This window comes from Bradyrhizobium sp. B120 (genome assembly GCF_049075665.1).
Lineage (GTDB): Bacteria > Pseudomonadota > Alphaproteobacteria > Rhizobiales > Xanthobacteraceae > Bradyrhizobium.
Map to the genome: position 1 here is coordinate 285,785 of NZ_CP185242.1, position 56,720 is coordinate 342,504.

At 64.7% G+C, this 56,720-nt stretch carries 47 protein-coding genes and 1 tRNA gene (1 of these 48 cut by a window edge); 26 read left to right on the plus strand and 22 right to left on the minus strand.

The window, feature by feature from the left end; all coding sequences use genetic code 11:
• Positions 1–124: 124 nt before the first annotated feature.
• A tRNA-Arg gene (locus ACOIX3_RS01370) sits at positions 125–201 on the minus strand.
• A gap of 233 nt (positions 202–434) precedes the next feature.
• Here ACOIX3_RS01370 and ACOIX3_RS01375 point away from each other — a divergent pair.
• Together ACOIX3_RS01375 and ACOIX3_RS01380 are read left to right on the plus strand one after the other, a co-directional pair.
• Complete coding sequence (locus ACOIX3_RS01375; RefSeq protein ID WP_420968055.1) at positions 435–1,514, plus strand: LLM class flavin-dependent oxidoreductase; 1,080 nt, start codon at positions 435–437, stop codon at positions 1,512–1,514.
• A gap of 105 nt (positions 1,515–1,619) precedes the next feature.
• Entirely contained in the window at positions 1,620–2,657 is a 1,038-nt protein-coding gene (locus ACOIX3_RS01380; protein ID WP_420968056.1) for an alpha/beta fold hydrolase, read from the plus strand.
• Between the two features lie 38 nt (positions 2,658–2,695).
• Here the strand turns inward: ACOIX3_RS01380 and ACOIX3_RS01385 are convergent, their stop codons facing one another.
• Positions 2,696–3,034, minus strand: a complete 339-nt coding sequence (locus ACOIX3_RS01385) for a YccF domain-containing protein (protein WP_420968057.1) — start codon at positions 3,032–3,034, stop codon at positions 2,696–2,698.
• A 173-nt stretch (positions 3,035–3,207) separates the two neighbouring features.
• Here ACOIX3_RS01385 and ACOIX3_RS01390 point away from each other — a divergent pair, with 173 nt between their 5' ends.
• Complete coding sequence (locus ACOIX3_RS01390; RefSeq protein WP_420968058.1) at positions 3,208–3,849, plus strand: carboxymuconolactone decarboxylase family protein; 642 nt, start codon at positions 3,208–3,210, stop codon at positions 3,847–3,849.
• Positions 3,850–4,404: 555 nt separating this feature from the next.
• On the opposite strand, the gene ACOIX3_RS01395 is transcribed toward ACOIX3_RS01390, so the two are convergent.
• Positions 4,405–6,171, minus strand: a complete 1,767-nt coding sequence (locus ACOIX3_RS01395) for a putative bifunctional diguanylate cyclase/phosphodiesterase (RefSeq protein ID WP_420968059.1) — start codon at positions 6,169–6,171, stop codon at positions 4,405–4,407.
• A gap of 213 nt (positions 6,172–6,384) precedes the next feature.
• A complete protein-coding gene (locus tag ACOIX3_RS01400; RefSeq protein WP_420968060.1) occupies positions 6,385–7,347 on the minus strand; it encodes a sensor histidine kinase in 963 nt (320 codons plus the stop codon).
• Positions 7,348–7,522: 175 nt separating this feature from the next.
• Here ACOIX3_RS01400 and ACOIX3_RS01405 point away from each other — a divergent pair, with 175 nt between their 5' ends.
• Positions 7,523–8,362: an SDR family NAD(P)-dependent oxidoreductase gene (locus ACOIX3_RS01405; RefSeq protein ID WP_420968061.1), complete on the plus strand. Its 840-nt coding sequence runs from the start codon at positions 7,523–7,525 to the stop codon at positions 8,360–8,362.
• A 42-nt stretch (positions 8,363–8,404) separates the two neighbouring features.
• On the plus strand, positions 8,405–9,469 hold the full coding sequence (locus ACOIX3_RS01410) for an adenylate/guanylate cyclase domain-containing protein (protein ID WP_420968062.1): 1,065 nt from the start codon (positions 8,405–8,407) through the stop codon (positions 9,467–9,469).
• Between the two features lie 99 nt (positions 9,470–9,568).
• On the opposite strand, the gene ACOIX3_RS01415 is transcribed toward ACOIX3_RS01410, so the two are convergent.
• From ACOIX3_RS01415 to ACOIX3_RS01425, 3 genes are read right to left on the minus strand one after another with little or no spacing between them, the layout of a single operon-like run.
• The gene (locus ACOIX3_RS01415; RefSeq protein ID WP_420968063.1) at positions 9,569–10,201 is read right to left on the minus strand and encodes a glutathione S-transferase family protein; all 633 of its coding nucleotides are present in this window, start codon (positions 10,199–10,201) and stop codon (positions 9,569–9,571) included.
• A gap of 15 nt (positions 10,202–10,216) precedes the next feature.
• Positions 10,217–10,963, minus strand: a complete 747-nt coding sequence (locus ACOIX3_RS01420) for an SDR family NAD(P)-dependent oxidoreductase (RefSeq protein ID WP_342725244.1) — start codon at positions 10,961–10,963, stop codon at positions 10,217–10,219.
• Positions 10,964–10,998: 35 nt separating this feature from the next.
• Positions 10,999–11,745, minus strand: a complete 747-nt coding sequence (locus ACOIX3_RS01425) for an SDR family NAD(P)-dependent oxidoreductase (RefSeq protein ID WP_420968065.1) — start codon at positions 11,743–11,745, stop codon at positions 10,999–11,001.
• Positions 11,746–11,921: 176 nt separating this feature from the next.
• On the opposite strand from ACOIX3_RS01425, the gene ACOIX3_RS01430 reads away from it, so the two are divergent.
• Positions 11,922–12,830 carry a LysR substrate-binding domain-containing protein gene (locus ACOIX3_RS01430; protein WP_420968066.1) on the plus strand — a complete coding sequence of 303 codons (909 nt, stop codon included), beginning with the start codon at positions 11,922–11,924 and terminating at the stop codon, positions 12,828–12,830.
• Positions 12,831–13,106: 276 nt separating this feature from the next.
• Here ACOIX3_RS01430 and ACOIX3_RS01435 read toward each other — a convergent pair whose 3' ends face one another.
• A complete protein-coding gene (locus ACOIX3_RS01435; protein ID WP_212312116.1) occupies positions 13,107–14,348 on the minus strand; it encodes an LLM class flavin-dependent oxidoreductase in 1,242 nt (413 codons plus the stop codon).
• Positions 14,349–14,647: 299 nt separating this feature from the next.
• Here ACOIX3_RS01435 and ACOIX3_RS01440 point away from each other — a divergent pair, with 299 nt between their 5' ends.
• Together ACOIX3_RS01440 and ACOIX3_RS01445 are read left to right on the plus strand one after the other, a co-directional pair.
• Complete coding sequence (locus ACOIX3_RS01440) at positions 14,648–16,054, plus strand: MFS transporter (protein WP_420968067.1); 1,407 nt, start codon at positions 14,648–14,650, stop codon at positions 16,052–16,054.
• A 209-nt stretch (positions 16,055–16,263) separates the two neighbouring features.
• Entirely contained in the window at positions 16,264–17,445 is a 1,182-nt protein-coding gene (locus ACOIX3_RS01445) for a PHB depolymerase family esterase (protein WP_420968068.1), read from the plus strand.
• Positions 17,446–17,560: 115 nt separating this feature from the next.
• Here the strand turns inward: ACOIX3_RS01445 and ACOIX3_RS01450 are convergent, their stop codons facing one another.
• Complete coding sequence (locus ACOIX3_RS01450) at positions 17,561–18,229, minus strand: MBL fold metallo-hydrolase (RefSeq protein ID WP_092120384.1); 669 nt, start codon at positions 18,227–18,229, stop codon at positions 17,561–17,563.
• 175 nt (positions 18,230–18,404) lie between these two features.
• On the opposite strand from ACOIX3_RS01450, the gene ACOIX3_RS01455 reads away from it, so the two are divergent.
• Both ACOIX3_RS01455 and ACOIX3_RS01460 read left to right on the plus strand, forming a co-directional pair.
• A complete protein-coding gene (locus ACOIX3_RS01455) occupies positions 18,405–19,217 on the plus strand; it encodes an RMD1 family protein (RefSeq protein ID WP_420968069.1) in 813 nt (270 codons plus the stop codon).
• A gap of 206 nt (positions 19,218–19,423) precedes the next feature.
• Positions 19,424–21,037: an alpha-amylase family glycosyl hydrolase gene (locus ACOIX3_RS01460; RefSeq protein ID WP_420968070.1), complete on the plus strand. Its 1,614-nt coding sequence runs from the start codon at positions 19,424–19,426 to the stop codon at positions 21,035–21,037.
• Between the two features lie 325 nt (positions 21,038–21,362).
• Here ACOIX3_RS01460 and ACOIX3_RS01465 read toward each other — a convergent pair whose 3' ends face one another.
• The gene (locus ACOIX3_RS01465) at positions 21,363–22,481 is read right to left on the minus strand and encodes a vWA domain-containing protein (RefSeq protein ID WP_420968071.1); all 1,119 of its coding nucleotides are present in this window, start codon (positions 22,479–22,481) and stop codon (positions 21,363–21,365) included.
• 149 nt (positions 22,482–22,630) lie between these two features.
• On the opposite strand from ACOIX3_RS01465, the gene ACOIX3_RS01470 reads away from it, so the two are divergent.
• Positions 22,631–23,113 carry an MmcB family DNA repair protein gene (locus ACOIX3_RS01470; protein ID WP_420968072.1) on the plus strand — a complete coding sequence of 161 codons (483 nt, stop codon included), beginning with the start codon at positions 22,631–22,633 and terminating at the stop codon, positions 23,111–23,113.
• 279 nt (positions 23,114–23,392) lie between these two features.
• On the opposite strand, the gene ACOIX3_RS01475 is transcribed toward ACOIX3_RS01470, so the two are convergent.
• Together ACOIX3_RS01475 and ACOIX3_RS01480 are read right to left on the minus strand one after the other, a co-directional pair.
• Positions 23,393–23,947 (minus strand): ActR/PrrA/RegA family redox response regulator transcription factor, encoded by a 555-nt coding sequence (locus tag ACOIX3_RS01475; protein WP_420968073.1) that lies wholly within the window; start codon positions 23,945–23,947, stop codon positions 23,393–23,395.
• Between the two features lie 134 nt (positions 23,948–24,081).
• Positions 24,082–25,401 (minus strand): ActS/PrrB/RegB family redox-sensitive histidine kinase, encoded by a 1,320-nt coding sequence (locus ACOIX3_RS01480; protein WP_420968074.1) that lies wholly within the window; start codon positions 25,399–25,401, stop codon positions 24,082–24,084.
• Positions 25,402–25,506: 105 nt separating this feature from the next.
• Between ACOIX3_RS01480 and ACOIX3_RS01485 the strand changes: the two genes are divergently transcribed.
• From ACOIX3_RS01485 to ACOIX3_RS01500, 4 genes are all read left to right on the plus strand, one after another.
• Positions 25,507–26,361 (plus strand): ABC transporter ATP-binding protein, encoded by an 855-nt coding sequence (locus ACOIX3_RS01485; RefSeq protein ID WP_420968076.1) that lies wholly within the window; start codon positions 25,507–25,509, stop codon positions 26,359–26,361.
• A complete protein-coding gene (locus tag ACOIX3_RS01490; RefSeq protein WP_420968077.1) occupies positions 26,358–27,182 on the plus strand; it encodes an ABC transporter permease in 825 nt (274 codons plus the stop codon). Before ACOIX3_RS01485 ends, ACOIX3_RS01490 begins: the two co-directional genes overlap by 4 nt.
• Positions 27,183–27,310: 128 nt before the next feature.
• Entirely contained in the window at positions 27,311–28,639 is a 1,329-nt protein-coding gene (locus ACOIX3_RS01495; protein WP_420968078.1) for a polyhydroxyalkanoate depolymerase, read from the plus strand.
• 198 nt (positions 28,640–28,837) lie between these two features.
• Positions 28,838–29,677 (plus strand): M48 family metallopeptidase, encoded by an 840-nt coding sequence (locus ACOIX3_RS01500; RefSeq protein ID WP_097671176.1) that lies wholly within the window; start codon positions 28,838–28,840, stop codon positions 29,675–29,677.
• Positions 29,678–29,944: 267 nt separating this feature from the next.
• Here ACOIX3_RS01500 and ACOIX3_RS01505 read toward each other — a convergent pair whose 3' ends face one another.
• Positions 29,945–32,188, minus strand: a complete 2,244-nt coding sequence (locus tag ACOIX3_RS01505; protein ID WP_420968079.1) for a transglycosylase domain-containing protein — start codon at positions 32,186–32,188, stop codon at positions 29,945–29,947.
• A gap of 139 nt (positions 32,189–32,327) precedes the next feature.
• Between ACOIX3_RS01505 and ACOIX3_RS01510 the strand changes: the two genes are divergently transcribed.
• A complete protein-coding gene (locus ACOIX3_RS01510) occupies positions 32,328–32,753 on the plus strand; it encodes a DUF1330 domain-containing protein (RefSeq protein ID WP_298370596.1) in 426 nt (141 codons plus the stop codon).
• A 308-nt stretch (positions 32,754–33,061) separates the two neighbouring features.
• On the opposite strand, the gene ACOIX3_RS01515 is transcribed toward ACOIX3_RS01510, so the two are convergent.
• The 3 genes from ACOIX3_RS01515 to ACOIX3_RS01525 all read right to left on the minus strand — a co-directional run bounded on the left by ACOIX3_RS01515 (position 33,062) and on the right by ACOIX3_RS01525 (position 36,463).
• The gene (locus ACOIX3_RS01515; RefSeq protein WP_420968080.1) at positions 33,062–34,288 is read right to left on the minus strand and encodes an ABC transporter substrate-binding protein; all 1,227 of its coding nucleotides are present in this window, start codon (positions 34,286–34,288) and stop codon (positions 33,062–33,064) included.
• Between the two features lie 463 nt (positions 34,289–34,751).
• A complete protein-coding gene (locus ACOIX3_RS01520) occupies positions 34,752–35,972 on the minus strand; it encodes an ABC transporter substrate-binding protein (RefSeq protein ID WP_092120343.1) in 1,221 nt (406 codons plus the stop codon).
• A 128-nt stretch (positions 35,973–36,100) separates the two neighbouring features.
• Positions 36,101–36,463 carry a DUF1304 domain-containing protein gene (locus ACOIX3_RS01525; protein ID WP_420968081.1) on the minus strand — a complete coding sequence of 121 codons (363 nt, stop codon included), beginning with the start codon at positions 36,461–36,463 and terminating at the stop codon, positions 36,101–36,103.
• A gap of 227 nt (positions 36,464–36,690) precedes the next feature.
• Between ACOIX3_RS01525 and ACOIX3_RS01530 the strand changes: the two genes are divergently transcribed.
• A complete protein-coding gene (locus ACOIX3_RS01530) occupies positions 36,691–37,215 on the plus strand; it encodes a methylated-DNA--[protein]-cysteine S-methyltransferase (protein ID WP_420968082.1) in 525 nt (174 codons plus the stop codon).
• Between the two features lie 162 nt (positions 37,216–37,377).
• Here the strand turns inward: ACOIX3_RS01530 and ACOIX3_RS01535 are convergent, their stop codons facing one another.
• From ACOIX3_RS01535 to ACOIX3_RS01550, 4 genes are all read right to left on the minus strand, one after another.
• Entirely contained in the window at positions 37,378–37,569 is a 192-nt protein-coding gene (locus ACOIX3_RS01535; RefSeq protein ID WP_420968083.1) for a hypothetical protein, read from the minus strand.
• Between the two features lie 329 nt (positions 37,570–37,898).
• Complete coding sequence (locus ACOIX3_RS01540) at positions 37,899–38,285, minus strand: response regulator transcription factor (RefSeq protein WP_420968085.1); 387 nt, start codon at positions 38,283–38,285, stop codon at positions 37,899–37,901.
• A gap of 90 nt (positions 38,286–38,375) precedes the next feature.
• A complete protein-coding gene (locus ACOIX3_RS01545) occupies positions 38,376–39,050 on the minus strand; it encodes a response regulator transcription factor (RefSeq protein ID WP_420968086.1) in 675 nt (224 codons plus the stop codon).
• Complete coding sequence (locus ACOIX3_RS01550) at positions 39,044–40,810, minus strand: PAS domain-containing sensor histidine kinase (protein WP_420968087.1); 1,767 nt, start codon at positions 40,808–40,810, stop codon at positions 39,044–39,046. The genes ACOIX3_RS01545 and ACOIX3_RS01550 overlap by 7 nt, the downstream gene beginning before the upstream one ends.
• Positions 40,811–41,196: 386 nt before the next feature.
• On the opposite strand from ACOIX3_RS01550, the gene ACOIX3_RS01555 reads away from it, so the two are divergent.
• The 3 genes from ACOIX3_RS01555 (at position 41,197) to ACOIX3_RS01565 (ending at position 45,145) form a co-directional block, all read left to right on the plus strand.
• The gene (locus tag ACOIX3_RS01555) at positions 41,197–41,463 is read left to right on the plus strand and encodes a hypothetical protein (protein ID WP_420968088.1); all 267 of its coding nucleotides are present in this window, start codon (positions 41,197–41,199) and stop codon (positions 41,461–41,463) included.
• A 368-nt stretch (positions 41,464–41,831) separates the two neighbouring features.
• On the plus strand, positions 41,832–43,202 hold the full coding sequence (locus ACOIX3_RS01560; protein WP_420968089.1) for an HlyD family efflux transporter periplasmic adaptor subunit: 1,371 nt from the start codon (positions 41,832–41,834) through the stop codon (positions 43,200–43,202).
• Positions 43,199–45,145: a glycosyltransferase gene (locus ACOIX3_RS01565; protein ID WP_420968090.1), complete on the plus strand. Its 1,947-nt coding sequence runs from the start codon at positions 43,199–43,201 to the stop codon at positions 45,143–45,145. Before ACOIX3_RS01560 ends, ACOIX3_RS01565 begins: the two co-directional genes overlap by 4 nt.
• A 157-nt stretch (positions 45,146–45,302) precedes the next feature.
• On the opposite strand, the gene ACOIX3_RS01570 is transcribed toward ACOIX3_RS01565, so the two are convergent.
• The gene (locus tag ACOIX3_RS01570) at positions 45,303–48,095 is read right to left on the minus strand and encodes a [protein-PII] uridylyltransferase (protein ID WP_420968091.1); all 2,793 of its coding nucleotides are present in this window, start codon (positions 48,093–48,095) and stop codon (positions 45,303–45,305) included.
• 198 nt (positions 48,096–48,293) lie between these two features.
• Here ACOIX3_RS01570 and ACOIX3_RS01575 point away from each other — a divergent pair, with 198 nt between their 5' ends.
• From ACOIX3_RS01575 to ACOIX3_RS01595, 5 genes are all read left to right on the plus strand, one after another.
• Positions 48,294–49,268, plus strand: a complete 975-nt coding sequence (locus ACOIX3_RS01575; protein WP_420968092.1) for an aliphatic sulfonate ABC transporter substrate-binding protein — start codon at positions 48,294–48,296, stop codon at positions 49,266–49,268.
• Positions 49,269–49,468: 200 nt separating this feature from the next.
• Positions 49,469–50,305: an ABC transporter permease gene (locus tag ACOIX3_RS01580; protein WP_420971948.1), complete on the plus strand. Its 837-nt coding sequence runs from the start codon at positions 49,469–49,471 to the stop codon at positions 50,303–50,305.
• On the plus strand, positions 50,305–51,090 hold the full coding sequence (locus ACOIX3_RS01585) for an ABC transporter ATP-binding protein (RefSeq protein ID WP_420968094.1): 786 nt from the start codon (positions 50,305–50,307) through the stop codon (positions 51,088–51,090). Before ACOIX3_RS01580 ends, ACOIX3_RS01585 begins: the two co-directional genes overlap by 1 nt.
• Before the next feature lie 56 nt (positions 51,091–51,146).
• A complete protein-coding gene (locus ACOIX3_RS01590) occupies positions 51,147–51,656 on the plus strand; it encodes an OsmC family protein (protein WP_092120317.1) in 510 nt (169 codons plus the stop codon).
• Between the two features lie 141 nt (positions 51,657–51,797).
• A complete protein-coding gene (locus ACOIX3_RS01595; protein WP_420968095.1) occupies positions 51,798–52,598 on the plus strand; it encodes a hypothetical protein in 801 nt (266 codons plus the stop codon).
• A 194-nt stretch (positions 52,599–52,792) separates the two neighbouring features.
• On the opposite strand, the gene mutS is transcribed toward ACOIX3_RS01595, so the two are convergent.
• The gene (mutS, locus tag ACOIX3_RS01600; protein ID WP_420971949.1) at positions 52,793–55,516 is read right to left on the minus strand and encodes a DNA mismatch repair protein MutS; all 2,724 of its coding nucleotides are present in this window, start codon (positions 55,514–55,516) and stop codon (positions 52,793–52,795) included.
• Positions 55,517–55,728: 212 nt separating this feature from the next.
• Here mutS and pcaF point away from each other — a divergent pair, with 212 nt between their 5' ends.
• Positions 55,729–56,720, plus strand: the 5' portion of a protein-coding gene (gene pcaF, locus ACOIX3_RS01605; protein ID WP_420968096.1) for a 3-oxoadipyl-CoA thiolase. It continues 217 nt past the right edge of the window; 992 of the gene's 1,209 nt are visible here — the first part of the coding sequence; the start codon lies at positions 55,729–55,731; the stop codon falls past the right edge of the window.

Below are 56,720 nucleotides of genomic sequence, written 5' to 3' on the forward strand. Positions count from 1 at the left end.
CAAGCATGTTGCGCTATTGGCAAAATGATCGCCGTCTTTCCTTGTTGGAAAACACGGAGAACACTGCGCGGTCAGCGGATGCGGCTCGCAGGGCGAGTTTCGGCGTCAATAGCCTACACCGAAATGGCGCACCCGACACGATTCGAACGTGTGACCTTTGCCTTCGGAGGGCAACGCTCTATCCAGCTGAGCTACGGGTGCGTACCGGCCACCATTTAGCTGATTGGCTCCGGATCGGCAACGGCGTTGTCCGGCCGGTTGAGGGCTGTAAACTGCCTGCGCCAATATGACGGGCCAGAGCGTTTTCGAGCGAAGTGGGTACCGGTTCGCGTGAAGAAAACGCGTCAAAACGAGAATCTAGAGCCCCGATCCGATGCAATCGGAGCGGAAGGAGGCTCTAGAGGGAAAGGGCCGTCTTTCGAGGGAGTTTGCCCATGCGTCCGCTGGAATTCGGCTGGTATCTGCCCACGCATGGCGACACCACGGCCTATGGGCTGATGGAGGCGCAGGTCGCGGGTTCGCCGGAACTCTGCGACCGTGTGGTCAAGGCGGCCGAGGATGCCGGGTTTGAATATCTCCTGATCCCGGTCGGCTCGGTGTGCTGGGAGGCCTGGATATCGGGCGCCTTCATGGCGGCACGCTCGGCGCGGATCAAGCCGCTGATTGCGGCGCGGCCCGGTTACATCAACCCGGTGCTGATGGCCAAGATGATCTCGACCTTCGACCAGATGTCGGGCGGGCGGATCTGCATCAACCTGATCGCCGGGCAGAACGAGAGCGAGGTCGAGGCCGAAGGCGTGCGCTACGCCAAGGAGGAGCGCTACGCGTTGATGGAGGAGGAGGTCTCGATCTTGAAGGCGTTATGGACGACGCGCGGCCCGGTGAACTTCCAGGGCAAGTTTCACACCATCTCGGGCGCGCATATCCGGCCGCGTCCGCTGCAGCAGCCGTTTCCAAGATTCTATCTCGGCGGCGGCTCGCGGCAGGCCTGGGAGGTCTCGGCGAAGCATTCCGACGTCCATCTGTTCTGGGGCGACCTGCCGGAGCGCATCGCGGACAACATCGCCGAGATCAGGCAGATGGCGCGGGCGCATGACCGCGAGGACGCGATCGGCTTCGGCATGCGGCTGCAGGTGATCTGCCGCGAGAACGAGGCCGATGCCTGGGAGGCCGCCGACCAGCTGGTGCGCCACGCCACCGAGCGGCAGAAGCAGGAGATGAAGACGCTCTATGTCAGGTCCGAGGCCAACCAGCGCGTGCAGCAGCTCGCGCGCGACTATGGCGACCTCCTGATGCCGCATCTGTGGACAGGGATCACCAAGGTGCGGCCCGGCGCCGGCATCGCGGTGGTCGGCAATCCCGAACAATGCGCCGCGACCTTGCAGCAGTTCATCGATGCCGGTTGCCACTCTTTCTGCCTGTCCGGCTATCTGCACGACGAAGAGGCCGAGCGGTTCGGCCGCCTGATCCGTCCGATCCTCGCCGCGAATAATCGCGGGCGGCTCGCGGCGTGAGGTGTCTCCAAAAGCTTTCCGAAAATTCATGGGTGAATCGGCGCCCGACGCGCCATGATCCAGCCGGATTGCATCGTGCCTCGCGGCATTAATGGAGACTGAACCATGCCTCACCGAGCCTGGCTTGCGGCGTTGACACTGCTCATCGCGACCGTTCACGCACAGGTCGCGTCAGCAACGCAGGCGCAGATCGAGCGTGACAAAAAGCCGGTCAAGGAGATCGCAAGCGGTCGCATTGCCGTCGGCAGCGCGATGTTTCCGGTCTATCTCTCGGCCGACTGGTCCAATCCGCTGCCGGACGTCACCCGCGCGGTGCTGGTGCTGCACGGGGTGCTGCGCAATGCCGACGACTATTTCCGCGCGGCGCTGAGCGCGCAGGCCGCGGCCGGCGAGACCGGCAAGAGCACGCTGATGATCGCGCCGCAATTCTTGATCGAGCCCGATGTCGAGGCGTTCAAGCTGCCGGCGGAAACGCTGCGCTGGAGCCTCTATGGCTGGCAGGGCGGCGAGCCCGCGGTCGCGCCGAATCCGGCGAGCTCGTTCGAGGCGCTCGATGCGATCCTGGCCAAGCTCGGCGACCGCAAGCTGTTTCCGAACCTGAAGCAGGTTGTCGTGTTCGGCCATTCCGGCGGCGGCCAGGTGGTGCAGCGCTACGCGATCGCGGTGAAGGGCGATCAGGTGCTGCTGCGCGAGGGCATCGGCGTGCGCTACGTCGTCGCCAATCCGTCCTCCTACGCCTACTTCACCAAGGAGCGGCCGGAGCCCGCGATCGCCGCGAAGTGCGAAGGCTACAACAGCTGGAAGTTCGGCATGGACGACCGTCCGCCCTATCTCGCCGAGCCTTCGCCAACGGCGCTGGAGCAGGCCTATGTCGCGCGCCGCGTGATCTATCTGCTGGGAACGCTCGACACCAACCCCAATCATCCCGCGCTCGACAAATCCTGCATGGCGGAAGCCGAAGGGCCGTATCGCTACGCGCGCGGCCATTCCTATGTCGCGGCGATGCAGGCTCGCGACCACGGCGCGCCGAACCACAGCGTGTGGGATGTGCCCGGCGTCGGCCACGAGGGCGGCAAGATGCTCAACTCGCCCTGCGGCCTGACCGCGGTGTTCGACATTCCCGGCTGCGAGGCGGCGCGCTAGAGTTCGCGCAAAAGCCCGCTGATCGCGATGTGGTCGCCTTACGCCGGCACGATCACCTTGCCGATCGGCCACAGCGCGATGCCGGCAAGCTTGAGATGCGCCCAGGCGAAGGGGATGCCGATAATGGTCACCGCGAGCAGGATCGCGGTGATCAGATGGCCGATCGCAAGCCACCAACCGGCCAGAATGAACCAGATCAGATTGCCGATCACGCCGAGCGGTCCGGTTCCGATATCGGACATGCCGGTGACTTCGTCGCGACGCACCGCGCGCGAGCCGAACGGCAGCAGCGTGTAGACCGCGATGTTGAAGGCCGCGCGCGCCCAGGGCAGCCCGATGATGTAGGTGCGGCCCAACGCGCGCCGACCGCGTTGCATCTCCCTTGATCGCGACTAGCGCTTCGGTTCTGGTTGAATCAGAACCGAAGCTCTAGATTCTTGTTTTGACGCGTTTTCTTCACGCGAACCGGGTCCACTTCGCTCGAAAACGCTCTAAGCTCGCGCGGCCGTGCAGGACGATGAGAAGCCTGCATCGGAAAGGGAGAGCAACAATGAGAAAATTACTTGGGGCGGGCGTTCTGGCAGTCCTGACATTGACCGCTCCGGCTGCTGCGCGAGCCGAGGACGCCGTGCGGTTCGCGCCGCTCAAGGCCGAGGAACTGTCGCCGCCGCAAAAGGCCTGGGCCGACCTGATCAGCGCGCCGCCGCGCAACGCCAAGTTCACCGCGCCGCCCTACCGCGCCTATATCCGCAATCCCGATCTGGCGCCGAAGCTGTCGAACCTGTCGGACTATCTGCGCTGGAACACCTCGCTGCCGCCGCGGCTGAGCGAAATGGCGATCCTGATCACGGCGCGGCACTGGACCGCGCAATATGAATGGTCCGCGCACTATCCGCTGGCGATGAAGGGCGGGCTCGATCCGAAGATCGCAGACGCCATCGCCAAGGGCACGCGGCCCGACGGCATGAAGGACGACGAGGCCGCGCTCTATGATCTCGGCATTGCGCTTTATCGCGACAGGAAGGTTAGCGACGCCGTCTACAAGGCGGCGCAGGAGAAATTCGGCGAGCGCGGCATCATGGATATCATCGGCATCATGGGCTACTACGACCTGGTCTCGATGACGCTGATCACGATGCAGGCCGGCTCCGCCAATGACAGCGTGCCGCCATTGCCGGTGCTGGAGAAGTAGCTGCGTCCGCAGCGGTCTCGCTCGCCTACACCGCGTGGTGTGACGCCTTGAATCGGGAACCATCCTCATCGTCGTCCCTGCCTGGTGCGCAGTTGCGCACGGGAGCAGGGACCCATACGCCGCGGCGGACCTTGTCGTAGGGACTCGTCGTTCCAACATCGCCCAACAATTGGCAGTTGTGGTTATGGGTCCCTGCTTTCGCAGGGACGACGTGTTGGAGGGGCGCGGACTCAACAGCGGGCGTCTCGAAGGATGGCCGCAAGGAAGCGACGCTGCTGGGCGTTCCGATGTGAGATAGCCGCTGGGCGTCTGCACGTTTTCGGAATAATGGAAGAGTGCCGCTGATTTGCCCGACGAGTCAAGTGGCCTCGTCGAGCGCCGGCCGTCATCGTCGGCTACTTTGCATGGGGTTGTTTTCGATATTTTGGCAGTGCGCCCCTGGGACCAGCAATCGCATCCGGCTATCGGCCTCGTTCCATGGCCCGGCATGACGACGTGGACACGTCAGTTGGGGAAGAGGGAATGCAGCCCGTCGCGATTGCCCTCTGATCTGCCCTAGCGCCGAAAACCGCTCGCGCGCGAGTAGCTCTGGCGGCCTTCCTGGGCCGGGCGTGCCGCCATGCTGGCGCGCGCCTCGCTGGCGACCGGCGTCGCCGGCTTCAGGTCCTCGAGGAAGATCGGCTTGGCGAAGTAATAGCCCTGGGCGTAGCGGATCTTGGTCGCCGCCTGCAGATAAGTGAGCTCCTCGTAGGATTCGATGCCCTCGGCGATCACCATCATGCCGAGCGCCTCGCTCAGCGATTCGATCGCGCGCAGGATGCCTTGGCTGCGCGGCCGCTTATGGATGTCGGTGATGAAGGAGCGGTCGATCTTGATCTCGTCGGCGGTGATGTCGGCGAGCGCCGACAGCGACGAGTAGCCGATGCCGAAATCGTCGATCGAAATGCCGACGCCGATGCCGCGCAGGATCGGCAGGATCTGGTCCTGGAAATGCGACCGGGTCACGAACGCGTCCTCGGTCACCTCGATCATGAATCGCTTCGGGAAGCCGGTCTCCTCGATCGCGCGTGCGAAGCGGCGCATGAACTCGACGTTGCCGGCCTGCTTGGCGGCGACATTGATGCTGATCGTCGCCGTCGGGCCGAACGTGTCGTTGATCAAGTCGATCGACTTGACGATCTCCGCCAGCACCAGAAACGTCAGCTCGTCGATCAGGCCGAGCTCCACGGCGAGGTTGATGAAGGTGCCCGGTGCCTGGATCACGCCCTCGTCGTCGCGCAGCCGCACCAGCGCCTCGATGCCCTTGATCTCCTGGGTGCGGATATCGACCTTGGGCTGGAATGCGCAGCAGAAGCGCTTTTCCAGGATCGCCAGCCGCAGCGACTGCTCGATCTTCATCCGCGCCAGCGCCTCGCGCTCCATGCTGTTGTCGAAGAACGCGGTCGCGCCCTTGCCGTTGTTCTTGACGCGGTACATCGCGATGTCGGCGTTCTGGCGCAGCGCCTCGTAGCTCCTGCCATGCATGGGGTGGAGGCTGACGCCGATCGAGGTCGAGGCGAAGATCTCGGAGTCCTCGATGAAGAACGGCGCCTTCAGCCGTTCCTGCATGATGTGGATGAATTCGGCGACCTCCTCGTTGCCGCTGATTGGCAGCAGCAGGAATTCGTCGCCGGAGATCCGCGACAGGATATCGGTCTCGCGCAGCGCGTGGCCGAGCCGCTTGGACAGTTCGACCAGCAGCGCATCGCCGATCGCGTGGCCGTAATAGTCGTTGATGTGCTTGAAGTTGTCGACGTCGAGGAAGGCGAGCGCGAAATGGCTCTGCGCGGAGTCGCGGATCAGGCCGTTGACGCGATGCTCGATCACCCGCCGGGTCGGCAGGCCGGTCAGTTCATCGTAATAGGCCGAGCGGAATAGCTGGTCCTCGAACGCCTTCTGCTCGCTGATGTCGGTCGAGGTCGAAATCAGGAGATTGCGCCCGGCGATCTGGACCGGCCGGTGCGCGGTGAGGAACACGTATTTGGATGCGCCGCAGGCGAGGACTTCCTCGATCACCACCGGACGGCCGCTGCGCAACAGGTCCAGATTGGCGGCATGACGCTCGTCGACCGGCGATGGCTGGCTCGCGCCGGCCGCCAGCTGCAATTGGCTCGCTGCCGCTTCGTTCACCAGGATGAACTGACCCTGCTCGTCCTGGACGGTGACGCCCGCCGGCAGCAGCTGGAGAAGATCGCGCAGGATGCGCAATTCATTGCTGGAAATGTCGTCCTGCCCGGTCGGTGCCGTGCCCGCCTGAAAATCGTTTTTGGTGAAACTATGCATGTGCCGACCTTGGCAAAGTCCGTTGTAGTTTTGGTTAAGCGGACTTGCGAAATGCCGTGACAGAAAGAGACCCGGGCTGCTTTCGCAAGCCGTCGCGGCAATCGTCATTAACAGAGTATCAATATCGGCATCGGCCGCCGGTGAAAGCGATTGCGGCGCGCGCGGTTGCATCGGCACGCGCAAATAAAGCGCGTGTACCGAAAAGCAGACTTATCAACAGTTGGGCAGATTGCACTGCATGATGCAGTGAACACCGGTCTTCAAGTAACTGATCTCGGTCTTGCCGTCGAACGGCCGCAGCGCCGACTTCAACAGCTTGGTGCCGAAGCCGGCTTCGCCGATGACCTCGACCACCGGTCCCTCGGTTTCGTCCCAGATTACGTTGAGACGTCCATCGTCCACCGTCCATGACACCTGCAGAAATCCGCGCGGCGAGGAGAACGCGCCGTATTTTCCGGCGTTGGTTGCGAGCTCGTGGAAGATCAGCGCCAGCGAGACGGCGAGCTTGGCGGGCAGGAATAGTTGCTCGCCATTGAGATTGAACCGCACATGGCCGTAGGGGCCAAGTTCCGAGCGCAGCAAATCCTTGATATCGCAGCCATAGCCGTCGACCCGTGCGATCAGGTCGTCGGTTGCCGCGAGCGCGCGGATGCGATGGTCGATGCGCTGCCAGACATCGGGCCGGTCCTGCAGCGCCTGATGCAGCACCGCATGAATGGTCGAGGATTTGTTCTTCAGCCGGTGCTGCAATTCATCGACCACGATCTTGCGGTACTGCTCCTCCTCGATCAGCCGCTTGGAAACCTCGCGCTGCTGCGCGACCAGGGAACGGTAGTGCTCCACCCCCCAGATCGCGATGCCGCACACCACCCAGAAGATCATCAGCAGCGCAAAGCGCGCCGGGTCGGCGTGCGCGCCGCTGAAATTGAGCACGACGCCGAGCAGGCCGCTGGCCAGCGCGGTGGCGATCCCGATCCGGAAGCCGCCGAGGGCGGTGGCGAAGAATACCGCCGGGAAATAGGGCGTGAAGAACACGTCCGGCCTGATCTGGGCGAGCCCGAACCGCGCGGCCGTGGCCAAAACGAGACAGAACACCGCGAAAGCGACCGCAAGCAGCAACGATGGTTGCGCATCGCCCCGCCAACTCGCCCTGAAATTGTCGATCCATTTCGCCATCGGTCGCGCCAGTTCACGTGAACAGACGACCCAAAATAAGGCCGTTGCGACCGAAAAACCGCAGTTGTGGCCTTCTGGCCACAGGCGGACCTCGCCGGCCGTTAACCGCACCTGCGCTTGCGTTGTCAGGAGCGGCTGGGGAATATCGGCAACATCGAACGTCAGGGGGATCGGCATGGGACGGCTGGACGGAAAGGTCGCGGTGATCACTGGGGCGACCAGCGGCATCGGGTTGCGCGCGGCCGAGGTCTTTGTCGCGGAGGGCGCGAGGATCGTGATCGCCGGGCGCCGCGCGCCGGAGGGCGAGGCACTGGCGCACCGGCTCGGCGGCAACTGCATCTTTCGCCCGACCGACGTCACGGTCGAGGAGCAGATGCAGGCGCTGATCGCGCTTGCGGTGGAGAAGTTCGGCCGGATCGACTGCCTGTTCAACAATGCCGGCGGTCCGGCGCAGACCGGCGGCATCGAGGGCCTCGACGTCGAACGGTTCGACGCCGCGATGGCAACCCTGGTACGCAGCGTCATGCTCGGCATGAAGCATGTTGCGCCCATCATGCGCCAACAGGGGTCCGGCAGCATCATCAACAATGGCAGCATCGCCGGCCGGCTCGCCGGCTTCTCGTCGTCGATGGTCTACGGCGCCGCGAAGGCCGCGGTGATTCATTTCACCAAATGCGTGGCGATGGAGCTCGGCGAGGCCGGCATCCGCGTCAACTCGATCTCGCCCGGCGCGATCGCCACCGGCATTTTCGGCAAGGCGCTGGGGTTGTCGACCGAAGCCGCCGAGCAGACGCCGGCTGTCATGCGCGAGGTCTACAAGGCGGCGCAGCCGATCCCGCGCGCGGGCCTGCCCGACGACATCGCGCATGCAGCGGTGTTCCTGGCGAGCGACGAATCGAGCTTCATCAACGGTCATGACCTCGTCGTCGACGGCGCCATGACCGGCGGCCGGAACTGGAGCCAGCAGCAGGCGGGCTATGTCGCGTTGCGCAAGGCGTTCGATCAGGGGGCGTAGGCCGAACGCTCGAGCTCGCGATGACGCGAAGAGAAGATCGCCATGTCCGCACTGACCAAATCGACGGAAGGCTCTCCGCAGTCACGGCCCCGCGTCAGCCCGAAGCTCGAGCGGAAGCTGCAACGTCTTGCTGCCGTGGTCGTGGTCGGAATCCTGTCCGGCCTCGCGGTCGGGCTGAGCCGCGGCGGGGGCGGAGCCACGTCGCTGATCGCCGGCGCCACCTACGGCTTCCTGCTTGCCGCCATCATCGGGGCCATCGAGCTGTTCGTCCTTGAAGATTGGGATTGGCTCAACCGACTGTCTTTTCTCACCAATCTGATCGCACGCAGCGCCATCTACGCCGCCATTATCATCGGCATCCAGCTGCTGCAGGCGGGCGAGCGTGTCGCGGGCGCGCCACTGCAGGCCTCGTTCGAGGATTTCTGGTGGAGCTTCACCTATTCCGCGGGAATCTCGGTGCTGGTGAATCTCGGCTTCAGCATCGCCAATCTGATCGGCCCGCGCGCCTTCATGAACTTCGTCACCGGGCGCTATCACTCGCCGGTCGAGGAAGACCGTTTCGTGCTGTTCGTCGATATCGCCGGATCGACCGGGCTCGCCGAGCGACTGGGCGGCATCGGTATCCATCGTTTTCTCGACCGCACCTTCCGCCTGCTGACTCAGTCCGTGGTCGACTATCGCGGCGAGGTGCTCAACTATATCGGCGATGAGGTCATCGTGACGTGGCCCGAACATAACGGCGCGGTCGATTGCCGGCCGCTGCGCTGTTTCGTGGCGATGCGCCGCGCGCTGCAGAAGGCGGCGCCGCAGTTCGAGCGCGAATTCGGCGCGGTGCCGCGGATCCGCGGCAGCCTGCATTTCGGCCCCGTGATCGTCGGCGAGATCGGCGACGTCAAGCGCGCGATCGTCTTCAACGGCGACGTCATGAACACCGCGGCGCGGCTGGAGGAATTGAGCCGCAAGGTCGACGGCGGCTTCCTCGCCTCGCGCGCGGCGATGGCGCGCTTCGCCGCGCCGCCGCCGTTTCCGGTGAGCGATCTTGGAACGCTCCCGATCCGCGGCCGCGTCGACGGCATCGATGTGGTGGGGATCGGGGCGGTGGCGTAACCGCTCACTTCTGCTGCAAGCGGGGAGGAAGTGACAGCAATGTTCTCATTTGCACCAGAAGCGCTAATCGATCGCAGGATATCTCATCGCGCTCGACGCCTAGGCCGTCATGCTGGGCCGCGAAGCGATCCAATCATACCATCGGCGCGTCGCCCCGTGTTGTTCTGGCGTGGATAGTCCGAGGGCCTTGCTAGCGAAGTCGATTGCGACGATCGCCGTGATGTCGGCGACACTGAACGTGTCGCCCGCAACGAACGGCGTCTCAGACAATCGTGCCTCGAGATCGCCGTAGAAATCGGCGATCCGGCGCCGGCCGCGGACGACCAATTCGGGGATCTGATCGTAGCCATGAGGACCTGCGATCGCGCGCCCCTTGAGGCCGGGAGCACCGTTGCGCACGGTCTCCATGACCGACGCGAAGCCCTCCAGCTCCATCCGGCGCTCCCACATGGTGACAGTCGCTTTCTCCTTGGGCGAACCTCCGAGTAACGGCGGGTTCGGATGCGTTTCCTCGAGATAACGGATGATCGCCGTTACTTCCGCAATCACTGTCCCATCGTCAAGCATGAGGGCGGGTACGACGCGTCGCGGGTTGATTGCCGCGTAGGCGTCGGAGAACTGTTCGCGCGAGGCGAGATCGACCGGGACGAAGGGCATCGTTATGCCCTTCTCGGCGAGATAGATTCTGACGCGGCGCGAGTTGGGCGAGGCGGAGGACTGATAGAGCTTCATGGCGATCTCCCGAAGTCAAAGCTTTGAGCCGCCGCCGACCTGGATGGTGTCGCCGGTCACCCAGCGGGCGGAATTCGAAGCGAGAAAGGTCACCGCGTCGGCGACGTCGTCGGCATGACCGATCCGTTGCAGGGCTTGCATCTTGAGCGCGTAGTCGCGGCCCTCATCCGTCTTGGCGAATTCCGACATGTCGGTGTCGATGATGCCTGGCGCCACGGCATTGACGCGGATGCCGCGCGATCCGAGCAGCGAGGCGAAGTGCTTCACAAGCGTGTCGATCGCGCCTTTGGTGGCGGAATACGCCGACAACTGCCCGACCGCGGCCCGCGCCGCCAATGACGACGTCATCACGATGCTGGAACCGTCGCCCAACAAGGGGAGCAGCTGCTGCACCAGGAAGAATGGCGCGCGGACGTTGACCGCGAACATGCGATCGAAATCCTCGACGGTCTGCGCTTCGATAGTGGCGGGCACCGCAATTCCCGCGTTGGCGACGAGAATGTCGAGTTGGCCGACGACGAGCTTGCGGACCTCGGCGGCGAGCCTCTGCGCGCCGTCGGATGCGGACAAATCGGCGCCGACGGCGTCGGCCTGCCCACCGGCTTCGCGAATTTCCGCGACCAGGGAATGCGCGTCCTCGGCGGAATTACCGTAGTGAACGATAACGCGCGCGCCGGCGAGCGCGAGCGCGCGGGCGGTGGCGCGGCCGATACCCCGAGAGGCACCGGTAACGAGAGCGGTTCGGCTGATGAGGTCGGTCATGGTTGTTCTCCTGGTTGGATTGCTATCGGGGGTGTTCACGCTGCGGTCTTGCCGCCATTGACGCTGATGATCTGGCCGGTGACGAACGACGCCTTGCTCGAAGCTGCAAACAGGATGGCGTCCGCGAGCTCCTCGGGGCGTCCCGCGCGCTTCAGCGGAATTCCCGCGACCATCCCGGCCTTGCGATCGGCCGAGCCGGTGAACCTGTCGAGCATCGCGGTCTCGATCGGGCCGGGTGCGATCGCGTTGACGCGAACGCCGAAGGCAGCCGCCTCCAGCGCGGCGGATTTGGTCAAGCCTTCGACGGCATGTTTGCTGGCGACGTAGAGGGATGCGTTCGGCGCTCCGCGGCTGCCCATGGTCGATGAGATGTTCACGATGCTCCCGAAGCCTTGTGGCTGCATGACCCGGAGTTCGTGCTTCATCGACAGGAGAACGCCGAGGACGTTCGTGTCGAACGTTGCTGCGTAGCTCTCTGCGGTCTGTTCAGTCACCGGGCCGGGCGCGCCTTCCGTGCCGGCGTTGTTGACGGCCACGTCGAGCCGGCCGAACCGCTTGATCGTCTGCTCGACCAATGCCGAAACGTCGCTGTCGCGCCGGACGTCGGCGCGGACGAATTCCGCTTCGACGCCGTGCGAGCGGAGTTCGTCCGCCAGCGCACGGCCTGCATCGTCATGGCGACCGGAAATAACCACGTTGGCGCCTTCGCGGGCGAAGGCGAGTGCCGTGGCGCGGCCGATACCGGTAAGGGCACCTGTAATCAGGACAACGGGATTGGTCATATCACTCTCCAGCCAATGCGGCCGATATGCTTGATCGGCCTGGTTTGTGAGGCCGTCCGCAGCGGAGCCCCGGAGGCTGTCGCGCTAGAGCGGCTTCTATGGCAGGAGATTTAGGTGGGGCTGGCTTCTTTGAGAAAGACTTCGTAGGATTCGAGCTATACTTTTGAGGGATAGCTATGGAGCTCCGACACCTCCGTTATTTCGTCGCCGTGGCTGAGGAGGGCAGCCTCTCGGTCGCGGCCCAAAAACGTTTGCACACCGCGCAGCCATCACTGAGCCGCCAGATACACGACCTTGAGCTGGAGCTCGGTGTGCAGTTGTTCGTGCGCGGACCGCGCGGCATCGAACTGACGCCATCGGGGCGGGTCTTTCTTGATCACGCGCGGGTGGCTCTGCTGCAGGTCGAGGCCGCCGCGGAAGCCGCGAGGCGCGCCGCCCAGCCTGCGAAATCGGCCTTTTCGATCGGGTTTCTTACCGGCTACGAGATGGACTGGCTTCCGGCGGTCATGAATATCTTGCGCGGCAAGCTGCCCAGCACGGAAATCACCATCCGTAGCGAGGACTCTCCCGACCTCGCCGCGGCACTTGCGCGGGGCAAGATCGACCTTGCGTTCATGCGCCCGGAGAAAAGCGCGGCTAGTCTTCAGTTCAAGTTGCTCCGCCATGACCCGATCCTGGTCCTGATGCCACGAGACCATCCGCTTGCGGCGCGCTCCGCAGTCCGTCCGAAGGATCTGGCGGGGCTGAACTACATCGGCGTTTCCCCGGTGAGGGCGCCAACGCTGCGCGCGGCGATCGCTGACTTCTTCGGGCGTCACGGGTTGGCGATAGAAGCCGCGCACCAGGCCGAAAATCTGGCCATGGCCATTTCGCTGATCGCCTCCACCGGCGGCATCAGCCTTCTTCCGCTCTACGCGCAGAACCTGATCCCGAAAACCATCGTCTCCCGACCGATCCAGGGCGCGCCGCCCATGGTCGATCTGGTGATAGGGTACAACGAGGGTAACCGTTCGCAGTTGCTGGAGTTTGTGCTCTCGCGGGTAGACGAGATCAAGTTTCAGGCGCTGGGGCGCGAGGGGCGATAGGGTTCAGGGAGAGAGCCGCGCCTTCTCCGAAGGTCGGTGGCAATGCGCGGGTGATGACACCGGTGGCGTGACGCCTTGAATCGAGAATCCATCCTCATCGTCGTCCTGGCGAAGGCCAGGACCCATTACCCCAAATGCGCATTGCTGTGCGACGCCGGGGCCACGATCTCGTTCACAATCAAATTCGGTGGTTATGGGTCCTGGCTTTCGCCAGGACGACAGCTGTGGATGTAGCGCGACGTGCGTTGCCCTCGCCCCTCGGGGCGAGGGCAGCCCTCACACCTTCTGCTTCGCCGCTTCCTTCGCGAGGTCGGGCGCATTCACGGCCGGGATCGCGACGCGGCCGGTGCCGGTATGCTGAAGCGCGGCGGCGGCCTTGTCGTTCTGCATGATCTTGGCCATGACGGCTTGGCCGGCGCGCTCGAACACCGCGCGGTTGTCGATCACGAACTGGCGCGACTTGCGCAGGCCGTCGATATAGCCGTTGATTTCCGGCACGACATAGCGCGCGACCATGTCCCAGCTGCGGCGGGTGTTTTCCGGGTTGGCCCAGTCATGGGCGAAGCCGATGATCGAGCCGACACCGCCGGAGACGTCGACCAGGTTCTTGATCATCTTGATCAGATCATCCGGCGTGCCGATCGTGGAGGCAGCACCTTCGACGAAGGCGGTCTTGTCGACGGCTTCGTCCGGCGAGGCGAACGCGGTCAGGCCCGGCCGCATCAGGGTGCCGACGTTATATTCGTTGTGCCAGCGCAGCAGCCCGGCGCCGGCCTCGCGCCGCGCCTGCTCGCGGGTCTCGGCGATGTGCCAGGACAGCAGCACGCGCCAGTTGGCGCGGCTCACCGTGGTGCCGGCCTTCTTGGCGGCGTCCTCGGCGAACTGCCATTGCTGCGGCAGCGCCATCAGGCCCTGGGTCGACATCGAGCCGAGCGAGATGATGCCGATGCCGTACTTGCCGGCGAGCGTCATGCCCGACGGCGAGATCTGCGAGGCCACCACGAACGGCATGTCCTCCTGCAGCGGCAGGATCTGCAACGCGGCATCGTGCATCTCGAACCAGTCGGTCTTGGCGGTAACGCGCTCGCCGTTGAACAGGCGGCGGATCACCGCGATCGCCTCGTCCTGGCGGTCGCGCTGGGTCATCGGGTCGATGCCGAGCGTATGCGCGTCGGAGGCGAGTGCGCCCGGGCCGGAGCCGAAGATCGCACGGCCGCCGGTCATGTGGTCGAGCTGCACCATGCGCTGCGCGACGTTGAAGGGGTGGTGATAGGGCAGCGAGATCACGCCGGTGCCGAGCTTGATGCGCTTGGTGCGTTCGCCGGCGGCGGCCAGGAACATTTCCGGCGAGGCGATCGTCTCCCAGCCCGAGGAATGGTGCTCGCCGCACCAGAATTCGTCGTAACCGAGCGCGTCGAGCTGTTCGACGAAATCGAGGTCGCGGCGGAATTGCAGCATCGGATGCTCGCCGATCGGGTGATGCGGGGCGAGGAAGGCTCCGAACTTGAGGCGCGCCATTGGTCGTTCTCTCCGGATGATTGTTATCGGGGGCTTTCCGCCAACCTACGGGGTGGCCGGAGGCAAGGCAATGCTCCGGGGTTGCGGCGCCCGCATGGTTGTTGCGCAAATCGGCGGCGATTGCCGCCCTCCGGAATGTTTCCCAGCGCATCAACGCAAATTGGCGCCGGTGCTGCGGATGGGAGGACGGGCCATGGATGACGCACCCGTGAATGAACGCCTACGTCTGAGGTAATCGATGGGATGACCGGAATCTGCTGATGTCGGCCGCAACGTCATTTCGGGCAGGACCGCAGCACATGCACCAGATCGTTTCGACGCGCGCGGAAACCTCCCGCCGCTGGTGGGTGCTTGCGATCGTGGTCGCCGCGCAATTCATGTTCGGCGTCGATGCCTTCATCGTCAACGTCGCGATCCCGACCATCGCGGCGGAGCTGCACGCGACGCCGGCGCAGATCGAGGCCGTGATTGCGATCTATCTGATCGCCTATGCCACGCTGGTGGTCACCGGCGGCCGGCTCGGCGATATCCATGGCACCAGGAACGTGTTCATCGCCGGCGTCGCGGGCTTCTCGGTGACCTCGCTGTGGTGCGGTCTCGCGCAGTCCGGACCGGAGCTGATCATTGCCCGGCTGGCGCAGGGTGCGACAGCGGCGCTGATGGTGCCGCAGGTGCTGGCGACGCTGCATCTGCTGTTCTCCGATGCCGCCCGTGCGCGGGCGTTCGGCATCTACGGCATCGTGCTGGGGCTGGCCGGCGCAGCCGGCTTCCTGCTCGGCGGCGTGCTGGTGACGCTCGATCTCGCCGGCCTCGGCTGGCGCGCGGTGTTCTTCGTCAACGTGCCGTTCGGCGTCATCATCATCGCAGCTGCGCTGAAGATCATGCCGACGGTGCCGCGCCGATCCGGCACGCGGCTCGATATCCCCGGTGCGATCGTGCTGTTTGCGGGCCTGCTGTGCCTGATCGGGCCGCTGCTGTTCGGTCACGATCTCAATTGGACGGCGTGGGTCTGGCTGGTGATGGCGCTAGGCGTTGCGATCATTGCGGCCTTCGTGCGATTCGAGCGCAGCGTCGCGCATCGCGGCGGCATGCCGTTGATCGATCTGGCGCTGCTGTCGGATCGCGCCTTCATGCGCGGCCTGGTCGCGGTGTTTTTCTTCTTCTTTGCCAACCTGTCCTTCTACCTGATCATGACCATGTTCATGCAGAAGGGCTTGCAGATGCCACCGTTGCAGGCCGGGCTGGTGTTCGTGCCGCTGGCGCTGACCTTCGTGATCGCCTCGCGGCACAGCGGCATGCGCGCGAGACATCGCGGCACGCTGGTGCTGATCGAGGGCTGCGCGCTGCAGATCGTTGGCCTCGGTGTGCTGGTCGCGACGGTTCAGACGATCGCATCGCCGTCGGCACTGTTGCTTGCGCTGGTGCTTGTGATCTTCGGCTATGGTCAGGGCCTGGTGATGGCCCCGCTGTCGAGCGCGGTGCTCTCGAGCGTGAAGCCTGCGAGTGCCGGCGCCGGCTCTGGCATGTATGGCACGACGACGCAGATCGGCAACGCGGCCGGCGTCGCCGCGATCGGCGCGGTGTTCTTCGCCGTGGAGAGCGCGTCATCAGCGCGTCTGGCGCTGTTTGCGGCATGCGCATTGTTTGTGCTGTCGATCATTATTTCAGCCGCATTTCTGTCATGGATGCGCCGCGCAAGCGCATGAATCCGCAGGCATCTGGCGCCGACTTTCGAAAAGTTCACGTTCGAACAAGGTGCTACGGCAACTATTTCGATCGGTCCTCGGTGCGATCACGCGTTAACGCCGATTCTCACATTTCCGCAGGGAAAGACAGCGCACGGCCTTTTCATTTTGCAGTGCAGCAATTATCTGATCGGGTGACACAGAAGAACAAATCACCTCAGGAGTTGCTGTTGTCTTTGGTCAACAACGTCGAATTTCTGCGTCATCTGCCCAAGATGAACGCGTTCAGCGGTCTCGGCGCGCTTACGCCGGCCGTGCCGACGCCGCTCGTCGAGACGACCGAATTCGGCGTCAACCCCGGCGATCTGAAGATGTACTCGTTCGTGCCCGCGCAACTTGCGCGGTCGCCCGCGCTCGTCGTCGTGCTGCACGGCTGCGGCCAGACGGCTGCGTCCTACGATCTCGGCGCCGGCTGGTCGACATTGGCGAGCCAATACGGCTTCGCGCTGTTGATGCCTGAGCAGCAGGCGGCCAACAACGGCAACACCTGCTTCAACTGGTTCAATCCGCAGGACATCGCGCGCGGGCAGGGTGAGGCCGCCTCGATCAGGCAAATGATCGGACACCTCGCCGGTGCGCACAAGATCGATCCGCGCCGTATCTTCGTGACCGGACTGTCCGCCGGCGGTGCGATGGCCTCGGTCATGCTCGCGACCTATCCGGATGTGTTCGCGGGCGGCGCCATCATCGCCGGCCTGCCGTTCGGCGTCGCCGGCGATCTGCGCGAAGCGCTGCATGCGATGCTGCATGGAAGCGCGCTGTCGGCGCCCGAGCTCGGCGGTCTCGTCCGCAACGCCTCCACGCATGGCGACGCATGGCCGAAGATCTCGGTGTGGCATGGCAGCGCCGACCGCACCGTGCATCCCGGCAATGCCGATGCGATCGTCCGGCAGTGGCTCGACGTGCACGGCCTGCCGCTTGCGGCGATGTCGAAGTCGGATGTCGATGGCCATCCGCGCGAGGTCTGGTGGAACGCAGATGGCGAGACGCTGATCGAATCCTACTCCATCACCGACATGGCGCATGGCACGCCGCTGGGGCTTGCCGACAATGACGAGCGCTATGGCGTGGAGGGCGCGTTCCTGATCGAGGCCGGGATCTCCTCGTCGTATCACATCGCGAGCTTCTTCGGCCTGACCGACAAAGTCCGTCAGCCGCATATCGCGCCGACCGGAATTCCGCTCGAGCGCGCCGACACGATCTCGATGACGATCCCGGTGCCTGCGGCCGAGCCCGAGCCTGAGCCAGCATCCGGCCGCAAGAGCGACCGGCCGCGCAAGCGGCGGAGCAAGGGCGTCGATGTCGGCGGCGTCATCACGCGGGCACTCACCGCCGCAGGCCTGATGAAGTAACGGTTGATGAAGTAGCTAGAGGTTCGGTTCTGATTGAATCAGAACTGAACCTCTAGATTCTTGTTTTGACGCGTTTTCTTCACGCGAACCGGTTTCCACTTCGCTCGAAAACGCTCTACATCTCGCCGGTCAGGAACGGGTTCGTCATGCGTTCTTGGCCGATGCTCGATCCGGCGCCGTGGCCGCAGATGAAGCCGACGTCGTCGCCGAGCGGCAGCAGCTTCTCCTTGATCGACTGGATCAGCGTCGGGTGGCTGCCGCCGGGCAGGTCGGTGCGCCCGACCGAGCCGGCGAACAGCACGTCGCCGACATGGGCGAAGCGCAGCTCCTTGTTGAAGAACACCACGCTTCCAGGTGAATGGCCGGGGCAGTGCAGGATGTCGAAGGTGAGGTCGCCGATCGAGACCTGATCGCCCTCGTCGAGCCACCGATCCGGTCCGAAATTGCGCACCCCGGTCATGCCGAAGCGCTCGCCGCTCGAGACCACGTTGTCGAGCAGATATTTGTCGGCGATATGCGGGCCCTCGATCTTGACCTGCAGCGCGTCGCGCAATTCGGCGGCGCCGCCGACATGGTCGATATGGCCGTGGGTCAGCCAGATCTTCTCGACCGTCACGCCGGTCTGCTTGATAGCGGCCTGGATCTTCGGCACGTCGCCGCCGGGGTCGATCACCACGGCCTTCTTGGTCGGCTCGTGCCAGATGATGGTGCAGTTCTGCTCGAACAGCGTCACCGGCACGATGATCGCGCCGGCCTTCGGTTTGGTGTCGGTTGTCTCGTTCATGGGGGCACCATAGGCTACCGGAAAATGCCGTCAACACGCTCGGGAAATGCGTCGGCCCCGGCGTGTGATCCCAAAACGGACCGTGATAAGGTCACCTCCAGCAGAACACCTTCGTGAGCAGGCCGGTATACGGTTGCTCTCGATCATGCGTTAAGTCCTCGCAGTCCGGAACTTCATGACCCAGGCCCCCAACTCACCGCTCGGCGGACCCCGGACCACCGCCCGCGCCTTCTTCGTCGCGGACCGCATCAACACGTCTGGCCTCGAACGCGGCGACGTGCTGGCCACGACCCCGCTGGCGTTTCGCGTCAATGACAATGGCTTGGCAATCCTGTTTCGCTATGGCGTCGTCGTTCTGATCGGTCTCAATGCGCTGGAGGAGGATGAATTCCTGCGCAGCCTGCAGTCGCGCATGACCGGATTGTTCACGCGGCGCGAGGAGGAGATCGCGATCATCGAACTTGCGGCTGACAGGGAAGACCAGATTCCGCCAGGCGGCCCGATCTATTTGCAAAGCCTGTCGCCGGAGCGGCTGATCCTGGTCGGCGAAGCGCTGGCCAAGAGTGTGGTGCTGGCGCGGCATGAACGCGAGGTCCGGGCGGTCTTCGACACGACCGAGCCGTTGGCGCGCGAGCTTGCCAAGGGCGGCCAGGTCCGGGGTGGCCGCGTCGCGATCCTCAAGCACATCGGCAACGCGCTGTTGGTGCGGCATCGCGTGGCCGGACCGGTCGAAGTGTCGGAGAAGCCCGACATCCTCTGGGACAAGCCGCATCTCGAGCGGCTCTATGCCCGGCTCGAGGACGAGTACGAATTGAAGGAGCGTGCGGAATCGCTGAACCGCAAGCTCGCGGTCGTGGCCGAGACCGCGCAGGTGCTGACCGATATCATCGACACCAGCCGCTCGCTGCGGCTGGAGTTGATCATCGTCTTCCTGATCCTGTTCGAGGTGTTGATCACCATCTATCAGCTCGCAATCGCAAGGCATTGAAGATATTGCGATCGGCGTAGCCCGGATGCAGCGCAGCGAAATCCGGGGAGTCCTGCCAGCCGGTCCAGTTCTCCCGGATTGCGCTTCGCTCCATCCGGGCTACGGCGCCATCTTTCCGTCCCGAATTGTGCGTCATCCCTGAACCGACAGGCTGCTCCGGGCGCGAGGCGGCCTGGGCCGGGCTGCGAGCTTGGGGGGGGGACGAGATGGATCGGGACGACAGGGACTGGTGGCGGCGCGGCATCTTCTATCAGGTCTATCCGCGCTCATTCGGGGATAGCGATGGCGACGGCGTCGGCGATCTCATGGGGATCATCGCGCGGCTGCCCTACCTGACGCGGCTTGGCGTCGACGCGGTCTGGCTGTCGCCGATCTTCCCGTCGCCGATGGCCGATTTCGGTTACGACATCTCGGATTACAACGGCATCGATCCGCTGTTCGGGACGATGGAGGATTTCGACGCGCTGGTCGCGGCCGCGCACGATTCCGGCCTCAAGCTGATCCTCGACCTGGTGCCGAACCATACATCAGATCAGCATCCCTGGTTCATCGAAGCGAGGAGCTCGCGCGATAACCCGAAGCGCGACTGGTACATCTGGCGCGACCCGGCGCCGGATGGCGGTTCACCGAACAATTGGCTGTCGGAGTTCGGCGGCAGCGCCTGGACGTATGACGAGGATTCCGGCCAGTACTACTATCACGCGTTCCTGACCCAGCAGCCTGATCTGAACTGGCGTAATCGCGAGGTCCGGGATGCGATCTATGACGTGATGCGTTTCTGGCTGCACAAGGGCGTCGACGGTTTTCGTGTCGACGTGATCTGGCACCTGATCAAGGATGCCGAATTCCGCGACAACCCGCCGAACCCGCATTATCGCGAGGGCCGGCCGCCGCACGAGAAGGTGCTGACGCAATATTCGACCGATCAGCTCGAAGTCCATGCTGTCATCACCGAGATGCGCCGCGTCACCGAGGAGTTCGACAACCGCGTGCTGATCGGCGAGATCTATCTGCCGCTGCACCGGCTGGTCGCCTATTACGGCAACGATCTGCGCGGCGCGCAGATGCCGTTCAATTTCGCGCTGCTGTCGACCTTGTGGAGCGCGCGCTCGGTCGAGCAGATCATTGCCGATTACGAAAAGGCGCTGCCGCCGGGGGCGTGGCCGAACTGGGTGCTTGGCAATCACGACCGGCCGCGCGTGGCGAGCCGGGTGGGCCCGGCGCAGGCGCCGGTCGCCGCGATGCTGCTGCTGACGCTGCGCGGCACGCCGACGCTGTATTACGGCGACGAGATCGGCATGCGCCAGGTTGCGATTGCCCCCAGCGAGGTGCGCGATCCCTTCGAGAAGAACGTGCCTGGCATCGGCGTCGGCCGCGACGGCTGCCGCACCCCGATGCAATGGAGCGCCGAGCGCTATGCCGGGTTCTCGACTGCAAGGCCGTGGCTGCCGCTGGCGCAGGATTTTGCAAGCGACAATGTCGCGAGGCTGGAAGCGGAGCGGGCGTCGATCCTCAACCTCTACAAGGCGCTGATCGCGCTGCGGCGAAAGCTGCCGCAGCTCGTCCACGGCAGCTACGAGCCGGTGACGGCGCACGGCGATGTGCTGCTCTATCGGCGGCGCGGCGCCGAGGGTGTGGTCGTGATCGCGCTGAATTTCGGCGCGGCCCCCGCGGCGGTCTCCTCCAGCGCGATCGGCTTCAGCAACGAGGTGCTGCTGTCGACCTTCATGGACCGGCAGGGCGAGAAGGTCGAAGGCGTGCTCGACCTGCGCGGCAATGAAGGTGTGATCCTTGGGTTGCCGCTGATGCTGGATGAGTGAGGTAAGCACGCTGGTCAGGCTCCCTCCCCACGCAACCGGGGTCTACCCCGGTTGCGCATCATTGATTTGCGCAAGTCGGGCAGGCCCGACTTGCGATGGGGGAGGGTTGGGGAGAGGGGTGGCCCCGGGAGTGGTGCAAGAGATCAGCGTCGCTGCATCAACGTTGCTCGCGCGGAAAATGGCTTCCTTCTACCAACCACAACGGAGCAAGCGGCACCCCTCTCCCCAGCCCTCCCCCGCAAGGGGGGAGGGAGCCTGACCGATGTGCTCACCTTACGCAGCGATCCTGCGACAGAGGACGGGACGTGTCGCCTCCCGCCACATCTCACCGCTTGATCTGTGCCTTCAGCGTATCCTCGACCACGCGATCGAACGATGCTGCCCTTGGCGCGCTCTTGCGGTGATCGGCCACATATTTGTCGCGCTTGGCGACCAGCGCGGCGAGCTTTTCGTTCAGCGCCTTGCGCTGGGTGATCTGCTTGTCGATCTCGGCGCCGCGCGCTTCCGGCCTCATGGCGCGGAGATTGTCGGGCAGATCCTCATCCTTGACCTTGGCGATGTCGTTGCGGCCGGCCGCGACGTCGGCGACCAGGTCGCCGTCGCCGGTGACCGCCTCCGACGTCACCTTTGCGCGCTTGTTGATGAAGCTTGCCATCTCCGAGGCGCGCGCCGGTGAAGCCGCGGCGACGCTTGCCAGCTGCTGGGTCTTGGATTCGGTGCGCTTCTGCAGCGCGCGCGGGCCGTAGGGGATCACGGTGCCGTTGATCTCGCGCTGCAGGATGATGATGTCCTCGTCGAACGGCGTCTCGATGGTGACGATCTGGCCGCCATCCTGCGGGATCGGGATGAATTCGCCGTTGCCGTTCTGCGCGATATCGCGCCACACCCGCTCGGTATCCTCTGCGTTGCCGGCGAGCACGGCGTTGACGATGATGTCCTTCTGCTTGGCGACCGCGAGCGTCACCGGGTATTTGGTGTCCTGCGCATAGTCCATATGCGGCGGGGCGTCGCCGACCAGGAATACGATGCGCGTGCTGTCGCGGCCATGGGTCCACTGCATCTTGTTGACGGCGACGTCGAGCGCCTCGTTGACGCTCTCCGGCCAGTCGCCGCCGCCGCGCGCCTTCAATTCCAGCAGATTGGCGTAGAGATCCTGGATGTCGCGCGTCAGCTCGACCTTTTTGGTCACATACTCATCGCCGATGTCGCGGTAGGCGATCAGGCCCATCCGGATATCGGCGTCGGGATTGGAATCGACGATCGCCGTTGCGATCGACCAGATCTTGCGCTTGGCGCCCTCGATCAATCCGCCCATCGAGCCCGTGGTATCGAGCACGAAGGCGACTTCGACCACGGGCTTGGCGATCACCGAGGACAGTCCGGCGGACAGTGGCAGGGTTGCGAGAGCGAAGACGAACGAGCGAAGTGTGATGCGTGACCGCATGGGTCTCTCCTCCAGTGGTTTCGTCCCTCGGAACCAAGGTTCCACCGGCTTCGCGGTGGCTTGAGGCCGAAATCGCGGCGGCCTGGGTGCGAATTTGCGGCCGATTCCGGCGCTGCCGCTGGCCGGTGGAATCGGCTAGTGTTCGTCCAATGGATTCATCCGCCCGCCAGATCGCGCTTGTGCCCGCGCCCGACCGACGCCAGTCGGAGACGGCGCTTGCGATCGCGCGCGGCACGGCGCGGCTTCTGAGGTCGCTGGGATTTTCCTGCATCAGTGAGCTGCCGCTGCCGTCCGGCCGCCGCGCCGATCTGGTGGCGCTGAACGAGCGCGGCGAGATCTGGATCGTCGAGATCAAGTCATCGCTTGAGGATCTGCGCGCCGACCAGAAATGGCAGGACTACCGGATGCATTGCGACCGGCTGTTCTTCGCCTTCACGCAGGACCTGCCGTGCGAGATTTTTCCCGCCGACACCGGCCTGATCATCGCCGACGCCTACGGCGCGCATCTGCATTGCAACGCGCCGGAGCACCGCCTGCCGGCGGCAACCCGCAAGGCGATGACGGTGCGCTTTGCGATGGCTGCGGCGCAGCGGATCAACCGGCTGGTCGATCCGCAAGGGCATGAACTCTAGATCAAGTGATCCGTCATCCTGAGGAGCCGCGAAGCGGCGTCTCGAAGGATGCACGGCCCGGCTGGTGGCCGTCGACCCTTCGAGACGCGCGCAAGAGCGCGCTCCTCAGGGTGACGGGTTGAAGTCACGTAGCCCGGATGGAGCGCAGCGCAATCCGGGTGAGTCTTGCCGCGGATCGAGCGGCCCCGGATTTCGCTTCGCTCCATCCGGGCTACAGGAGATCTAAAGCAAATGGCCGGGACGAGCCCGGCCATCGCGAAACAAATATGATGCGATCGCTTAGCGCGGCGCGCGTTTGGCGAGGATCCGCTGCAACGTACGGCGGTGCATGTTGAGGCGGCGTGCGGTCTCCGAGACGTTGCGGTTGCACATCTCGTAGATGCGCTGGATGTGCTCCCAGCGCACGCGGTCCGCCGACATTGGATTGGCCGGCAGCTCGGACTTATCGGTGCCGGTCGCGAGCAGCGCGGCGACGACGTCATCGGCGTCGGCGGGCTTAGAGAGATAGTCGACGGCGCCCATCTTCACCGCGGTCACGGCGGTGGCGATGTTGCCGTAGCCGGTCAGCACGATCGCGCGCGCCTCGGGGCGCTTGCGCTTCAACGCCGAGACGACGTCGAGGCCATTGCCGTCGCCGAGCCTAAGGTCGACGACCGCGAAAGCGGGCGCGGCGCGGCCGATCTCGGCGAGACCATCAGACACCGTGTCGCATGACTTCACCGCGAATCCCCGCGTCTCCATCGCACGCGACAGGCGTTCCAGGAACGGCTTGTCGTCCTCGACGATGAGGAGCGAGCGGTCGGCATGGTCATTCAGTTCAGTGATGGCGTTCACGATCCATTTTTCCCTGTGGCAGACACCTAATATATGGGGTCCTACTGCGGCGCTGCCAAGGCAGCCTAAAGTCGCGTGCAGCTCGGGAAAGAGCGATGCATCCGGTATGCCAGAGTTGCGATTAAGAATCGTTCTTAGGCTTCGGTTTCGTCGGCCGGCGCGGCTTCCTCGAAGCGCTCGCGGGGCCAGACGATCTGCACCACGGCGCCGTGATCGGGGAAGGTGCGATTGGTAAACGACACCTTGGCTCCGGTGCGTTCCAGCAGCGTCCTTGCGATGAAAACGCCCAAGCCAAGGCCACCACGCGCGTTTTGGGCTTCATCCGCGCCCCGGCGACGCGACAAATACGGCTCGCCGATCCGTTTCAGCATGTCAGGCGCGATGCCCGGGCCGTCGTCGGAGACGACGATCTCGATGGTTTCCGCGTTCCACCACGCGTTCACCTCGACGGTCTGGTGCGCGAAATCGACCGCATTTTCGAGAATGTTTCCGACACCATAAAGGATTGCGGGATTGCGCGCGGCGACCGGTTCGCGTGTTGCTGCGACAGCAAGCCGCACCTTGATGGTGATGCCGAAATCGCGATGCGGCGCCACCGCCTCCTCGATCAGGGTCGACAGCTTCATGGTGTCGAACGGCGCGCCGCTTGATGACAATTGCGCAATCTTGCTCAGGATGTCGCGGCAGCGCTGCGCCTGCTCGCGCACGGTCTTGAGGTCGTCGGCGATCGCCGGGTCGTGCACCGTCTTCTCGAGCTCGCGCGAGATCAGGAAGATCGTCGACAGCGGCGTGCCGAGCTCATGCGCGGCGGCGGCAGCGAGGCCGTCGAGCTGGGTCAGATGCTGCTCGCGCGTCAGGATCAGCTCGGTCGCGGCAAGCGCATCGGAGAGCTGGCGGGCCTCCTCGGTCACCTGGAATGCATAAAGGCTGGTGACGCCGATCGCGAGCAGGATCGAAAGCCAGACGCCGATCAGGTAGATCGGCGGCAGCACCAGCGGATCGTCGCCGTCCCACGGCAGCGGCAGATGGTAGAAGAACAGCGCCGAGGCGCAGGCGACCGCAAGGCAGCCGAGCGCGATCGTCAGGCGGATCGGCAGCACCGTGGCCGAGATCAGGACAGGTGCCAGGAACAGGAACGAGAACGGGTTCTGCAATCCGCCGGTGAAGTACAGCAGGCCGCCGAGCTCGACGATGTTGAAGGCGAGCAGGGCCGCGGCATAGGCCGGCTCCAGCCGCTGCATCGGGTTGAACGCGATCTGCAGCGCCAGATTGAGCAGCGCCGAGAAGGTCACGATGATGACGCAGGGGACGATCGGAACGTCGAATTCCAGTCCCTGGGCCACGATGAAGATCGCGACGAGCTGGCCGAGCGCGGCGAGCCAGCGCAGCCGCAGGATCGTATCCAGGCGGACATAGCGGCGGGGTTGGCGGAAATCGGAAGCGAAGTCGGTCATCTCTGGACTTTAGCTGTGCCGTGGGCGGCGCACAAATTCGCGACTTAGCGCAAGCACGCGGGGCAAGCCTTGCGCTTATTGTCGCAATGCCCCAATGACGGCGATATGCAACAGCGCGGGACAGGTCAGGCGCAAGCGCCTGCGGCCAAAGAAGCGCCTGCGGCCAATCAAGCGCCCAACCAGGCGCCCGCGGCCGATCGGGGTGGATCGGCCGCGATCGACGTTGCGCATCTGGTCAAGGTCTACAAGACCACCCGCGCGGTCGACGATATCTCCTTCCGCGTCGCGCGTGGCAGCATCACCGGCCTGCTCGGCGGCAACGGCGCCGGCAAGACCACGACGATCGCGATGATCATGGGGCTGGTGCTGCCGACCTCGGGCAGCGTCGAGGTGCTGGGCGCAAGAATCCCCGAGCAGCGCTATGACGTGCTCGGCCGGATGAATTTCGAGAGCCCCTATGTCGACATGCCGATGCGGCTCACGGTGCGGCAGAACCTGACTATTTTCGGCCGCCTCTATGCCGTGAAGCATCTGCGCGAGCGGATCGAGCAGCTCGCGGCCGATCTCGATCTCACCGAATTCCTCGACCGTTCCAACGGCAAGCTCTCCGCCGGGCAGAAGACCCGCGTCGCGCTGGCGAAAGCGCTGATCAACGAGCCGGACCTGCTGCTGCTCGACGAGCCGACCGCATCGCTCGACCCGGATACCGCCGACTGGGTGCGGCAGCATCTCGAGACCTACCGCAAGACCCATAACGCGACCATCCTGCTGGCCTCGCACAACATGCTGGAGGTCGAGCGCCTCTGCGACCGCGTCATCATCATGAAGCGCGGCAAGATCGAGGACGACGACAGCCCCGAGGGAATCATGGCGCGCTACAACCGCGACACGCTGGAAGAGGTGTTTCTCGACGTGGCGCGCGGCCGCCTCCGGGAGGGCACGCCAGAGGGCACATCATGAGCGAGATGGTCAGCCATCAGCCGCGCGGCATTTCACTGCAACGCATCAACGCGATGGTGCTGCGCTATTGGTATCTGTTGATGTCGTCATGGCCGCGGCTGCTGGAGCTGGTCTACTGGCCGGCCTTGCAGATCATCACCTGGGGCTTCCTGCAGAACTACATCTCGCAGGCATCCGGCTTCTTCGCCAAGGCGGGCGGCACGCTGATCGGCGCCGTGATCCTGTGGGACATCCTGTTTCGCGGCCAGCTCGGCTTCTCCATCTCGTTCCTGGAAGAGATGTGGGCGCGCAATCTCGGCAACCTGATGATGAGCCCGCTGAAGCCGATCGAATTCCTGCTCTCGCTGATGATCATGAGCCTGATCCGGCTCGCCATCGGCGTGATCCCGATGACGCTGCTGGCGCTGTTCTTTTTCGGCTTCAATTTCTACGCCATCGGGCTGCCGCTGATCGCGTTCTTCTGCAATCTGATCTTCACGAGCTGGTCGGTCGGCGTGTTCGCCTCGGGCCTTGTGCTGCGCAACGGGCTCGGCGCGGAGAGCATCGTCTGGACGCTGATGTTCGCGGTGATGCCGCTCGCCTGCATCTACTATCCGGTCGAGGTGCTGCCGGTCTGGCTGCAATATGTCGCCTGGACGTTGCCGCCGACCTATGTGTTCGAAGGCATGCGGTCGCTGCTGATCGATCACGTCTTCCGTGCCGACCTGATGGCCTGGGCGCTGGTCATCAACGCCATCCTGTTCGCTGCCTCTTTTGCGGTCTTCCTTGCCCTTTTACAGAGCGCCAAGCGCAACGGATCGCTGCTCGGGGGTGGTGAATAAATGTCACTTTCACGTGGATTCTCGGTGTTTTAGCCCGATATCGGCCCCAGATTCGGCTCGCGGCGCATTGACGCATTGTTGCGCATTGGTCAGTATGCTGCGGCGCAAAACAGGGGTCTGAAAATACTATGCCCATCGGTGAATTTGGCGGTGCCCCGCCACTAGCGGCGGAAGGCAGCCCGGCACTCACGACGCCGCTGTACTGGATGTATGAGATGGCGCATGCGTCGCTCAATCCGGTACGCGCCGTGACCGACGCCACCAAGATCCTGTTTCAGAATCCGCTCAATCCGTGGACGCACACCGAGTTCGGCAAGTCGATCGCCGCCGGCTGCGAATTGTTCGAGCGCACCACGCGCCGCTACGGCAAGCCGGAATGGAACCTGCCGACGACCGAGGTCAACGGCGTCCGCACGGCGGTCGAGGTTCGCACGGTTTGGGAAAAGCCGTTCTGCCGCCTGCTGCATTTCGATCGCAAGCTGACGCGTCCGCTGCGCTCGCCGCAGCCGCGCGTGCTGATCGTGGCGCCGATGTCGGGCCATTATGCGACACTGCTGCGCGGCACCGTCGAGGCGTTCCTGCCGACGCATGAAGTCTACATCACCGACTGGGCCGATGCGCGCATGGTGCCGCTCGCGGCCGGCAGGTTCGATCTCGACGACTATGTCGACTACCTGATCGAGATGCTGCACGCGCTCGGCGGCAACATGCACGTCGTCGCGGTGTGCCAGCCCTCGGTGCCTGTCGTAGCAGCTGTTTCGGTGATGGAAGCCAGTAACGACCCGTTCGTGCCGCTGTCGATGACGCTGATGGGCGGTCCGATCGACACCCGGCGCAACCCGACCGCGGTCAACAACCTCGCGGAAGAGCGCGGCATCGAGTGGTTCCGCAACAATGTCATCACCAAGGTGCCGTTCCCGCATCCGGGCGTGATGCGCGACGTCTATCCGGGCTTCCTGCAGCTCAACGGCTTCATCAGCATGAACCTGGATCGGCACATGGACGCGCACAAGGCGCTGTTCGCCAATCTGGTGAAGGGTGACGGCGACCTCGTCGACAAGCACCGTGAATTCTATGACGAATATCTCGCGGTGATGGACCTCACCGCCGAGTATTATCTGCAGACCGTCGACCTCGTCTTCGTCAAGCACGCGCTGCCGAAGGGCGAGATGACCCATCGCGGCAAGCCGGTCGATCCGTCGAAGATCCGCCGCGTCGCGCTGATGACGGTCGAAGGCGAGAAGGACGACATCTCCGGCCTCGGCCAGACCGAGGCGACGCACGCGCTCTGCACCGCGATTCCGAACCATCGCCGCGTGCACTACGTGCAGAAGGGCGTCGGGCACTACGGCGTGTTCAACGGCTCGCGGTTCCGCTCCGAAATCGTGCCGCGGATCTCCGATTTCATGGTTTCGGCGGCCAATACGCGGCTTTCCCTGGTCGCCGCGGCCGAATAGGTATCACCCCGGCCGCGATTATCGCGGTCGGGCAAGTCACTGATTTAACTAAAAGAATCTCAAATCAGCCAAGGCTCAAGTGATGAATTTAATTTCATCTCTTGGGCCTTTTTCGCAACCTTGATTCATCGGAAAAATACCGGTTCCGCCCCCTGCCGGTAGAGGTCAATTAACGGCTAACCCCTGTATATTGGGCAAATGATTTGTTTTTGCGCCGAGCGCTTTCCCTGGCGGCGGATATGGCAAAGTTCGGGCGAACTCCTGCTCCCCGGACTCTCAGAAATGGCTACTCGCGCGCTCCTCTATCGGCGGCCTGCCGAACCCGCGACCGTATTGGTCAGACACGGCTCCCAGTTCTTCACCGTCAGGCTGCGCCGGCATCGGCGCGCGCGCCGCTATACGCTCAGGATTCACCCAACCGACCGCGAAGCGATCCTGACCATGCCGCCGCGCGGCACGATCGTGGAGGCGAAAGAGTTTGCCAATATCCATGGCGGCTGGATCGCCGCCCGTCTTGGCCGCTTGCCGAAGGCGGCGCCGTTCCAGCCCGGCACCGTGGTGCCGTTGCGCGGTGTGCCGCATCGGCTGGTGCATCGCTCGGGCGAGCGCGGCACGGTCTGGACCGAGACGCGCGACAGCGGCGAGAAGATCCTTTGCGTCGCCGGCGGCGTCGAGCACATGGATCGCCGAGTGCATGACTTCCTCAAGCGCGAGGCGCGCAAGGATCTGCAGAAGGCAGCGCAACTGCACGCCGCGGAACTCGGGGTGCGGGTCCGGCGGATCTCGATCCGCGACCAGTCGAGCCGCTGGGGCTCGTGCACCTCGGCCGGTTCGCTGTCGTTCTCGTGGCGGTTGATCCTGGCGCCGCCGTTCGTGCTCGATTACCTCGCCGCCCATGAGGTCGCGCATCTCGTCGAGATGAACCACTCGGCGCGGTTCTGGCGGGTGGTCGACAAGGTCTGCGCATCGGTCACGCGCGCCAAGAACTGGCTCGACACCTACGGCAACGACCTGCATCGCTACGGGATTCAGGAGTAGGCGGCGCTGCTTCCGCCACCTTCGCTGTCATCGCCCGCGAAAGCGGGCGATCCAGTATTCCAGAGGCGCTCGTATTCAACCGATAGGCCGCGGCGTACTGGATCCCCCGCATGCGCGGGGGATGACGGCCTGAGTGTGGATGAACGCGCGGTGCGTAGCCCGGATGGAGCGAAGCGCAATCCGGGGCGGCTTTCACCAATGGCGCGACTGGTCCCGGATTTCGCTTCGCTTCATCCGGGCTACGAATCTGACATTGGGTCTTAGCGCCTACCGAAACAACCGATCCGCCAGCCAGCCGTCGAGCCCCGCCGCCGCTTCGGGCCGTGCGTTCGGGTTCGGTGGCGCCGCGGCGCGGGCTGGCGTCGGCGGTGGCTGGCGATAATAGCCGCCGCCGGACGGGACCGGCGCGGATGGTGGTGCCTGCATCGGCGGTTGGATCTGCATCGGCGCCGCCGGTGCTGATGGCGCTGATATCTGCGACGAGATCTGCATCAGGTTCGCCGGGGCCCAACTACCTTGCGAGTTCGGGATCGCCGCGACCGGCACACCCTGGTGTGCGGCCTTCATGAAGCGGGTCCACACTTCCACCGGCAGTCCACCGCCGGTCGCCTTCTTGGTCGGCGAATTGTCGTCATTGCCGAGCCAGACGCCGGTGACGAGCTTGGCGGTGTAGCCGATGAACCAGGCGTCGCGATAATCCTGGCTGGTGCCGGTCTTGCCGGCGGCGGTCCAGCCCGGGATCTCCGCCTTGCGTGCGGTGCCCGAAATCAGCGTCTCGCGCATCATGCTGTTCATCATCGCATCATAGCGCGGCTCGATCACCTGGTTGGGCGGCTCCGTCGGACGGTCATAGAGCAGCTTGCCGGAGCTGGTGCGGATCTTGGTCACCACATGCGGCGACACAGCGTAGCCGCCATTGGCGAACGGCGCATAGGCGCCGACCAGCTCGAGCACGGACACTTCCGAGGTGCCGAGTGCGATCGAGACGTTGGGCTCGAGCTTGGAGGAGATGCCGAGCCGGTGCGCGGTGCGCACCACATTCTTGGCGCCGACCTCGACGCCGAGCCGCACCGCAACCGTGTTCAGCGACATCGCCAGCGCCTGGGTCAGGGTCACCGAGCCGAAATATTCGTGGGTGTAGTTCTCCGGCTTCCAGCCCTTGATGTCGAGCGGTGCGTCGGTGCGGATCGTGTCCGGCGTCAGCCCGGCCTCGACCGCGGTGAGATAGACGAACGGCTTGAACGACGAGCCCGGCTGCCGCTTCGCGGTGACGGCGCGATTATACTGGCTCTCGGCATAGTTCCGGCCGCCGACCATGGCGCGCACCGCGCCGTCGGGCGTCATCGCCACCAGCGCGCCCTGGCTGACATTGAACTTCACGCTCTTGGCGGCGAGCTCGTCGATGACGGCGGCTTCGGCGACGTTCTGCAGCTTCGGATCGATCGTGGTCTGCACCACGATGTCCTGGTCGATCTGGCCGACCAGATCGTCGAGCACTTCGCCGATCCAGTCGGCGACATAGTTCACGGTCCCGGCGCCGGCCGGCTTCACCGCAATCGAGGGCTGCCCGATCGAGGCCTTTGCCTGCGCCCCGGTGATGAACTTGGCGTCGGCCATCGCCGCGAGCACCACCTGCGCGCGCTGCTCGGCGCCCTCGGGGTTGCGGTTTGGCGCCAGCCGCGACGGCGACTTGACGAGGCCCGCGAGCATCGCAGCTTCCGGCAAGGTCACGTTCTTCGCCGACTTGCCGAAATAGCGTTGTGCCGCGGCCTCGACGCCGTAGGCGCCGGAACCGAAATAGACGCGGTTGAGATAGAGCTCGAGGATCTCGTTCTTGGAATGCTTGCGCTCCAGCCACAGCGCGAGCTCGGCCTCCTGCAGCTTGCGCTGCATGGTGCGTTCCTGGGTCAGGAACAGGTTCTTGGCGAGCTGCTGGGTCAAGGTCGAACCGCCCTGCGAGACACCCCGATGCAGCACATTGGTTATGGCTGCGCGTAAGATGCCGAGCGGGTCGACGCCGAAATGCGAATAGAAGCGGCGGTCTTCGATGGCGATGAAGGCCTTCGGCAGATAGGGCGGCAGGTCCTTCAACGCGATGTTGGCGCCGGCCATTTCGCCGCGTTGCGCCAGCACGCTGCCGTCGATGCCGACGATCTGGATCGTCGGCGGACGCTTGGGAATTTCCAGGGACTGAATCGGCGGCAGATGCGCGCCGACCCACACCACGACACCGATCACCGCGATGCCGGCCCACAAGCCAAGCACCGCGGTCCAATAGAACAGGCGGCCGATCCCGAAGCCACGCGACTTGCTCCGCCGCTTGCTGCCGCTGCGCGACGGGCGCGGTTTCTCGCTACCGGAATCGCTGCTTTTTGGTTTGGATTTGGCGGGCGTATCGTCGCCGCCGCCGGGCACGCGATCGGAGGGCGACAGTCGGAGGTCGGCAAGCGCGGCCGGAAGCCCGAACAGCGGCTCCTTGCGCGCACCGCCTTTTTTTCGTCCCCACGCCATCCGCAACGCTCACACCCTGACAGGGGCGCACGCTAGCGTTCCCGGTTTAAGGGGCGGTTACGCAAAGCTTAACGGGGGATTAGGAGGTGAGGCGGCGCGTGCTACATAGAGATGGAACAAAGCAAAAAAGGAGCACCGCATGGGCCATATCGATCCGACCAAGGACGTCTTCGCGCAATTCCGGGACAACAACCGGCCGGGCCCGATCCACATGCTCAACCTGGTGCGCTTACGCGAATGGGCCGCCTATCCCGACGGCCGCAAGGCGACCGGCGCGGAGGCCTATGCCGCCTACGGCCGCGAGAGCGGCCCGGTGTTCGAACGCCTCGGCGGCCGCATCGTCTGGCAGGGCCGCTTCGAGCTGATGCTGATCGGTCCGCAAGAGGAGCGCTGGGATCACTGCTTCATCGCCGAGTATCCAAGCGTCGCCGCCTTCGTCGAAATGATCCGCGATCCCGTCTATCGCGAGGCGGTGAAGCATCGCCAGGCCGGCGTGGAGGATTCACGGCTGATCCGACACGCGGTGCTGCCGGTCGGCAAGAACTTTGGTGAGATTCCGGCGTAGGCGCGACGCAGCGCGCGGTACTTATCCGTCATCCTGAGGAGCCGCAAAGCGGCGTCTCGAAGGATGGACGGCCACAGTCGGGCCGTCGACCCTTCGAGACGCGCTACGCGCTCCTCAGGGTGACGGTGAGGGAGCGCAGTGCACCCTCACCGTCATTGCGAGCGAAGCGAAGCAATCCATGTCTCGGCTTGCGGAGCGATGGATTGCTTCGTCGCTATCGCTCCTCGCAATGACGGTGACAGGGCAAAGCCCAAAAGCAAATCGGCGGCCCACAGGCCGCCGATTGCATTTCAAATCCGCAAGAGCATCTAGCCCGCCGGGCCGGCGTCCTCGAGGATCGGGCCGAACAGCTCCCAGCGCTCGCCGTTGAACTTCATCATCTGCAGCTGCTTGTTGACGCGATAGTCGTTCGGCGTGGTGTTGCCCTTGATGCCCGGCAGCGCCATGTCGAGGTCGACATTCTTCAGGTTGGTGGCCTGCTTCAGCACGTTGTCGCGCGTCAGCTCGTCGCCGCACTGCTTCAGCACATGCACCATCAGCTGGGCGGTGGAGTAGCCATAGGTGTTGAAGTTCGAGTTCTTGTCGCCGTCGGGATAGTACTTGGCCATGAAGTCGAAATAGCGCTTCATGCCCGGATCGTCCTTCCACTGCGGGTCGGCGGGATCCTTGCCGTAGTTGGTCGAGATCAGGCCCTTGGAAGCCTCCAAGCCCGCCGGCTGCAGCACGGCGCCGACCGAGGTGGCGTTGATGTCGACGATGTGGACCGGATGCCAGCCGAGCTCGGCGATCTTCTTGATCGCCTGCGCCGCCTGCTTCGGCGTCGAGGCCGAGAAGAACAGGTCAGCGCCGGCGTCCTTGATCTTGATCACCTGGGAATCGATCGTCGGGTCGGAGACCTCGTAGGAGGCTTCGGCCACGATCATCTTGGCGGCCTTGTCGCCGAGGCCGGCCTTGATGCCGTTCAGATAATCCTTGCCGAGGTCGTCGTTCTGATAGAGCACGCCGATCTTGGCGTTCGGATGCTCCTTCAGGATGTACTGGCCGTAGATGCGGCCTTCGACGAAGTAGTTCGGATTGAAGCCGAGCGTCCACGGGAAGTTCTTCGGATCGGTGAACTTCGAGGCGCCGGTGGCGGCGAACAGCTGCGGCACCTTCTTGGCGTTGAGATATTTCTGCACGGCGGCGTTCGACGGCGTGCCGACGATCTGGAAGGTCAACAGCACCTCGTCGCTCTCGACGAGCTTGCGCACCTGCTCGACGGCCTTGGGCGGCGAATAGGCGTCGTCATACTGGATTAGATTGATCTTGCGGCCGTTGATGCCGCCCTGATCGTTGATCATCTTGAAATAGGCCGCCTGGGTCTTGCCGATCGAGGCATAGGCGGAAGCCGGTCCGGAGAAGGGGACGGTCTGGCCGATCTTGATCTCGGTGTCGCTCGCGCCGGGATCGTATTTCTTTTGCGCGGAGGCCGACGTTGCAGACAGCGCGATCGCGAGCGCCGTTGCCGTGACTAGGTGGAAAATCCCATTCCTCATAATGCTGTTTCCCTCACGTGACTGATGCTTGGCCGATGATCTTGTCCGCGGGTTCAAGGTCCCGCGGTCGCCACCGCTGGGCCGGGATACTGGAGGAACCGTTGCTGCGACGCAAGAGACCGATGCCGAAAAGCCGAGCAATTTCAGTCAACGAAAGTAGGGGGCGGTGCGAAAAGAACCTGCGCTCGGGGTGCGCCGAGCGTGTCGCGGAAGGTGGGTTGAGTTCGTCGAACCTACCGCCGTGACCGCATTATCCCCGTCATCCCCGCGCAAAGGCTACGCCTTTGTCGCTGGAGGAGCGCGTAGCGCGTCTCGAAGGATGAACGGCCCGGCTGGTGGCCGTCGACCCTTCGAGACGCCGCTTCGCGGCTCCTCAGGGTGACGGTGATGGAGTGATAAGGCTTGGCCCTCAAAAAAAAGGCGGCCAGGAGGCCGCCGATCGCATCTCAAACCTGCGAAACCGCTAACCCGCCGGTCCGGTGTCCTCGATGATCGGGCCAAACAGCTCCCAGCGCTCGCCGTTGAACTTCATCATCTGCATCTGCTTGTTGATGCGATAATCGTTCGGTCCGGTCGTGATCGACATGCCCGGCAGCGCGAGACTCGGCACGAACTTCTTCAGGCTGGTCACCTGCTTCATCAGGTTCTCGCGGGTGAGGTCGTCGCCGCACTGCTTGAGCACCTGGATCAGGAGCTCGGCCGTCGAATAGCCGTAGGTGTTGACGGTGTTGAGCTTGTCGCCCTCCGGGTAATACTTGTCCATGAAGGCGAAATAGGCCTTCACGCCGGGATCGTCCTTCCACTGCGGGTCGGCGGGGTCCTTGCCGTAATTGGTCGAGATGATGCCTTTGGAGATGTCGAGACCGGCAGGCTTCAGCGTCGCCGACACCGGGCTCGCATTGATGTCGAGGATGTGCACCGGGTGCCAGTCGAGGTCCGCGACCTTGCGGATCGCTTGAGCGGCGAATTTCGGCGTCGACGCGTTATAGAGCAGGTCGACGCCGGCGGCTTTCAGCTTGACGATCTGGGAATCGACGGTCGGGTCGGTCAGCTCGTAGGATACCTCGGCGACGATCATGCTCGCGGCCTTGTCGCCGAGCCCGCTCTTCAGGCCGGTGATGTAGTCGCGGCCGAGATCGTCGTTCTGGTAGAAGATGCCGATCTTGGCGTTCGGATGATTGGCCAGGATATATTTGGCGTAGATGCGTCCCTCGGACTGGTAGTTCGGATTGAACGCGATGGTCCATGGCGCGTTCTGCGGATCGGAGAAGCGCGAGGCGCCGGTGGAAGCGAGCAGCTGCGGCACCTTCCTGGCATTCAGATATTTCTGCACGGCGGCATTTGAGGGCGTGCCGATGATCTGGAAGGTGAACAGCACCTCGTCACCCTCGACCAGCTTGCGCACCTGCTCGACCGCTTTCGGCGGCGAATAGGCATCGTCATACTGGATCAGGTTCAGCTTGCGGCCGTTGATGCCACCCTGATCGTTGATCATCTTGAGGTAGGCCGCCTGGGTCTTGCCGATGCCGGCATAGGCGGATGCGGGGCCCGAGAACGGCACGGTCTGGCCGATCTTGATCTCGGTGTCGGTCGCGCCGACGTCGTATTTCTTCTGCGCGGTGGCCGATGTAACCGACAACGCGATGGCAAGCGCTGTCGCAGCGAGCAATTGCACGCTCCTCATGTCCGTGACCTCCCATGTTGCCGGTGATCTTGTCCGCAAGGCTCAAACCCGCGGATGTCACCGTTATCAGGGATGATGGAGGAAGGGCGGGGGCATTGCAAGGCGATGCCCCCGCGCGCGATGTCGCGTCAGGCGAGCCAGAGCAGGATCAGCGCCAGCGCCGCGGGCGCCGCCTGCACATAGAGAATGCGCCGGCTCACGGTGGCGGCGCCATAGGCACCGGCGACGACCACGCAGAGCAGGAAGAATGTCTTGATCTGCAATGCGAAGGCGGCATTGCCGTGCACCAGGCCCCAGATCAGCCCGGCGGCGAGAAAGCCGTTATAGAGCCCCTGATTGGCGGCAAGCACCGCCGAATCGGTCGCCTTCTCGATCGAGTTGCGAAAGGTCTTCAGCCCGAGCGGCTTGGTCCAGAGAAACATCTCGAGCACGAGGAAGTAGATGTGCAGCGCAGCCACCACTGCGACCAGAAAATTGGCTATCCAAAGCATGCTCGGTCCCCCAAGAGCTTTGGTTCTGATTGAATCAGAACCAAAGCTCAAGATTCTTGTTTTGGCGCGTTTTCTTCACGCGAACCGGTGTCCATCCCGGATCAAGTCCGGGACAGGCTTTCGCTCGAAAACGCTCCAGCCGGAATTCGGGTGGACGCTAGCATGTGGGCGGTCAATTGTATGCTTGGCGACCTGTTCCGATCGCGATGACTTTCCAGAGTACCGATATGGCCGACCGCAAGACTGCACAGACCTTCAACATCGACCGCCTCAAAACGCCGATCGGCACCGCGCTGCTGGTGACCGATGACGACGGCGTGTTGCGCGCGCTCGACTGGGACGACTATGAAGGGCGCATGCTCGACCTGCTGCGGCTGCACTATGGCGCCGTGACGCTGCGGGACGCCCGCGCGCCCGCTGCGATGCGCAAGGCGCTCGGCGATTACTTCAACGGCGATCTCGATCGGCTCGCCGATGTTGAATGGCGCGTCGCCGGCACGCCGTTCCAGCAGAAGGTCTGGCACGCATTGCCGAAGATTGCGCCGGGCACCACCATGAGCTACGGCGCGCTGGCGGCGAAACTCAAAGTGCCGAATGCGATGCGCGCGGTCGGCCACGCCAACGGGTCCAACCCGATCAGCGTCGTCGTGCCCTGTCACCGCCTGATCGGCGCCAACGGCTCGCTGGTCAAATATGGCGGCGGACTGGAGCGCAAGCGCTGGCTGCTGCGGCACGAGGGCGTGGAGGTCTAGCGGCCGAATCCAGCCGCAGCGAGATGATCAATCGAGATCCTCGCGCGGCATGTTGCGCAGATCGCGCACGATGTAGAGGAAGACAATTAACGAAGGCACCCATGCGAGGATCGCTCCTACCAGCATCGCGTCGACCGTCGTCATCGGATCTCCTTGAGCGCGTCAGATCAGTTTCTTCGATGGGCCGCCGGTTCTCGGGAGGGGATAGAGCCACTTCCAATAGACCTTGTTGCGCTCCAACTGCCGCTGGTAGATCTCGCGGCACTTCGTCGAGCAGAACTGCTCGAAGTACCAGCTATGCCGGATCAGTCCGAAGGGCCGCCGGCATCCTGGATTCCCGCAACGGCCGGTCATGATGCTGCCTCCGCATTCGCTCGCCAGAGCCAGCGAATGAAGTTCTCCTGACCCTTGTGAAGACAGAGCCGTCCGCAGTAGCGTTCACCTGCCGGATTTCGCAGGCAGATGATCTTGGCATCTTCACTGTCACACTGGGCGCAGCGCGGTTCCGTACGCATGGCGACTTCCCTCCGAGGAACTGCCATTTGCCAATCAAGAATGTCTGATGCTGTCGTTGCCGTCGGTCTTCCTGAAGGACGGCGCCGCGAAATCTCGCGCTGCCACCGTCGATGTGCAACTTGTCCAGATGTTTCTCGGTATCATCCTTGCGTATACCCGATTTGAACTCACCCGCTCGTCGCTGTGCCGCGCTGTGCCAGAGCTGTATCGAGGCATTTGACCAGCGCATCTCCGTCGAACGGCTTGATCAGAAAGCAGATCGCCCCCGCCTCCATCGCTCGGGCCCGGTCGGCTTCGACGGAGAAGGCCGTGATGAAAATGAACGGAAGGCGCCGGCCGTCGGCAATCAGGCGCGCCTGCAGGTCGAGCCCGCTCATGGCCGGCATCCTGACATCGGCTATCACGCAGGATGTGTCGTTCAGTTGCGGCGAATGCAGGAATTCTTCGGCCGACGCGTAGGTCTGGACCGCGTAGCCAAGCGACCTGACCAGATTGTCGGTCGCGGTGCGGACCGACATGTCATCGTCGACGATTGATATCACCGGGTTGGACAAGAAGGCTTTTCCTGGAACGGCCAGAGCGGCCTCAGGTGTCTGCGATCGCTGAGCCACAGTGCGTCGTCGGCCGCGGCCGGAGAATCATACTTAGGTTTGTGCGCCGCCGGAGGCCTGCTTGAACCCGAGGATCTGCGCCATCCTGACCAGATCCGGCAGCGACTTCGCCGCCATTTTCCGCATAATGTGCCCGCGGTGTATCTTGACTGTGATCTCGGCGACGCCGATTTCGGCGGCGACCTGCTTGTTCATGAGCCCCGCGGTGACGAGGCTCATGATCTGGCGCTCACGAGGGGTCAGGGTCGCGAAGGCTGCACGCAGGTTCGCGAGCGCCCCGGCCTCATTGCGGCGAGTTCTGTCGCGTTCGATCGCAGTCGTGACGGCATCCAGCATGTCCTGGTCGCGGAACGGCTTGGTCAGGAAGTCGACGGCTCCGGCCTTCATGGCCCTGACCGTCATCGGGATATCGCCATGGCCGGTCATGAAGATGATCGGAATATGAATGTCGGCCCTGGCGAGCTCCGCCTGGAAGTCGAGGCCGCTCAGCCGCGGCAGCCTGATGTCCAGGATCAGGCAGCTTGGAACATCGGGGAGCTTGTGCTGCAGAAATTCATGGGCCGACCCGAACGCTGCGGCGCGCAGGCCGACCGACCGGAAGAGATTGCTCAACGCGTCGCGCACTGACACATCGTCGTCGACGACGAACACGATCGGATCCTCGGCGTTCGCGAGGGCGGGAGGCGATGCCGCGCGTCCAATCACCATGCATGATCCTCCTGACGCAGCGGCAGGGTGAACTGGAACGTCGTGCCGGGGCCGATATTTCTGGACACGGACAGGCGCCCTCGGTGGGCTTCGACGATCGAGCGGCAGATCGACAACCCCATTCCCATGCCGCTGGCTTTGGTGGTGTAGAAGGCGTCAAACAGCCGTTCGGCATGCTCTGTCGCAACCCCGACACCACAGTCGGTGACCATGACCAAGATCTGCCCGGCATCGTCTTGCTGCGTCCGGATCACGAGTTCCCGTGGCCTGTCCGTGACCGGCTGCATGGCCTCGATGCCATTGACGACGAGGTTGAGGATGACTTGCTGCAGCTGGACGCGGTCGGCGACGACAGGCGGGAGCGCGGGAGCGAGGTCGAGCTGCAGGGATACAAGGTGGCTCTGCAGTTCATGCTGCACCAGGCCGATCACCTCGTTGATGGCTTCATTGATGTCGAGCGGCGCCATCTGACCGGTCGTCTTGTTCACCAGCGCGCGCACGCGCTGGATGACCTCGCCGGCCCGGTTGCCGTCGCTGATGATCGACCTGACCGCCCCGCGCGCTTCGTTCAGGTCGGGGGCCGCCCGGTTGAGCCAGCGCAGGCATGCCGCGGCGTTGGCGACCACGGCGGCAAGCGGCTGGTTCACTTCATGGGCGATCGATGCGGCGAGCTCGCCGAGTGCCGTCACGCGCGTCACGTGCGCGAGATTGGTCTGCGCTTCATGCAATTCCGCCTCGGCTCGCTTGCGGGCGGTCACGTCGGTGACCGCTCCGATGAATTCGGTGTCGCCCGAGGGGGTGGTCACCGCATGCGCCCTGGCGTGAACATATTTGATCGCGCCGTCCGGCATCAGCAACCGGTAGCCGTGCTCGAAGTCCTTGCCGTCGAGCGAGGCGCTGTCGACGGTCCGTTGCACGCGGGTGCGATCATCCGGATGGATGCGTCGAAGGACCGTGGCATGCTTGATGGAAGGAGCCCTGTCGAATCCGAAGATCCTGAACGTCTCTTCCGACCAGATCACCTCACCGCTGGCGACGTGCCAGCCGAAGCTGCCGGTGTGGCTCAATCGCTGGGCTTCGCTCAGGTACATTTCGCTCTGCTGCAGCGCGTTTTCGGCCTGTTTGCGCTCGGTGATATCCTCGCACGCGATCAGCACGATCAATCGGTCGTCCTGCCGCCGCACGGCCTTGGCATTTTCACGAACCCAAAGTCTTGAACCGTCCTTGCGGATCTTCCGGATTTCCCAATTGTGGGTTTGGCCGATGTTGTCGAGACACGCCGCGACGTTGCGCTGCACCATCTCGCGGTCTTCGGCGGCAAAGACCCGCAGCACGGATTGTCCGAGCAATTCGTCGACGGTGTAGCCAAGTTGTGCCGCGCCGAACGTGTTGACCGACAGCACAAGACCCGTGGCGTCGACCATGAAGTACATGACCGGATTGTGCTCGAACACCTCCTTCCATTGCGCTTCGCTGTTGCGCAGGGCCTCTATCGCGCGCTCTTCGCCGCTGGCCCGGCCGCGCAACATGGCTTCCATCTGCCTGTGGGTGCGCCCCACCACCCCCATCATCAGCAATGCGGCGGCAAGCGAGGCGATCAGCAGCGCCAGCGCGATCAGATGGGCGGAAGCTGCCGGCTGCGGACCAAACAGCAGCCCGATGCAGGTTGCGGCCAAAGCCAGCACCATGCCGCCGAGCAGCCATTGCTCGGCCGACCAGGACCTCGTGGTCGGGATGCGCATCATCGGCAGCACCAGCACTTGGCTATCCAGCACTTGGCCGTCCAGCACTCGGCCGTCATGGGCCGCGCTGCGTCGCTAGGTGACCGCTACCATCAGCGGCGACAACGTCGCCCTCCTCACAAACCGCATACTAGCAGCTTTCCCGACGTCCGAACGGGATCGTGGGGGCGATTTTGGCGATCCGCTCGCGTGGCGTGAGATCGCGCGGAAAGCGCAAGCGCCGAACGAACTCAGGCCCAGGTTGCGGCTAAACCAAAGTATGTCGTCCCCATCCGAATGTAACGGCCGGATCAACCTCCGTTCAATGGCCGGTTTCCTCCCGGCGGCTACGCTTATTGGGTAACTCGATGACAGTAGAGGCCTCTCGGGATTCAGCAATCGCCAATCAGAGACGGGAGATTGAAATGCCCAACACGCGCCTGCATCTGATCCTTTGCTCCGACGACGTCGCGCGCGAGACGACGCCTCAGAAGCGCAACCGCAGCTTCCAGCCCTCCGTGATCGACGGCGGCAAGCAAGCAGCGACTGTGCAGGCCGACAACTCCTGGATCGATCTGCTCGACGTCTTCGATTTGAGCGTTGTGCTCTGTCAGGCGAGCTACCTGGCCTTGCTGGGGGCAAGCCTCGCGGCGCTGCAGCCGCAATTGAACGTGCCGGATCCAGGATCGTAGCCCGCTCTGGATCCAAGTCCGGCAGGCTGCCGGGACCGACGCGCTGGCTGCTCACGCCTGGGTCGCGCAAACGGGTCCGACAACAGCCTCCGTGAGAGCCCGGAATCCACTCCCCGTCTAGCCCCGGCCCTGATGGATTCCGGGCTCAGCCTCTTCGGTGGCCCCCTCAATGACGGCAGAACAAGGCCGGCGCCGTCGCTGCGCCATCGATCGTCTGACCGCCGCAAATTGCAGACATTTTTCCGAAAGATGCCCGGTTCGCTTTAGCCGCTTTTGAAGCACCTGATTATTGGATCGGTCCGGCAACGGCATCGCTCCGCGGAGCTGTGCGTTGGGTTCGCGCACTGACAGTTCAGGGGCCGGTCAACATGAATCAGCCACAGCACCAGAAGCCTTTTCCTGAAGGCGATGTTTCCGTCACCAAGGATGAGGAAGTGGGCGCACGCGGATTGCAGCGCGATCTGCAAGACCGGTTGCAGCCGGCGCACGACGAGCCGGTGAGCGAGCCCGTCAGCGATAGCGCTCCCCATCCCGAAGCACCTGCAGGCTCGGGCCGGTGGGTTCGCCGCCTGCTCAAGGTCGGCATTGGCCTTGCGATCGTGGCCGTCTTCGGATGGTTGCCGCTGAAGGCCGTGCTGCAGACCTCGAGTGTCGAGGCCGTGGTCAATGCCAGGATCGTGACCTTGCGCTCGCCGATCGACGGCACCGTGAGCGCGAAGCCGCCGCAGGGCTCGACGCAGCTCAGCGTGGTCCATGAGGGCGATGCGATCCTTCATGTCGTCAACGCGCGCGGCGATCGCGTGCGGCTCGACGATCTTCGGCGGCAGATGTCCCGGATGGAAAATGAGCGCCCGAGTTTCGCCGCCAAGCTTGCGGCCGCCGAGACGGCGCAACAGGACCTAGCGCGCCAGGCGGCCCAGTTCCGCGACGGTCGCATCCTCCAGCTCCAGGCGCGCATCGCCGAAATCCAGACCGCGATCGAGGCCGCCGCCGCGCGGCGGGAGGAAGCCACCGCGGCGGTCGAGCGCGCCTCCTCGCTGATCAAATCGGGCAGCGTCTCGACGGTCGAAATGGCCCGGCTGACGCGCGAGCAGTCGATCGCCCAGCAGACCGAGATCGGCGCGCAGCGCCGGCTCGATGCCGCCAAGGTCGAACTCACCGCGGCAAGGAACGGCACCTATCTCGGCGACAGCTACAATGACCGGCCGAGTTCCGTGCAGCGCGAAGAGGAGATGCGCCAGCGCGTCAGCGATCTGCGTGCCGATCTGGTGCATTCCGATGCCGAGATCGATTGGCTCACCCACGAGATTGCGTCGGAGCAGCTGCACTACATCAACCGGGTGGAGGCCGACATCAGGGCGCCGGTCACCGGGCGCATCTGGGAGATGATGACGTCGTCCGGTGAGGACGTCAGGGCCGGGCAGCCCTTGCTCAAGCTGCTCGATTGCTCAGGCGCCGTGGTCACCGCCAACGTCACCGAAGGCGTCTACAACCGCCTCAGGCTCGGCGAGCAGGCGAGCTTCGAGCCGAACGACGGCAGCGCCGCAGTCAAAGGTGAGATCGTCAACCTCACCGGCGCGTCGGGTGCGCCCGCAAACCTCGCGATCAATCCGGATGCGCTCAACAAGGAACCGTATCGGGTGACGGTCTCGATGCCCGAGCTCGATACCACGGGCAAGGAATGCGCGGTCGGCCGCACCGGGCGGGTGGTGTTCAACGCGGACGCGGCAAAGCCATGATGGCGGCATTCGCGCCCGGGCTGGTCGCCTTCGGCGCCTGCCTTGCGATCCTGCCGCTGCTCCGGCGCGAGCAGACGCTGGCCCGCATCATGATGACCGGCATGTCGTTCGTTCTGCTGCTGCACTACTTCGTCTGGCGGGTAACCCAGACCTTGCCGCCTCTGGGACTCACCGCCGACGCGGTGGTCGGCTATCCCTTCGTGGCGGCCGAGGCGGCCTCGATGATCGCGGTGTGCCTGTCGCTGCTGTTCCTCAGCCGCACCATCGACCGCTCGCCCGAGGTCAATGCCATCCTGCGCCGATCCAGGGCAAGCACGGATGCGCCGCGCGTCGACGTCTTCATCTGCACCTACAATGAGGAGAAGGCGATCCTGGAGCGCACCATCATCGGCGCGACGGGGCTGAACTATCCCAACTATCGCGTCTGGGTGCTCGACGACGGTCGGCGGCTTTGGCTGCGTCGGCTCGCCCAGGAGCTCGGCTGCAACTACCTGACCCGTCCGGACAACCTCCACGCCAAGGCCGGCAACATCAATCATGCGCTCCAGCACGTATCCGCCCTGCCGGACCGGCCGGAATTCATCTCGATCCTCGATGCGGATTTTGTCCCGATGCCGGACTTCCTGACGCGGGCGATGAGCCTGATGCAGGACGGCACCGTCGGCGTCGTGCAGACGCCGCAGCACTTCATCAATCCGGATCCGATCCAGACCAATCTCGCCGCGACCGACGTCTGGCCCGACGAGCAGCGCTTCTTCTTCGACATCCTGATGCCCGCCAAGGACGCCTGGGGCACCGCGTTCTGCTGCGGCACTTCATCGCTGATCCGGTACTCCGGACTGATGCAGATCGGCGGCTTTCCGACCGATTCAGTCACGGAGGATTATCTCGTCACGCTGCGCCTGAAGGAAAAGGGACTGCGCACGGTCTATCTGAACGAGCGCCTCACGCTAGGCCTCGCGCCGGAAGGACTGAAGGAGTACATCACGCGGCGCGGGCGCTGGTGTCTCGGCTTCATGCAGATCGTCAGGGGCCGCAGCGGGCCATTCTCGCGGCAATCGAAGCTGGCATTCATGGACCGGCTGTCGCTGGTCGACGCCTTCATGAGCTGGGCGGCGGTCTATGGCACCAAAACTTTCGGCCTGGTCGTGCCCTGGCTCTATCTGCTGTTCGGGATCAAGGCGGTTCACGCCGACCTGTTTGAGCTCCTGAAATACTTCATGCCGTTCTACGTCTGGCACGCCTTCACGATGGCGTGGATATCGCACGGCCGTTCGCTCGCGATCATGACCGACGTCTCGCAATACATTGCAGCACCCGCCGTCTTGAAGGCGGTCGTGACCGGCCTTGCCCGGCCGCAGGGCCACAAGTTCAAGGTGACCGCCAAGGGTGGCGACCGCAACCGCCGCTTCATCGAGTGGCCGCTGCTGCGGCTCTATGGCGGTGCCCTGCTGATCACGCTGGTGGCGATCGCCTACGCCTTCATCCTGCATCTGCGCGGTGAAAACATCGCCTATGGCGGGCTGGCGCTGGGCTGGAGCCTCTACAATTGCGTCGTGCTCGCGATCGTGTGCTTCATCTGCATCGAGCAGCCGCGGCGGCGCAAGGCCGAGCGTTTCGAACGCGACGAGCCGATCCTGGTTCACGAAGGCGCCGAGCCGCGGCTGGTGCGGATGGCCGACATCTCGATCTCGGGCGCGCGCTTCATCGATCCGGCCCCGCCCGCCATCGGCGCCTCGATCAAGTGCAATGTCTACGGCCAGAATGTGAGCGCGACCGTGGTCCGCCGCACCCGCGACGGCTTCGGCGTCTGTTTCGAGGACGCGGTTGCGACGCGGATCAATGTCGTGCGCGCATTCTACGCCGGCGAATATGTCCGCGCCTTCCACGGCGTGCGCGCAGTGCCGGTCGGCAAGGCGTTGCTGATGCGGCTGTTCGGCTGAAGCAGGATGCGCAGGGATTTGCCGCAGCTCCCTCCGCCGTCATTCCGGGGCTCGCGAAGCGAGAGCCCGGAATCCATCGGGCCGCATGTGCTGTGGTGAAATGGATTCCGGGCTCTCGCTGCGCGAGCCCCGGAATGACGATTGAGGGAGTTCTCCGCTAAGCCGCCGGCTTCGCCGCCTGGTCCTCGCTCGACAACAGATGCAGCAGCGCGCTCTTGATCGCGGCCTGCCGGGTCGGCGCCGTGATCTGGGCGCCGAGCAGGTCGGTGACATAGAACACGTCGCGGGCGCGCTCGCCGAAGGTCGCGACATGCGCCGAGGCGATGTTGAGGTTGAGCTTCGAGATCGCGGTCGTCAGCTGGTAGAGCAGGCCGGGGCGGTCGAGGCCGGAGACCTCGATCACGGTGTAGCGGTCGGACCACTGGTTGTTGATGGTCACTTCGGGCTCGACGATGAACGGCCGCGCCTTGCTGCGCACCGCGCGCTTGGCCACCGCCTCGGGCAGCCTGAGCTTGCCCTCCAGCACCTGTTCGATCATCTCGCCGATCCGCGTCGCGCGGCGGCCTTCGTCATCGTCGCGGTCGTATTCGCGCGAGATCGAGATGGTGTCGAGCGCGCGGCCGTCGGTCGTGGTGTAGATCTGCGCGTCGACGATGTTGGCGCCGGCCGAGGCGCAGGCGCCGGCGATGATCGACAGCAGCCAGGGATGGTCGGTCGCCAGAATCGTGAGCTCGGTGACGGCACGGACCTCGTCGAAGCCGACATTGATCGCGAGCTTGTGGCCGGCCTGCTCGCTGGCGCGGATGAAGCGCGCCTGGCGGATCTTGCGCGGCAGCTCGACCTTGAGCCAGTAGGCCGGATAGTGCCGGCCGATATAGGCGTTGAGCTCGACCTCCGGCCATTCGGTGAAGGCGCGGCGGAATTCGGCCTGCGCCACCGCGATGCGCTGGGCGCGGTTGACCTCCGAGAAGCCGCCGGTCAGAACCGGCTCGGTCTCGTAATACAGCGTGCGCAACAGTTGCGCCTTCCAGCCGTTCCAGACGCCTGGGCCGACGCCGCGGATGTCGGCAGTGGTCAGGATCGTGAGCAGCTTCATCTGCTCGACCGACTGCACCACGGCAGCGAAATTCTCGATGGTCTTGCGGTCCGACAGATCGCGCGATTGCGCCACCGTCGACATCGTCAGATGTTCCTCGATCAGCCACGCCACCAGCTCGGTGTCGGCGGCCGAGAAGCCGAGCCGCGGGCACAGCCGCCGCGCCACCTTGGCGCCGGCGACCGAGTGATCCTCAGGCCTGCCCTTGGCGATGTCGTGCAGCAGGGTTGCGATATAGATCACCGGGCGGTGCTCGGGACGGATCTTGCGGAACAGGTCGCTGGCGACCGTGAACTCCTCGTTGCCGCCGCGCTCGATGTCCTGCAGGTAGCCGATGCAGCGGAGCAGATGCTCGTCCACCGTATAGTGGTGGTACATGTTGAACTGCATCATCGAGACGATCTTGCCGAAGGCGCGGATGAAATGGCCGAGCACGCCGGTCTCGTTCATCCGCCGCAGCACGGTCTCCGCATCGTTCGAGGTCAGGATCTCCATGAACAGGCGGTTGGCTTCCTCGTTGTCGCGGAGCTGGGTGTTGATCAGCTTCAGCGAGCGCGTCACCGTGCGCATCGCATCGGGATGGAAGGCGAGGTTGTTCTGCTGCGCGAGGCGGAAGATCCGGATCAGGTTGACCGGATCGTGCTTGAAGACATCAGGGGCGGCGAGGTTGATGCGGTTGTTGTCGACGATGAAGTCGTCGCTGCCGGCCACCCGCCGCCGCTTGGTGCCGGGCCGCAGCCGCGCCACCATCCGGCTCAGCACCGGCGCCGGCTTGTTGTGCTCCTCCTCGAGCTTGGCGCACAGGATCGCGGTGAGGTCGCCGACGTCTTTCGCGATCAGGAAGTAGTGCTTCATGAAGCGCTCGACGTCCTGCATGCCGGGATGCGAGGTGTAGCCGAGGCGCACCGCGATCTCGCGCTGCATGTCGAACGATAGCCGCTCCTCGGCGCGCCCTGCAAAGAAGTGCAAATTGCAGCGCACCGACCACAGGAAGTCGGCGCAGCGGCGGAAGGTGCGGTACTCCTGCGCGTCGAACACGCCGCGCTCCAGCAGCTCGTCGGTCTCGCGCACGCGGTAGACGTATTTCGCGATCCAGAACAGGGTATGCAGGTCGCGCAGGCCGCCCTTGCCGTCCTTGACGTTGGGCTCGACCAGATAGCGCGACTGGCCGGCGCGGCGATGCCGCTCCTCGCGCTCGGCAAGCTTGGCGGTGACGAATTCCGCCGCGGTGCCCTGCACCACTTCCTTGTCGAAGCGTTCGACCAGCTCGTCGTAGAGCGGCTGGTCGCCGGTCAGGAACCTGGTTTCCAGGATCGCGGTGCGGATCGTCATGTCGCCGCGCGCCTGGCGGATCGATTCATCGACCGAGCGCGTGGCGTGGCCGACCTTCAGTCCCATGTCCCAGAGGCAATAGAGAATGGCTTCGGCGACCTGCTCGCCCCAGGCGGTCTGCTTGTAGGGCAGGATGAACAACAGATCGATGTCGGATTCCGGCGCCATCAGCCCGCGGCCATAGCCGCCGGTCGCGACCACGGCCATGCGTTCGGCGCCCGAGGGGATCGGCGAGTGGTAGAGATGCCGGGTCGCCGCGGCGTAGAGGATGCGGATGATCTCGTCCTGCACGAAACACAGCCGTTCCGCGCAGCGCCGGCCGTGGCGGTCCTTCAGCAGCAGCTCCTGCGCCGTGGCGCGCGCCGCGATCAGCTCGGCCTTGAGCAGTTGCGCCATCGCGGCGCGGAACTGATCCTCGCGGCCGGCATGCTGCTCGGCGAGTGCATTGACCGCCGCGGTGATCCGCTCGGTCTCGAAACGACCATCCGCTTCAGGGCGGACTTCGGCTACGACGCTGTCCATACGTTCATCCGATATCGGACCAAGCTGTTGCTGTCACTGACCAAAGTATAAGGACAGCAGCTCCATTCTGTTTCCTGGGCACCCAGAGCAAGCCTGTGCTCGCGCCGGCAAACAAAGGGTAGAGATTTTCTCGTTGACCGCAAGGCTAACTCATTGAATTAAAAGTGTGTTTCTTAATCAACCCAAGGGGGGCGACGGATGCAGAATTTTTCCCGGCGCGCGTTTGCGGCGCTGCTTGCGGTCTCGACGTTCTTGCCCGGCACAGCGCTCGCCGCCGACGCGCTGAAGGAGATCCGGATCGACTGGGCAACCTACAATCCGGTGTCGATGGTCCTGAAGCAGAAGGGTCTCTTGGAGAAGGAGTTCGCCAAGGATGGCATCAGCATCGTCTGGGTGCAGTCGGCCGGCTCCAATAAGGCGCTCGAATTCCTCAATGCCGGCTCGATCGATCTCGGCTCGACCGCGGGCTCGGCCGCTTTGGTCGCCCGGATCAACGGCAACCCGATCAAGTCGATCTATGTCTATTCGCGCCCGGAATGGACCGCGCTGGTCACCACCAAGGACTCCAGGATCGCGTCGGTCGCCGATCTCAAGGGCAAGCGCGTCGCGGTGACGCGTGGCACCGACCCGCACATCTTCCTGGTCCGCGCGCTGCTCGGCGCCGGTCTGACCGAAAAGGACATCACGCCGGTGCTGTTGCAGCACGCCGACGGCAAGACCGCGCTGATCCGCGGCGATGTCGACGCCTGGGCCGGCCTCGACCCGATGATGGCGCAGGCCGAGATCGAGGACGGCGCCAAGCTGTTCTACCGCAAGGCCGACGCCAACACCTGGGGCATCCTCAATGTGCGTGAGGAGTTCTTGAAAGCGCACCCGGATATCGTCCGCCGCGTGCTCGCGACTTACGAGGAGGCGCGGAAATATTCGCTGGCGAACTATGACGAGCTGAAGAAGACCTTCATCTCGGTCACCAAGCTGCCCGACGCCGTGGTCGACAAGCAGCTCAAGGAGCGCACCGAGCTGACCCACGGCCGGATCGGCGCGCCCCAGCGCGAGTCGATCTTGGCCGCGGGCCTCGCCTTGCAGCAGGCCGGCGTGATCGACGCCAAGACCGACGTGAAGGCCGCGCTCGACAGCCTGATCGACGATCAGGTCCCGCTGCCCACCAACTAACCACTGTCGTCCCGGACAAGCGAAGCGCGATCCGGGACCCATAACCACAGGGCGTCGTTGTTGCACAATGCTGTGGCCCCAGCTTGCTCCCTCACCACGCTCGGTGGTTATGGGTCCCGGCCTTCGCCGGGACGACGTGGGGATGGGGTCGGGCCCACCCACCTTGCAATCCCGCCGGAAGAATAGTTCTTGCTATGGCCATGACCGTTGACCTGCCCGCGCTGGAACAGACGGCCGCGCCGCGTGCGGCGTCGACGCGATGGTCGCGTTATGCGCGCCCGGTGCTCGGGCTCGTGCTGCCGGTCGCGCTCGCGCTGGGCTGGGAGCTGGTTGTGCATCTCGGCTTTTCCAACGGCCGCCTGGTGCCGCCGCCGTCGAAGGTGTTCGAGACCATCGTGGCGCTCGCCAGAAGCGGCGAGCTGTCGCGCCATATCCTTGCCACGCTCTGGCGCGTCGGTGCAGGTTTTGCGCTCGGCGTCGTCGCCGGCACCATCATGGGCGCGATCTCCGGTTATTGGGATTTCGCCAAGCGCGTTCTTGATCCGACCGTGCAGGCGCTGCGCGCGATCCCGTCGCTCGCCTGGGTGCCGCTGTTCGTGCTCTGGCTCGGCATTTTCGAGACCTCGAAGGTGGCGCTGATCGCGGTCGGCGTGTTCTTTCCGATCTATCTCGGCGTGATGGGCGCGATCCTGTCGGTCGATCGCAAGGTGGTCGAGGTCGGCCGCGTGTTCCGCCTGTCCGGACCGGCCATGATCCGCCGCATCCTGTTGCCGGCCGTGCTGCCGGCCTATGTGGTGTCGCTGCGGGTCGGCCTCGGCCTCGGCTGGATGTTCGTGGTCGCCGCCGAACTGATCGGCGCCTCCGAAGGCCTCGGCTATCTTCTGCTCGACGGCCAGCAACTCGGCAAGCCGGCGCAGATCCTCGCCGCGATCGTGATCTTCGCGATCCTCGGCAAGCTGACCGACTGGCTGATCGAGGTCGCAACGGCGCCGCTGCTGCGCTGGCAGGACGCGTTCGGCGCGCGGGGAGGGCAGTGATGCTCGCACTGAAGGACGTCGGCAAGACCTACCCGAACGGCGTCCACGCGCTGGAGCGCTTCTCGGCCGAGGTCCAGCCCGGCGAGATCATCGCGATCATCGGCGGCTCCGGTTGCGGCAAGTCGACACTCTTGCGCGCCATCGCCGGCCTCGATCGCGCAAGCACCGGCAGCGTGACGCTCGACAATGCGGTGATCACGTCGCCGCACGCCAAGATCGGCATCATCTTCCAGGAGCCACGGCTGCTGCCCTGGCTCACGGTCGCCGACAATATCGGTTTCGGTCTCGCCGACCTTCCGGCCGAGGTCAGGCGCGAGCGGGTCGCGGCGGCGCTGGCCCGCGTCGGCCTTGCCGACAAGGCGACGGCCTGGCCGCGTGAGCTTTCCGGCGGGCAGGCGCAGCGGGTCGCGATCGCCCGCGCGCTGGTGCCGCAGCCCGAAGTGCTGCTGCTCGACGAGCCGTTCTCGGCACTCGATGCCTTCACGCGGCGCGACCTGCAGGACCATCTGCTCGATCTCTGGGCCGACACGCGCCCGACCCTGATCCTGGTCACCCACGACGTCGACGAGGCGGTGGTGCTGGCCGACCGCGTGCTGGTGATGCGGCCGCGGCCGGGCCGGCTGTTCGAGCAGATCACCATCAATCTGGCGCGGCCGCGCGACCGCAAATCGGAGCTGTTCGACACCTTCAAGCGCCGCGTGCTGACCGCGCTCGACCGCTCGCTGGACCGTTCGGTGCGTGACGTCACGGACAAATCCAGCGCCGGCGAGGCGATGTGGTGGTGACATCGGCGCTATAAGGCCTTACATCGGCATAAAGAAGAACAGCCGGGAGCAGAACCATGGACTCCGCCGAACTCCGCGCAATGCAGGCTCCGATCAAGGAGCGTTACAAGTCCGATCCCCAAGCCGCCGTGATCACGTTGAAGGCCAAGGGCACGATCGACAGCGAAAGCCTGTCCTGCAAGGTCGAAACCGGCCGCGCACTCGCGGTCGCCGGCCTGCATCCCGCCACCGGCGGCTCCGGGCTCGAGCTCTGCTCCGGCGACATGCTCTTGGAGGCGCTGGTCGCCTGCGCCGGCGTCACGCTGAAATCGGTCGCGACCGCCGTCGAGGTGCCGCTGAAGGTCGGCAACGTGTTCGCCGAGGGCGATCTCGATTTCCGCGGCACGCTCGGTGTCGACAAGGAGGCCCCGGTCGGCTTCCGCGAGATCCGCCTCCGCTTCGACGTCGGCACCGACGCGCCGCAGGACAAGCTCGATCTGCTGCTGAAACTCACCGAGCGTTATTGCGTGGTCTATCAGACCATCAAGAACGGCCCGAAAGTGTCGGTCACGATGCAGCGGGTCTAGCCGGATTTAATCGGTGTCGTCCCGGCGAAAGCCGGGACCCATACGCCGTGCCTTCTCGATTCAAGCTTCGCTGTCCAACGGCTTTCACTCCCCACGAATAGTCGTGGTTATGGGTCCCGGCCTTCGCCGGGACGACACCCGATGTCCCCCGAACTCCACTTCGTCCTGCTCCTCGTGCTGCGCATGGCGGTTGCGGCCGCCTTCGTGGTCAGTGCGTCCATCATCACGGAACGTTCGGGGCCGGTGATCGGCGCGCTGATCGCCACCCTGCCGATCTCGGCCGGGCCGTCCTACACCTTCCTCGCGCTCGATCATGACGCCGCCTTCATCGCCGAGGGCGCGCTGTCGAGCCTGCCGGTCAATGCCGCGACGATCTTCATGGGTCTCACCTACGCGGTGCTGGCGCAGCGTTTCAGCATGTGGATCAGTGCGGGCTCCGCGATCGCGTTGTGGCTCGTGCTCGGCACCATCATCCGCCAGTTCGCGTGGACGCTTGCCGGCGGCTTGATCCTCAACGCCATTGCCTTTGCGATCTGCATTCCGCTGCTCAAGCCTTATCGGCACGTCGCGAAAATGCCGCTGATCGCGCGGCGCTGGTACGACATTCCGCTGCGCGCCGCGCTGGTCGCAAGCCTGGTCGGTACCGTCGTCACCGCGTCGACCTGGGTCGGCCCGCGCGTCACCGGCGTGATCGCGCTGTTTCCGATCGTGTTCTCTTCGATGATGCTGATCCTGCATCCGCGGATCGGCGGCCCCGCCACCGCCGCCGTGCTCGCCAACAGCGCCTGGGGCCTGCTCGGCTTCGGCCTCGGCATCGCCGTGCTGCACGTCGCGGTGCTGCAATTCGGTTCGCCGATCGGCCTCGCTTGCGCGCTCGCCACCTGCATCGTGTGGAATCTGGCGCTGTGGCAACTCGGCCGGAGGAAAGCCGTGAAGGCGTAACCGCGTCATTGCGAGGAGCGCAGCGACGAAGCAATCCATCCCGCCGCGCATGTGGAGCGATGGATTGCTTCGCTTCGCTCGCAATGACGGGTGAGGCACCCGTAGCCCGGATGCAGCGCAGCGCAATCCGGGGGCAGTCGTGCAACGGAGAGAGTTTCCCGGATTTCGCTGCGCTGCATCCGGGCTACGGCCTACTACTTCGGCAGTTTCGCCCGCAACGCATACAGCGCATCCAGCGCTTCGCGTGGCGACATCTCGTCGGGGTGCAGGGCCTTCACCGCCTCGACCAGCAAATCCGTCTCGCTCGGCGGCTTTTCCTCGCTGGCGGCGCGGGAGGGGACGGCGAACAGCGGCAGGTCGTCGGCCAGGGCGCGCGCGGTCTGGCCGCGGTCCTGGGCTTCGAGTTTGGCCAGCACCGATTTGGCGCGCGTGATCACGGCGGGCGGCAGGCCGGCGAGCTTGGCGACCTGGATGCCGTAGGAGCGGTCGGCGGAGCCCGGCAGCACCTCGTGCAGGAACACGACGTCGCCCTGCCATTCCTTGACCCGCACCGTGGCGTTGAACATCCGCGGCAGTTTCGCCGAGAGCGCCGTCAGCTCATGATAGTGGGTGGCAAACAGCGTGCGGCAGCGGTTGCTCTCATGCAGGTGCTCGATCGCGGCCCAGGCAATCGACAGGCCGTCGAAGGTCGCGGTGCCGCGGCCGATCTCGTCGAGGATCACCAGCGACCGCTCGCTCGCCTGGTTCAGGATCACGGCGGTCTCGACCATCTCGACCATGAAGGTCGAGCGTCCGCGCGCCAGATCGTCGGCGGCGCCGACGCGCGAGAACAGCCGGTCGACGATGCCGAGCCGAGCCCGCGACGCCGGCACGTAAGAGCCGATCTGCGCCAACAGCGCGATCAGCGCATTCTGGCGCAGGAAGGTCGACTTACCGGCCATGTTCGGACCGGTGATCAGCCAGAGCTGACCGGACTTCTGTCCCGGCGCCGGCGACAGGTCGCAGGCATTGGCGATGAACGGCTGGCCGTCGCGCTTCAGCGCCTGCTCGACCACCGGATGGCGGCCGCCCTCGATCGCGAAGCCGAGCGAGCCGTCGACATCGGGCCGCACGTAATTGTCGTCGATCGCAAGCTTCGCCAGCGAGGTCGCGACGTCGAGCATCGCAAAGGCATGCGCGGCGTTGCGCAGATCGTCGCTGGCGGCAAGCGCCATCGCGCTGAGCCGCTCGAAGATCTCGAGCTCGAGGTTGAGCGCGCGCTCGCCGGCGTTGGCGATCTTGGCCTCGATCTCGCCGAGCTCTGCCGTGGTGAAGCGGACCTGCCCGGCCAGTGTCTGGCGATGGATGAAGGTCGCATTCAGCGGCGGCGCGAACAGCTTGTCGCCGTGCTGCGCGGTGACCTCGACGAAATAGCCGAGCACATTGTTGTGCCGGATCTTCAGCGTCTTGATGCCGGTGTCCTCGGCATAGCGCGCCTGCATCGCGGCGACGACGAGCCGCGAGGCATCGCGCAAATTCCGGCTCTCGTCGAGCGCCGCCTCATAGCCTTCGCGGACGAAGCCGCCGTCGCGCTTGATCAGCGGCAATTGCTCTGACAGTGCCCGTGTGAATTCCTGCGCCAGATCGCGCGAGGGACGTTGCAGCGCCGCCATCACCGAGGCCACCTCGGCCGGCGGATTGGCAAGCTGCGCCAGCAGCTCCAGCGCTTCGTCGGCGGCAAGGATGCCGTCGCGCAGGCTGGCGAGGTCGCGCGGGCCGCCACGGCCGACCGAGAGCCGCGCCAGCGCGCGCGACATGTCGGGCGCCGCGCGCAGCACGGTCCTGACGTCCTCGCGCGCGGCGGAATCCGCGACGAAGGCGGAGACGGCATCGAGCCGCCGCGCGATCACGGCAACATCGGTGAGCGGCGCGGCCAGGCGCTGCGCCAGCAGGCGCGAGCCAGCCGCTGTCACGGTGCAGTCGATCGCATCGAGCAGCGAGCCGCGGCGTTCGCCGGCGAGCGTGCGCGTCAGCTCGAGGTTGGCGCGGGTCGCCGGGTCGATCGCCATCGTGGTGCCGGCGGCCTCGCGCGCCGGCGGCGACAGCGGCGGACGTTTGCCGACCTGGGTGCGATCGATATAGGTGACGGCCGCGGCGGCGGCGGTCGCCTCCAGCCGGGACATCGCGGACAGGCCATCCATGGTCGCGACTGCGAAATAGTCGCACAGCCGCCGCTCGGCAGTGGCGCTGTCGAACACGTCGCGGGTCAGCGGTGTCACCGACGGCAGCTCGCGCAAGGTCGGTGCCAGTTCATTGTCGCTATAGAGCGCGTCGGTGACGATGGCCTCGTTCGGATTGATGCGGGCCAGCGTCGCCGCAAGCTCTGATGTCGCGCACTCCGTCACCATGAATTCGGAGGTCGAGATGTCGATCCAGGCAAGGCCGAGACGATCCGCGCCGGCCGAGCCGCGGGCGCGCGCGATCGCGATCAGGTAATTGTTGGTGCGGGCGTCGAGCAGCGTATCTTCGGTCAGCGTGCCCGGCGTCACCAGCCGCACCACGCCGCGGCGGACCACGCTCTTGTTGCCGCGAGCTTTTGCCTCGGCGGGATTTTCGGTCTGCTCGCACACCGCGACGCGGTGGCCGGCGCCGATCAGGCGATGCAAATAGTCCTCGGAACGTTCGACCGGAACGCCGCACATCGGGATGTCGATGCCCTGATGCTTGCCGCGCTTGGTCAGCACGATGCCGAGCGTCTTCGAGGCGATCTCCGCGTCCTCGAAGAACAGCTCGTAGAAATCGCCCATCCGGTAGAACAGCAGCAGGCCGGGGCGGGCGGCCTTGATCTCCAGGTACTGTTCCATCATCGGCGTGACGCGCGACGGCGCCTCGGCGGCAGTGGCTTCGGGCGGAACGGGGATGGGCTGCTGAATGGTCATGAGGTGGCGGAAACTACAGAATTTCGCCATGCGGTCCTATCCGCGAAGGGGGAGTTTTCCACCCTGTCCACGGTGCCATTATGACAGCCCTCACGGTAATGCGTGCAGGGCGCGCAGCGCCGTCAATTGACCTGCCGCGGGCACGCTCCTAAAACTCACCTCAAGTTCCAGCCGATCCAGCGCCTAAGTCGCGGCATTCAGGGAGAGATTCAATGCGTGATGTCTATATTTGCGATGCCGTCCGGACTCCGATAGGCCGTTTCGGCGGTTCGCTCGCCAAGGTGCGCGCCGACGATCTCGCGGCGGCCCCGATCAAGGCGCTGATGGCCAAGCACCCGACTCTCGACTGGAATCAGGTCGATGAGGTCTATTTCGGCTGTGCCAACCAGGCCGGCGAAGACAACCGCAATGTCGCGCGCATGGCGCTGCTGCTCGCCGGCATGCCGGAATCGGTTCCCGGCCAGACCCTGAACCGGCTCTGCGCCTCCGGTCTCGACGCGGTCGGTGCCGCGGGCCGCGCCATCCGCGCCGGCGAGATCGATTTCGCGATCGCAGGCGGCGTCGAATCGATGACGCGCGCGCCGTTCGTGATGGGCAAGGCCGCGGAAGCCTTCTCCCGCTCGTCCGATATCTACGACACCACGATCGGCTGGCGCTTCATCAACCCGCTGATGAAGGCGCAGTACGGCGTCGATGCGATGCCGGAGACCGGCGAGAACGTCGCCGAGGAATTCCAGGTCTCGCGCGCCGATCAGGATGCGATGGCGATCCGCTCGCAGCAGCGCGCGGGTGCGGCGATCGCGTCGGGCTATTTCGCCGAGGAGATCGTGCCGATCCAGGTGCCCGGCGGCAAGGCCGGCCCTGTTACCGTCGACAAGGACGAGCATCCGCGGCCGGAGACCACGCTCGAAGCTCTCGCCAAGCTGAAGCCGATCGTGCGCAATCCGGGCACGGTCACCGCGGGCAACGCGTCGGGTGTCAATGACGGCGCCGCCGCGATGATCCTCGCCTCCGAGGCCGCGGTGAAGAAGCACGGCCTGACCCCGCGCGCAAAGATCCTCGGCCTCGCCTCGGCGGCGGTGCCGCCGCGCATCATGGGCATCGGCCCGGTGCCGGCGACCAGGAAGCTGGTCGAGCGGCTCGGCATCAAGGTGTCGGACTTCGATCTGATCGAGCTCAACGAGGCCTTCGCCTCGCAGGGCAT

What these genes read in the sequence shown, in the direction of transcription:
- ACOIX3_RS01375 (WP_420968055.1), top strand. Translation starts at nt 435, where the DNA reads ATGCGTCCGCTGGAATTCGGCTGGTATCTGCCCACGCATGGCGACACC.
- ACOIX3_RS01380 (WP_420968056.1), top strand. Translation starts at nt 1,620, where the DNA reads ATGCCTCACCGAGCCTGGCTTGCGGCGTTGACACTGCTCATCGCGACC.
- ACOIX3_RS01385 (WP_420968057.1), bottom strand. Translation starts at nt 3,034, where the DNA reads ATGCAACGCGGTCGGCGCGCGTTGGGCCGCACCTACATCATCGGGCTG.
- ACOIX3_RS01390 (WP_420968058.1), top strand. Translation starts at nt 3,208, where the DNA reads ATGAGAAAATTACTTGGGGCGGGCGTTCTGGCAGTCCTGACATTGACC.
- ACOIX3_RS01395 (WP_420968059.1), bottom strand. Translation starts at nt 6,171, where the DNA reads ATGCATAGTTTCACCAAAAACGATTTTCAGGCGGGCACGGCACCGACC.
- ACOIX3_RS01400 (WP_420968060.1), bottom strand. Translation starts at nt 7,347, where the DNA reads ATGGCGAAATGGATCGACAATTTCAGGGCGAGTTGGCGGGGCGATGCG.
- ACOIX3_RS01405 (WP_420968061.1), top strand. Translation starts at nt 7,523, where the DNA reads ATGGGACGGCTGGACGGAAAGGTCGCGGTGATCACTGGGGCGACCAGC.
- ACOIX3_RS01410 (WP_420968062.1), top strand. Translation starts at nt 8,405, where the DNA reads ATGTCCGCACTGACCAAATCGACGGAAGGCTCTCCGCAGTCACGGCCC.
- ACOIX3_RS01415 (WP_420968063.1), bottom strand. Translation starts at nt 10,201, where the DNA reads ATGAAGCTCTATCAGTCCTCCGCCTCGCCCAACTCGCGCCGCGTCAGA.
- ACOIX3_RS01420 (WP_342725244.1), bottom strand. Translation starts at nt 10,963, where the DNA reads ATGACCGACCTCATCAGCCGAACCGCTCTCGTTACCGGTGCCTCTCGG.
- ACOIX3_RS01425 (WP_420968065.1), bottom strand. Translation starts at nt 11,745, where the DNA reads ATGACCAATCCCGTTGTCCTGATTACAGGTGCCCTTACCGGTATCGGC.
- ACOIX3_RS01430 (WP_420968066.1), top strand. Translation starts at nt 11,922, where the DNA reads ATGGAGCTCCGACACCTCCGTTATTTCGTCGCCGTGGCTGAGGAGGGC.
- ACOIX3_RS01435 (WP_212312116.1), bottom strand. Translation starts at nt 14,348, where the DNA reads ATGGCGCGCCTCAAGTTCGGAGCCTTCCTCGCCCCGCATCACCCGATC.
- ACOIX3_RS01440 (WP_420968067.1), top strand. Translation starts at nt 14,648, where the DNA reads ATGCACCAGATCGTTTCGACGCGCGCGGAAACCTCCCGCCGCTGGTGG.
- ACOIX3_RS01450 (WP_092120384.1), bottom strand. Translation starts at nt 18,229, where the DNA reads ATGAACGAGACAACCGACACCAAACCGAAGGCCGGCGCGATCATCGTG.
- ACOIX3_RS01455 (WP_420968069.1), top strand. Translation starts at nt 18,405, where the DNA reads ATGACCCAGGCCCCCAACTCACCGCTCGGCGGACCCCGGACCACCGCC.
- ACOIX3_RS01460 (WP_420968070.1), top strand. Translation starts at nt 19,424, where the DNA reads ATGGATCGGGACGACAGGGACTGGTGGCGGCGCGGCATCTTCTATCAG.
- ACOIX3_RS01465 (WP_420968071.1), bottom strand. Translation starts at nt 22,481, where the DNA reads ATGCGGTCACGCATCACACTTCGCTCGTTCGTCTTCGCTCTCGCAACC.
- ACOIX3_RS01470 (WP_420968072.1), top strand. Translation starts at nt 22,631, where the DNA reads ATGGATTCATCCGCCCGCCAGATCGCGCTTGTGCCCGCGCCCGACCGA.
- ACOIX3_RS01480 (WP_420968074.1), bottom strand. Translation starts at nt 25,401, where the DNA reads ATGACCGACTTCGCTTCCGATTTCCGCCAACCCCGCCGCTATGTCCGC.
- ACOIX3_RS01485 (WP_420968076.1), top strand. Translation starts at nt 25,507, where the DNA reads ATGCAACAGCGCGGGACAGGTCAGGCGCAAGCGCCTGCGGCCAAAGAA.
- ACOIX3_RS01490 (WP_420968077.1), top strand. Translation starts at nt 26,358, where the DNA reads ATGAGCGAGATGGTCAGCCATCAGCCGCGCGGCATTTCACTGCAACGC.
- ACOIX3_RS01495 (WP_420968078.1), top strand. Translation starts at nt 27,311, where the DNA reads ATGCCCATCGGTGAATTTGGCGGTGCCCCGCCACTAGCGGCGGAAGGC.
- ACOIX3_RS01500 (WP_097671176.1), top strand. Translation starts at nt 28,838, where the DNA reads ATGATTTGTTTTTGCGCCGAGCGCTTTCCCTGGCGGCGGATATGGCAA.
- ACOIX3_RS01505 (WP_420968079.1), bottom strand. Translation starts at nt 32,188, where the DNA reads ATGGCGTGGGGACGAAAAAAAGGCGGTGCGCGCAAGGAGCCGCTGTTC.
- ACOIX3_RS01510 (WP_298370596.1), top strand. Translation starts at nt 32,328, where the DNA reads ATGGGCCATATCGATCCGACCAAGGACGTCTTCGCGCAATTCCGGGAC.
- ACOIX3_RS01515 (WP_420968080.1), bottom strand. Translation starts at nt 34,288, where the DNA reads ATGAGGAATGGGATTTTCCACCTAGTCACGGCAACGGCGCTCGCGATC.
- ACOIX3_RS01520 (WP_092120343.1), bottom strand. Translation starts at nt 35,972, where the DNA reads ATGAGGAGCGTGCAATTGCTCGCTGCGACAGCGCTTGCCATCGCGTTG.
- ACOIX3_RS01525 (WP_420968081.1), bottom strand. Translation starts at nt 36,463, where the DNA reads ATGCTTTGGATAGCCAATTTTCTGGTCGCAGTGGTGGCTGCGCTGCAC.
- ACOIX3_RS01530 (WP_420968082.1), top strand. Translation starts at nt 36,691, where the DNA reads ATGGCCGACCGCAAGACTGCACAGACCTTCAACATCGACCGCCTCAAA.
- ACOIX3_RS01535 (WP_420968083.1), bottom strand. Translation starts at nt 37,569, where the DNA reads ATGACCGGCCGTTGCGGGAATCCAGGATGCCGGCGGCCCTTCGGACTG.
- ACOIX3_RS01545 (WP_420968086.1), bottom strand. Translation starts at nt 39,050, where the DNA reads ATGGTGATTGGACGCGCGGCATCGCCTCCCGCCCTCGCGAACGCCGAG.
- ACOIX3_RS01555 (WP_420968088.1), top strand. Translation starts at nt 41,197, where the DNA reads ATGCCCAACACGCGCCTGCATCTGATCCTTTGCTCCGACGACGTCGCG.
- ACOIX3_RS01560 (WP_420968089.1), top strand. Translation starts at nt 41,832, where the DNA reads ATGAATCAGCCACAGCACCAGAAGCCTTTTCCTGAAGGCGATGTTTCC.
- ACOIX3_RS01565 (WP_420968090.1), top strand. Translation starts at nt 43,199, where the DNA reads ATGATGGCGGCATTCGCGCCCGGGCTGGTCGCCTTCGGCGCCTGCCTT.
- ACOIX3_RS01570 (WP_420968091.1), bottom strand. Translation starts at nt 48,095, where the DNA reads ATGGACAGCGTCGTAGCCGAAGTCCGCCCTGAAGCGGATGGTCGTTTC.
- ACOIX3_RS01575 (WP_420968092.1), top strand. Translation starts at nt 48,294, where the DNA reads ATGCAGAATTTTTCCCGGCGCGCGTTTGCGGCGCTGCTTGCGGTCTCG.
- ACOIX3_RS01580 (WP_420971948.1), top strand. Translation starts at nt 49,469, where the DNA reads ATGACCGTTGACCTGCCCGCGCTGGAACAGACGGCCGCGCCGCGTGCG.
- ACOIX3_RS01585 (WP_420968094.1), top strand. Translation starts at nt 50,305, where the DNA reads ATGCTCGCACTGAAGGACGTCGGCAAGACCTACCCGAACGGCGTCCAC.
- ACOIX3_RS01590 (WP_092120317.1), top strand. Translation starts at nt 51,147, where the DNA reads ATGGACTCCGCCGAACTCCGCGCAATGCAGGCTCCGATCAAGGAGCGT.
- ACOIX3_RS01595 (WP_420968095.1), top strand. Translation starts at nt 51,798, where the DNA reads ATGTCCCCCGAACTCCACTTCGTCCTGCTCCTCGTGCTGCGCATGGCG.
- mutS (WP_420971949.1), bottom strand. Translation starts at nt 55,516, where the DNA reads ATGACCATTCAGCAGCCCATCCCCGTTCCGCCCGAAGCCACTGCCGCC.